This is a genomic window from Leptospira tipperaryensis (assembly GCF_001729245.1).
Lineage (GTDB): Bacteria > Spirochaetota > Leptospiria > Leptospirales > Leptospiraceae > Leptospira > Leptospira tipperaryensis.
In genome coordinates, this window is record NZ_CP015217.1 from 1497058 (window position 1) to 1554728 (window position 57671).

General features: G+C 41.7%; 59 protein-coding genes (2 of these 59 only partly in view). 47 read left to right on the plus strand and 12 right to left on the minus strand.

Annotation, left to right across the window (positions count from 1 at the left end):
- On the minus strand, positions 1–1197 hold the 5' portion of the coding sequence (locus A0128_RS07135) for a S41 family peptidase (protein WP_069606875.1). Its footprint begins 621 nt before the window's first position; only the first 1197 of its 1818 coding nucleotides appear in the window; its start codon is at positions 1195–1197; the stop codon falls past the left edge of the window.
- On the opposite strand from A0128_RS07135, the gene A0128_RS07140 reads away from it, so the two are divergent.
- Entirely contained in the window at positions 1145–2182 is a 1038-nt protein-coding gene (locus A0128_RS07140; RefSeq protein WP_069606876.1) for a hypothetical protein, read from the plus strand. The genes A0128_RS07135 and A0128_RS07140 overlap by 53 nt on opposite strands.
- Here A0128_RS07140 and A0128_RS07145 read toward each other — a convergent pair.
- Positions 2154–2906: a pyridoxine 5'-phosphate synthase gene (locus tag A0128_RS07145; protein ID WP_069606877.1), complete on the minus strand. Its 753-nt coding sequence runs from the start codon at positions 2904–2906 to the stop codon at positions 2154–2156. The two genes, A0128_RS07140 and A0128_RS07145, sit on opposite strands and share 29 nt — an antisense overlap.
- 464 nt (positions 2907–3370) lie before the next feature.
- Here A0128_RS07145 and A0128_RS07150 point away from each other — a divergent pair, with 464 nt between their 5' ends.
- The 8 genes from A0128_RS07150 to A0128_RS07185 all read left to right on the plus strand — a co-directional run bounded on the left by A0128_RS07150 (position 3371) and on the right by A0128_RS07185 (position 10321).
- Positions 3371–3838: a TIGR02300 family protein gene (locus A0128_RS07150; protein ID WP_069609178.1), complete on the plus strand. Its 468-nt coding sequence runs from the start codon at positions 3371–3373 to the stop codon at positions 3836–3838.
- Positions 3839–3847: 9 nt separating this feature from the next.
- Positions 3848–4741, plus strand: coding sequence for a tRNA (adenosine(37)-N6)-dimethylallyltransferase MiaA (miaA, locus tag A0128_RS07155; RefSeq protein ID WP_069606878.1), 894 nt, complete (start codon positions 3848–3850; stop codon positions 4739–4741).
- Between the two features lie 15 nt (positions 4742–4756).
- Positions 4757–5005: an RNA chaperone Hfq gene (gene hfq, locus A0128_RS07160; protein WP_003009702.1), complete on the plus strand. Its 249-nt coding sequence runs from the start codon at positions 4757–4759 to the stop codon at positions 5003–5005.
- A complete protein-coding gene (locus tag A0128_RS07165) occupies positions 5005–5886 on the plus strand; it encodes a hypothetical protein (protein ID WP_069606879.1) in 882 nt (293 codons plus the stop codon). The genes hfq and A0128_RS07165 overlap by 1 nt, the downstream gene beginning before the upstream one ends.
- Positions 5883–6944: a mannose-1-phosphate guanylyltransferase gene (locus A0128_RS07170; protein ID WP_069606880.1), complete on the plus strand. Its 1062-nt coding sequence runs from the start codon at positions 5883–5885 to the stop codon at positions 6942–6944. The genes A0128_RS07165 and A0128_RS07170 overlap by 4 nt, the downstream gene beginning before the upstream one ends.
- A gap of 224 nt (positions 6945–7168) precedes the next feature.
- Complete coding sequence (locus A0128_RS07175; RefSeq protein ID WP_069606881.1) at positions 7169–7906, plus strand: hypothetical protein; 738 nt, start codon at positions 7169–7171, stop codon at positions 7904–7906.
- 8 nt (positions 7907–7914) lie between these two features.
- The gene (locus A0128_RS07180; RefSeq protein WP_069606882.1) at positions 7915–8379 is read left to right on the plus strand and encodes a chemotaxis protein CheW; all 465 of its coding nucleotides are present in this window, start codon (positions 7915–7917) and stop codon (positions 8377–8379) included.
- Positions 8369–10321 (plus strand): hypothetical protein, encoded by a 1953-nt coding sequence (locus tag A0128_RS07185; RefSeq protein WP_069606883.1) that lies wholly within the window; start codon positions 8369–8371, stop codon positions 10319–10321. Before A0128_RS07180 ends, A0128_RS07185 begins: the two co-directional genes overlap by 11 nt.
- A gap of 1 nt (position 10322) precedes the next feature.
- Here the strand turns inward: A0128_RS07185 and A0128_RS07190 are convergent, their stop codons facing one another.
- The 3 genes from A0128_RS07190 to A0128_RS07200 form a co-directional block, all read right to left on the minus strand.
- Positions 10323–10823 (minus strand): LIC_12238 family plasminogen-binding lipoprotein, encoded by a 501-nt coding sequence (locus tag A0128_RS07190; protein ID WP_069606884.1) that lies wholly within the window; start codon positions 10821–10823, stop codon positions 10323–10325.
- Positions 10820–11023: a hypothetical protein gene (locus tag A0128_RS07195; RefSeq protein ID WP_069606885.1), complete on the minus strand. Its 204-nt coding sequence runs from the start codon at positions 11021–11023 to the stop codon at positions 10820–10822. Before A0128_RS07195 ends, A0128_RS07190 begins: the two co-directional genes overlap by 4 nt.
- Before the next feature lie 72 nt (positions 11024–11095).
- Complete coding sequence (locus A0128_RS07200; protein ID WP_069606886.1) at positions 11096–11536, minus strand: CBS domain-containing protein; 441 nt, start codon at positions 11534–11536, stop codon at positions 11096–11098.
- A 285-nt stretch (positions 11537–11821) separates the two neighbouring features.
- On the opposite strand from A0128_RS07200, the gene A0128_RS07205 reads away from it, so the two are divergent.
- From A0128_RS07205 to A0128_RS07215, 3 genes are all read left to right on the plus strand, one after another.
- Positions 11822–13294 carry an ATP-binding response regulator gene (locus A0128_RS07205; RefSeq protein WP_069606887.1) on the plus strand — a complete coding sequence of 491 codons (1473 nt, stop codon included), beginning with the start codon at positions 11822–11824 and terminating at the stop codon, positions 13292–13294.
- 111 nt (positions 13295–13405) lie between these two features.
- Positions 13406–14461 carry a class I fructose-bisphosphate aldolase gene (locus tag A0128_RS07210; protein ID WP_069609179.1) on the plus strand — a complete coding sequence of 352 codons (1056 nt, stop codon included), beginning with the start codon at positions 13406–13408 and terminating at the stop codon, positions 14459–14461.
- Positions 14462–14597: 136 nt separating this feature from the next.
- Complete coding sequence (locus tag A0128_RS07215; protein ID WP_069609180.1) at positions 14598–15575, plus strand: cysteine synthase A; 978 nt, start codon at positions 14598–14600, stop codon at positions 15573–15575.
- A 376-nt stretch (positions 15576–15951) separates the two neighbouring features.
- Here the strand turns inward: A0128_RS07215 and A0128_RS07220 are convergent, their stop codons facing one another.
- Complete coding sequence (locus tag A0128_RS07220) at positions 15952–16959, minus strand: LA_0442/LA_0875 N-terminal domain-containing protein (protein WP_069606888.1); 1008 nt, start codon at positions 16957–16959, stop codon at positions 15952–15954.
- Positions 16960–17238: 279 nt separating this feature from the next.
- Between A0128_RS07220 and A0128_RS07225 the strand changes: the two genes are divergently transcribed.
- On the plus strand, positions 17239–17499 hold the full coding sequence (locus A0128_RS07225) for an LIC_11321 family protein (RefSeq protein WP_427854333.1): 261 nt from the start codon (positions 17239–17241) through the stop codon (positions 17497–17499).
- 61 nt (positions 17500–17560) lie between these two features.
- Here the strand turns inward: A0128_RS07225 and A0128_RS07230 are convergent, their stop codons facing one another.
- On the minus strand, positions 17561–18844 hold the full coding sequence (locus A0128_RS07230; protein ID WP_083244082.1) for a sensor histidine kinase: 1284 nt from the start codon (positions 18842–18844) through the stop codon (positions 17561–17563).
- 294 nt (positions 18845–19138) lie between these two features.
- Between A0128_RS07230 and A0128_RS07235 the strand changes: the two genes are divergently transcribed.
- The 4 genes from A0128_RS07235 to A0128_RS07250 are packed head-to-tail and all read left to right on the plus strand — an operon-like array spanning position 19139 to position 23154.
- Positions 19139–21160, plus strand: a complete 2022-nt coding sequence (locus A0128_RS07235; protein WP_069606889.1) for a right-handed parallel beta-helix repeat-containing protein — start codon at positions 19139–19141, stop codon at positions 21158–21160.
- A gap of 40 nt (positions 21161–21200) precedes the next feature.
- A complete protein-coding gene (locus A0128_RS07240) occupies positions 21201–21515 on the plus strand; it encodes a PLDc N-terminal domain-containing protein (RefSeq protein ID WP_069606890.1) in 315 nt (104 codons plus the stop codon).
- Positions 21516–21521: 6 nt separating this feature from the next.
- Positions 21522–22538, plus strand: a complete 1017-nt coding sequence (locus A0128_RS07245; RefSeq protein WP_069606891.1) for a multicopper oxidase domain-containing protein — start codon at positions 21522–21524, stop codon at positions 22536–22538.
- 25 nt (positions 22539–22563) lie between these two features.
- Entirely contained in the window at positions 22564–23154 is a 591-nt protein-coding gene (locus A0128_RS07250) for an SCO family protein (RefSeq protein ID WP_069606892.1), read from the plus strand.
- Positions 23155–23466: 312 nt separating this feature from the next.
- Here the strand turns inward: A0128_RS07250 and A0128_RS07255 are convergent, their stop codons facing one another.
- The 5 genes from A0128_RS07255 to A0128_RS07275 all read right to left on the minus strand — a co-directional run bounded on the left by A0128_RS07255 (position 23467) and on the right by A0128_RS07275 (position 26862).
- The gene (locus A0128_RS07255) at positions 23467–23925 is read right to left on the minus strand and encodes an SAM-dependent methyltransferase (RefSeq protein WP_069606893.1); all 459 of its coding nucleotides are present in this window, start codon (positions 23923–23925) and stop codon (positions 23467–23469) included.
- A 50-nt stretch (positions 23926–23975) separates the two neighbouring features.
- Positions 23976–24326, minus strand: a complete 351-nt coding sequence (locus tag A0128_RS07260; RefSeq protein ID WP_069609183.1) for a DMT family protein — start codon at positions 24324–24326, stop codon at positions 23976–23978.
- A gap of 483 nt (positions 24327–24809) precedes the next feature.
- Positions 24810–25214: an Hsp20/alpha crystallin family protein gene (locus tag A0128_RS07265; RefSeq protein ID WP_069606894.1), complete on the minus strand. Its 405-nt coding sequence runs from the start codon at positions 25212–25214 to the stop codon at positions 24810–24812.
- Between the two features lie 24 nt (positions 25215–25238).
- On the minus strand, positions 25239–25655 hold the full coding sequence (locus A0128_RS07270) for an Hsp20/alpha crystallin family protein (protein ID WP_069609184.1): 417 nt from the start codon (positions 25653–25655) through the stop codon (positions 25239–25241).
- A 577-nt stretch (positions 25656–26232) separates the two neighbouring features.
- Positions 26233–26862, minus strand: a complete 630-nt coding sequence (locus A0128_RS07275; RefSeq protein WP_069606895.1) for a hypothetical protein — start codon at positions 26860–26862, stop codon at positions 26233–26235.
- A 675-nt stretch (positions 26863–27537) separates the two neighbouring features.
- Here A0128_RS07275 and A0128_RS07280 point away from each other — a divergent pair.
- From A0128_RS07280 to A0128_RS07425, 30 genes are all read left to right on the plus strand, one after another.
- Entirely contained in the window at positions 27538–27858 is a 321-nt protein-coding gene (locus A0128_RS07280) for a MarR family EPS-associated transcriptional regulator (RefSeq protein WP_069609185.1), read from the plus strand.
- Complete coding sequence (locus A0128_RS07285) at positions 27858–28808, plus strand: GDP-L-fucose synthase family protein (RefSeq protein WP_069606896.1); 951 nt, start codon at positions 27858–27860, stop codon at positions 28806–28808. The genes A0128_RS07280 and A0128_RS07285 overlap by 1 nt, the downstream gene beginning before the upstream one ends.
- Before the next feature lie 10 nt (positions 28809–28818).
- Positions 28819–30573 carry an ABC transporter ATP-binding protein gene (locus A0128_RS07290; RefSeq protein WP_069606897.1) on the plus strand — a complete coding sequence of 585 codons (1755 nt, stop codon included), beginning with the start codon at positions 28819–28821 and terminating at the stop codon, positions 30571–30573.
- A gap of 398 nt (positions 30574–30971) precedes the next feature.
- Positions 30972–31664: a hypothetical protein gene (locus A0128_RS07295; RefSeq protein WP_156781790.1), complete on the plus strand. Its 693-nt coding sequence runs from the start codon at positions 30972–30974 to the stop codon at positions 31662–31664.
- Positions 31665–33401 (plus strand): nucleotide sugar dehydrogenase, encoded by a 1737-nt coding sequence (locus tag A0128_RS07300; RefSeq protein WP_069606899.1) that lies wholly within the window; start codon positions 31665–31667, stop codon positions 33399–33401.
- A 75-nt stretch (positions 33402–33476) separates the two neighbouring features.
- Positions 33477–34433, plus strand: a complete 957-nt coding sequence (locus A0128_RS07305) for an NAD(P)-dependent oxidoreductase (protein WP_162274099.1) — start codon at positions 33477–33479, stop codon at positions 34431–34433.
- 62 nt (positions 34434–34495) lie between these two features.
- On the plus strand, positions 34496–35452 hold the full coding sequence (locus tag A0128_RS07310) for an N-acetylneuraminate synthase family protein (RefSeq protein ID WP_069606901.1): 957 nt from the start codon (positions 34496–34498) through the stop codon (positions 35450–35452).
- 99 nt (positions 35453–35551) lie between these two features.
- Positions 35552–36247, plus strand: coding sequence for an acylneuraminate cytidylyltransferase family protein (locus A0128_RS07315; protein ID WP_069606902.1), 696 nt, complete (start codon positions 35552–35554; stop codon positions 36245–36247).
- A 5-nt stretch (positions 36248–36252) separates the two neighbouring features.
- A complete protein-coding gene (locus tag A0128_RS07320; protein ID WP_245667239.1) occupies positions 36253–37017 on the plus strand; it encodes an SDR family oxidoreductase in 765 nt (254 codons plus the stop codon).
- A gap of 10 nt (positions 37018–37027) precedes the next feature.
- The gene (locus tag A0128_RS07325; protein WP_069606904.1) at positions 37028–38050 is read left to right on the plus strand and encodes an aminoglycoside phosphotransferase family protein; all 1023 of its coding nucleotides are present in this window, start codon (positions 37028–37030) and stop codon (positions 38048–38050) included.
- 1 nt (position 38051) lies between these two features.
- Entirely contained in the window at positions 38052–38807 is a 756-nt protein-coding gene (locus A0128_RS07330; protein ID WP_069606905.1) for a fumarylacetoacetate hydrolase family protein, read from the plus strand.
- Positions 38808–38819: 12 nt separating this feature from the next.
- Complete coding sequence (locus A0128_RS07335) at positions 38820–40433, plus strand: phytanoyl-CoA dioxygenase family protein (RefSeq protein ID WP_069606906.1); 1614 nt, start codon at positions 38820–38822, stop codon at positions 40431–40433.
- A 951-nt stretch (positions 40434–41384) separates the two neighbouring features.
- Complete coding sequence (locus A0128_RS22335) at positions 41385–42308, plus strand: hypothetical protein (protein WP_245667211.1); 924 nt, start codon at positions 41385–41387, stop codon at positions 42306–42308.
- Between the two features lie 212 nt (positions 42309–42520).
- Positions 42521–43417: a putative 2OG-Fe(II) oxygenase gene (locus A0128_RS07345; RefSeq protein ID WP_069606908.1), complete on the plus strand. Its 897-nt coding sequence runs from the start codon at positions 42521–42523 to the stop codon at positions 43415–43417.
- 8 nt (positions 43418–43425) lie between these two features.
- A complete protein-coding gene (locus tag A0128_RS07350; RefSeq protein WP_069606909.1) occupies positions 43426–44424 on the plus strand; it encodes an NAD-dependent 4,6-dehydratase LegB in 999 nt (332 codons plus the stop codon).
- Positions 44424–45608, plus strand: a complete 1185-nt coding sequence (locus A0128_RS07355) for a LegC family aminotransferase (protein ID WP_069606910.1) — start codon at positions 44424–44426, stop codon at positions 45606–45608. The genes A0128_RS07350 and A0128_RS07355 overlap by 1 nt, the downstream gene beginning before the upstream one ends.
- On the plus strand, positions 45605–46225 hold the full coding sequence (locus A0128_RS07360) for an acetyltransferase (protein ID WP_069606911.1): 621 nt from the start codon (positions 45605–45607) through the stop codon (positions 46223–46225). Before A0128_RS07355 ends, A0128_RS07360 begins: the two co-directional genes overlap by 4 nt.
- A 5-nt stretch (positions 46226–46230) precedes the next feature.
- Positions 46231–47232: an N-acetylneuraminate synthase gene (gene neuB / locus A0128_RS07365; protein WP_069606912.1), complete on the plus strand. Its 1002-nt coding sequence runs from the start codon at positions 46231–46233 to the stop codon at positions 47230–47232.
- Positions 47229–48389 carry a UDP-N-acetylglucosamine 2-epimerase gene (neuC, locus tag A0128_RS07370; protein ID WP_069606913.1) on the plus strand — a complete coding sequence of 387 codons (1161 nt, stop codon included), beginning with the start codon at positions 47229–47231 and terminating at the stop codon, positions 48387–48389. Before neuB ends, neuC begins: the two co-directional genes overlap by 4 nt.
- Positions 48390–48396: 7 nt before the next feature.
- Positions 48397–49446 (plus strand): nucleotidyltransferase family protein, encoded by a 1050-nt coding sequence (locus A0128_RS07375; protein WP_069606914.1) that lies wholly within the window; start codon positions 48397–48399, stop codon positions 49444–49446.
- A 12-nt stretch (positions 49447–49458) separates the two neighbouring features.
- Positions 49459–50616, plus strand: coding sequence for an N-acetyl sugar amidotransferase (locus tag A0128_RS07380; RefSeq protein WP_069606915.1), 1158 nt, complete (start codon positions 49459–49461; stop codon positions 50614–50616).
- Between the two features lie 12 nt (positions 50617–50628).
- Positions 50629–51399, plus strand: a complete 771-nt coding sequence (gene hisF, locus A0128_RS07385) for an imidazole glycerol phosphate synthase subunit HisF (RefSeq protein ID WP_069606916.1) — start codon at positions 50629–50631, stop codon at positions 51397–51399.
- Positions 51386–52033, plus strand: coding sequence for an imidazole glycerol phosphate synthase subunit HisH (gene hisH, locus A0128_RS07390; RefSeq protein ID WP_069606917.1), 648 nt, complete (start codon positions 51386–51388; stop codon positions 52031–52033). The genes hisF and hisH overlap by 14 nt, the downstream gene beginning before the upstream one ends.
- Complete coding sequence (locus tag A0128_RS07395; protein ID WP_069606918.1) at positions 52030–52728, plus strand: acylneuraminate cytidylyltransferase family protein; 699 nt, start codon at positions 52030–52032, stop codon at positions 52726–52728. Before hisH ends, A0128_RS07395 begins: the two co-directional genes overlap by 4 nt.
- An 8-nt stretch (positions 52729–52736) precedes the next feature.
- Positions 52737–53918, plus strand: a complete 1182-nt coding sequence (locus A0128_RS07400; RefSeq protein WP_069606919.1) for an LA_1612 family putative O-antigen biosynthesis protein — start codon at positions 52737–52739, stop codon at positions 53916–53918.
- A gap of 74 nt (positions 53919–53992) precedes the next feature.
- Entirely contained in the window at positions 53993–54994 is a 1002-nt protein-coding gene (pseB, locus tag A0128_RS07405; RefSeq protein WP_069606920.1) for a UDP-N-acetylglucosamine 4,6-dehydratase (inverting), read from the plus strand.
- Between the two features lie 31 nt (positions 54995–55025).
- The gene (pseF, locus tag A0128_RS07410; protein WP_069606921.1) at positions 55026–55715 is read left to right on the plus strand and encodes a pseudaminic acid cytidylyltransferase; all 690 of its coding nucleotides are present in this window, start codon (positions 55026–55028) and stop codon (positions 55713–55715) included.
- A 69-nt stretch (positions 55716–55784) separates the two neighbouring features.
- Complete coding sequence (locus tag A0128_RS07415; protein ID WP_069606922.1) at positions 55785–56651, plus strand: SDR family oxidoreductase; 867 nt, start codon at positions 55785–55787, stop codon at positions 56649–56651.
- Between the two features lie 9 nt (positions 56652–56660).
- A complete protein-coding gene (locus A0128_RS07420) occupies positions 56661–57356 on the plus strand; it encodes a PIG-L deacetylase family protein (protein WP_069606923.1) in 696 nt (231 codons plus the stop codon).
- A gap of 51 nt (positions 57357–57407) precedes the next feature.
- Positions 57408–57671: the beginning of an N-acetylneuraminate synthase family protein gene (locus tag A0128_RS07425; RefSeq protein ID WP_069606924.1), read on the plus strand. 771 nt of this gene lie beyond the right edge of the window; the window shows 264 of its 1035 coding nt (coding positions 1–264); it begins with the start codon at positions 57408–57410; the stop codon falls past the right edge of the window.

Here is a 57671-nt window from a genome sequence, read left to right on the forward strand (position 1 = left end):
GTTGCTTCGAAGATCCAGGATTACAGCCTTGAGTTTGGTTCCTTTGGTCTGTGCTTCCTTTTCGAGTTCTCTGTATTTATCCATCAACTCTCGATCCACCGATGGACCGTCTTCCGATTTTACGAAACCGGTGAGTTTGATATAACCGATATGCTCGTGGCCTTCTATGAGTTTGCTGCTTAAATTTTTGATTTCAATCGTGTCTCGTACGACTTCGATGTTCAGAGTTCCGGGAACTCCTTTTCTCTGAATCGTGAGCGCGACCTTGGAACCTTTTTTTCCTTTGATCTTTTCTACGACCTTATCCAGAAGAATTCCTTTGATCGATTTTCCGTCCACAGCGAGGATCACGTCCCCGGAGCGAATTCCTGCGTTGACGGCGGGTCTTCCTTCGAGAGGATTCTCCACCACAACTTCTCTGTTTCCTCCACCGGAAAGAATGGCTCCGATTCCTTCAAAACTTCCGTCTTGAATTTTTGCCATGGATTCTTCCCAAGCGGAACGAAGGAAGACGTTACTGTGTGGATCGAGAGAGGAAAGATATCCGTTCGCCGCGGCGAGAAGGACGTCGTTCATCGTAAACGGTTCTTTTGATTTTTCTTCGGCTTCTCCAAACGGATCTTTGAGAGGAGAGTCCTTGTATTTGTCGATATTGGTTTCGATAAAGGAGAGAATTCGATCAAAGTCTTTTTTGCTAAAACCGGTTTGTTCCCATTTTGCGGAAAGGACGTTCTTACGAACCTTTTCTCTTTCCACGAGTTTTTTGACTTCGTCGTCGCTGACCTTGGTTTTGTTTGCGTCTTCTTTGAGTTTACGATCTCTGATCTTTTCTACTTCCGCGTAGTCCGGATCAAAGAGAACGAAAGAATCATCGGTGGAAATTTTGAAAGTTTTCCCCGGAAAAGTTTCGTCCTTTTCTTCATATTTCTCTCTTTCCTTGAAATAACTTTCCGGATAGAGATAGATGGAATGAGGAAGCGATAAGAGGGCGTAGATCGCGGCCTCTCGATAGGCTCGGTTTTTATCGATATTCTTATCGATGTAATACCGAGATACGGTGTTCACCACGTTATCAAAGTCTTTGAGGGTAAAGTCTGCCTTGACCGGGGACTTGCCGGATGTAGGCTCGCAGTACAGGATAAATATGGTCAAAAGAGTGGAAAGTAATAACGAAAGCGCGGCAGATCCTTTTTTCAAACTCGTGTCCCTCAGATTTCAGGAAATTTTCGGTTCATTCTCTATTCAAATCTCAAAGTGTCAATCCCTTTGGGGCGGAAGTTCGCTCTTCCTTCTCTTGATTTTACAATTCGTTGTCTCGTGTTCGACGGTTTCTTTTCCGGGCTCGGGAAGATTCGCGCTCGAAATGATACAAGAACAGGCCATTTTAGAATTTTATGGAACCCCGGAAGAAAGGGAATCCGCGATCAAACTTTTAAAATCGAGCTGTCGCTCCTTGAGACCCGATCGTGCACTTTCTTGTTACAATCTTTCCGTACTTTTTGTATCTTCAAAGAATTATCAGGATGCTCTGGAATACGCACTTCGTGCGAGAAAGGCAGATCAAGAAGATACGCTCTATCGAGATCAGGTATTTCAAGCCGCGTATTACTTGGAGTTGGAGCAGGGCGAGGCTCTAACGATCGACGAAGTGGAAAAAAGATATTTCCGAGCGATCAAAAACTGCAAGGAAGGAAAGAAGAATGAAACTCTTGCCGATCTGATGGTTCTTGCGGAAATGAAAGAGATCGGAAAAGAATCCCTCAAAAAAGGTATCTTTTCGGAATGTGTGGGAGAATCGGAATCTCTTCTCAATCTCAAACCGAACGAAGTGAGTTATACAAAAGAATATTATAAATTTCTGGAGAATTCGCATCCTTACAAGGAAGTCTGGGACGTGACCGGAGTGGTGCGAAAACAAACCCTGGAGAAAACGCAGAACCCGAACCAAGAAGTCACAAAGGTCTGGAAAGAATTTCGTCAATCCGTGAAATCAAAAAACAAACCCAAGGCGATCGAACAACTAAAAAAGTTCAAAACAACTTTGGAAACGATCTCACAAAAAAATCCGAATTCAAAATACCTCGCGCTTCATCTCAAAAAAGCAGCGTTCTACTTGATCCAAGGAGATCCGAATTTCGAAGGATTTCGAGAACTCACAAAAGAGCTCGAAGATATTCCTTGACGCTCTTTTCGATTCCGACTTCCAGAGCATAAGACATCAAACGATGACCGATGGAGACTTCCAAAAGATCGGGAAGTTTTGAAAAGACGGAAAGATTGTGCTGATCTAAATCGTGGCCCGCGTTGATTCCCATCTTTTGGGAAAGAATTTCTTTTGCCGCGGGGACATACAACGTTTCAAAGGATTTTTTTCCTTCTTCCGGAGAACGATCGAAGGCTTCCGCAAAAGGACCGGTGTAAAATTCCACGCGGTCGGCTCCGGAAAGAGAGGCGAGTTTAAGATTCTCCAGATCGGTTTCCACAAAGAGGGCGGTGCGGATTTTTTCCTTTTTTAGAATTTTAGAATATTCTTGAATTGTATCCAAGTCTTTTTGAAAATCAAATCCGTGATCGGATGTGATTTCTCCCGGAGTCACGGGGACTAGGGTTGCCTGATCCGGTTTTGCCGCGAGGACCAATTCGATAAAACGGGAAGAAGGTTCTCCTTCGATATTGTATTCGATCGATGTTTTGTTTTTCTGATTGTAGGACGAAATAAATTCTTTGAGTTCAAAGACGTCGTCTTTTCGGATATGTCTTTCGTCTTCCCTGGGATGGACCGTGATTCCTTCCGCGCCAGCCAGAAGAACCAATTCCGCAAAGTGGATGAGATTGGGAATATTTCCGCCTCTCGAATTTCGCAGAGTGGCGACCTTATTGATGTTTACGCTCAGCTTTGTTTTCAACGGATTCTCCTAAAAGAAAGGGGTTCTTTTGCTAAAAAGGGGATTTGGTTTCATTCTGGGAATTGAAAAAAAACGAAACAGCGAAGGATTCTTTCCTTGCAATTATTCTAAAAATCGGTTAGGGTTGCGCCCCGTTCGAGTTAGCAGATTCTTACCCACAAGTTGAGAACGAGAGGAAAGGAAAGTCGTTCCGAGAAATGGTTTTTAGGAGTTCCTACGGGAGGGACTTTTTAATTGCAAAATTACGATTTTGTGATAGAGAAAAGTCTTCCGAACGTTCCACCACCCACCCCTCCACCCAAAATCAGGGCGGGGCCGTGAAGTTTTACGAAGGATCGTCGTAGTTCCGACGATTCATCTTGAGCTTCGAAAAACGAGTGGTTCAGGATAGGCGAGCGATGGACGGAGAATAATAATATTTCTGCTTGAACGTGAATACCTCTCGCAGAGCATGGTCAATTCCGATGGCAACCAGTAAGAAGACTACTTCCAAAAAAACTGTCTCGGCCGCGGCTAAAAAAAAGGCACCGGCCAAGAAAGCCGCGCCCAAAAAAGCTTCTGCTTCGACAAAGAAGAAAGAAGAAATTATCAAAAAGGCTCTTTCGAGTCCGGCATCCAAAGCCGCGGGAACTAAAAAGGCTTCGGGGTCCAAGGGCGTAGCTCTCAATCCCCTTGGAAAAAAATGGACCTGCCATACTTGTTCCACGAAATTTTACGATCTCAATAAAGAAGAAAAGATCTGTCCTAAGTGCGGGGCGGATCAAAACAAACGTCCGGTAACCCGTACTCGAACTGTTCGTCCGAGAGTGGTAGAAGAGGAAGAAATCATCGACGACGACGCAATCGCCGAAGACGAGGATTTGGAATTCGTCGAAGAACCTCTCGAAGAGGCTTTGGAAGAAGAGGAAGAAACGGAAGAAGCCGAAGAGTAATCTTCTTTCTTGTCTCATCCGATTCTCATTCTGGCCGCTCCCACGGGAGCGGGCAAAACTTCTCTCATCACGGAACTCGATCCGGAAAGGTTCGAAATTCTTTCCTTTGATTCCAGACAAATTTACCGCGAGATGCCGATCGGCACCGCGGCTCCTACAAAAGAACAACAATCTATAATTCGCCACCATCTCGTCGAAGTCCTTTTTCCTTCCGAGAAAGTCGACGCCGGTCTTTACAATCGTCTCGCCGACGAAGCCTTACGCTCGGTCTTAAATCAAAACAAAATTCCGGTCTTTACGGCGGGAACCGGATTCTATCTAAAGGCATTTTTATTTGGAATGTTTGCGGTTCCTGAAATTTCGGAAGACGTGAGAAACAAAGTCCTCGCGATGAGTCCGGAACAAAAGAGAAATCGTCTGCAAGAATTGGATCCGGATTCTTTGGAAAAAATATTTCCCGGAGATGATTACAGATTGGGTCGGGCTCTTGAGGTCAATTTGATGGGAGAACGTTGGTCCGCATTAAAAATCGATCTCCAAACTTCGGCGATTCAAAAATACAATTTGAACATTCGTTTGGGCGTATTTCTCGACTTGGATCGGAAAGAACTTTATGATCGGATCAACCTCCGCGCCAAAGAAATGATCGATCAAGGAATGGCCGAAGAGGCTTGGAAGATTCAAGAATTCTATGGCGCAGATTGTCCGGGACTCAAATCCCTAGGCTATAATTTTGCACTTGAAAATAAAAAAGGAAACTCCAATCTAGAGACATTCCTTGCGGATTTAAGCCAATCGCATAGGAATTATGCCAAACGACAGATCACCTGGTTTCGAAAGGAAACGTATCTCAAACCAATGGGTCGGACTGAGGCGCTGGAAACAATAAAACATATAAAGTAACGGAAACAAAAAAAGATGTCTGCTAAAAACAACATACAAGACCAACTCTTAAACACTGCCCGGAAGGATAAATTGGATCTTACCATTTATCTATTAAACGGGGTTCCCTTGAAAGGTAAGGTAGTCAGCTTTGATAATTTTACGATCGTTTTGGAGCAGGAAAATAAACAGAGTCTTGTTTATAAACACGCGATCTCGACGATCATTCCCGCAAAGATCATCAAGCTTTATACTGAGGAAACCAAAGACGCAGCACAAGGATAATGCGACTTTGGACTAAACTGTTCTGGATTCTCATTCCGGGACTATTTGCAACTCTTCTCTATTTTTGTCTTATCCCCCTCAAAGAGGGGGATGCGCTTCTCGTCGTCGACGGTTCCGAGGAAATCTTAGAATATACGGGCGGACCTGGATACGTCTTTGAATGGAAGGCGATTCTTCCTTGGAAATTTCAGGTCCTTCGTTTTCCGATTTCGTCCAGGGTTGCGAATGCAAATCTGAGCGTGGATCTTTCTTCGGGGCTTTTCCCCGAATCTTCCTCCGAAGGAAAGATCAAGATCAAACTCGAAGTCAAATATTCCCTCGATTCTCAACGCGCGCCCGAGTTTTTGGAAACCGCCGGGATTCGAGACGAAAAGATAAGCAACTATATTAGCAAATTATTACATTCTATTCTTCGCAAGAAGATCGACGAATATCTAAACAATCCCGCTCTTCTCAAAAACAATCTCGAAAATTATACCCGAAACAATCTGGCCGTCGATCTCCTCGCCGATGAAAAGACGATCAAAACTCTGAGTCTAAGAATTCTGGATCTACAAGTGCCGGACGCGGTCCTGATCAACGGAATCTATCGAAATCAAAATCTTCTCTTACAAAGAAAACTAGAACTCGTGGCGGCGCTCGGAAAAGCCGAAGCTCTCAAGATAGAAGAGGACGCCAAAACATTCGCACTCCTAAAACGTCTGGAAAAAACGAAGGACTTCGTAACTAAAAATCCGGACATGAAAGAATTTGTAATCTATGAAAGTTTATCCGATAACGTGGAAGTGATTCTTCTTCCTTCGGAAATGATCTTGGGAGAAATCCCGACTTCTAAAAAGAAAAAGAACGGCGCAGTAAAAAGACCCAAAGAGGTAGAATGAAACAGGACAAACCCGTAGTATTGATTATGGCCGGAGGCAAAGGAGAGCGTTTTTGGCCGCGTTCCCGAGTTTCCACACCGAAACAATTACAGAAAGTTTATTCCAACAAAACTCTTCTCAAGGAAACCTTGGAAAGAGCACTCACGATCACTACGATCGATCGTATTTACATCGGAACCAACGCTAGTCTCAAAAAATCCATCCTTGCTCAGGAGAAAAATTTTCCTGAAAAGAATTTTATCATCGAACCCGAAGGCAAAAACACCGCTCCCATCATCGCACTCGCGTCTCTTTATTTCAAAGAACAATACGGAGACCCGATTCAGGTCGTCCTGTCCGCGGACGCATGGATCAATCCTGTAAAAGAATTTACAAAGACGATCTCCAAAGCCCTCGAACAGGCGGAGAATCATCTGGTTCTTCTCGGAATCAAACCGAATCGTCCCGAGATAGGATACGGTTATATCGAAGCCGGAAAATCGACTGACGGTTGTTTTGCGGTAAAATCCTTTTACGAAAAGCCGGACGTCAAAACCGCGCTCAAGTATATCAAAAGGAAGAATTTTTATTGGAACCCGGGAATCTTTCTCTGGAAGACTTCCACTATATTAGAAGAATTTAAAGCACATTCTCCGAAAATTCTCGGACCTCTCGAAGAAAGATTTCCGTTTAAAAAGGCGGGCGAGTTGGGCGCGGCGTTCAAAATTCTTCCTTCCGATCCGGTCGATATCGCGATCATGGAAAAGAGTTCCCGCATTTCCATGGTGGAAGCGAGTTTTGGTTGGGACGACGTGGGCTCCTGGACTTCTCTGGAAAGAGTGATGCCTGGAGATTCTTCCGAAAACAGACACATGGGGAATGCGATTCTATTTCATAAGTCTTCCGGAAACATCACTCAAACTAAAAAAGAATTCACCGCACTTCTCGGAGTTCAAGATCTGATCGTGGTCGAAGAGGAAGACGTTCTCTTTATCAGTACCAAAACGGGAGTAGGCGACATCAAAAACCTCGTCGCGGAACTCCGTAAAAATAAAACTTTACAAAAGTACACAGAATAGTTTTCTGACATGAGGAAATCTAAGGAGTTCTGAATGCCTTCAGGTAAGAAAAGAAAGCGCAGAAAGATCGCGACTCATAAAAGAAAGAAAAAGAGAAGAGCGAACAGACATAAGAAGAAAAAGTAATCCGTAGATCCTCCTTCCTTCTCCGGGAATTCCCGGAATCAAGCTAGAGACATCATAGGACTGTTAAGCCCATTTCCGAATCGACCGATACAATCGGTATGGGCTCATTTCAGGATTATTCAATTTTTCGCAGGTGGTGGAAGAAAGAATCTCCTCCTGCGAGAGGTTACACAAAATCTTATTCCGCCACAACCCCATCCGGTGACATTCTTCAGGCGGATTTAAATTTTCACGAAAAGAAAGTTCGTATTACCCTCGAAATCGCGGGTGAGAGCGGACGTATCTATATCGCCACCATAAAAGACGGAACCGTACTCCAAGAGAAAGATCTTTCGAGCGGGAGAATGGTTCCTATCTATCCTAAGCTCGCTCCCTTTCAGGAAGTTTTTTCCAGTCTTCCGGATCCCGATCTTCTTTCCACACTCGGCGGGCTTTATGGAATTTCAAAAACTCCACTCGGACAGACCGAAACAAACATTCCCAGACCTTGGGAAACTTCGACTCGTTACGATCATATTTTTGGAATCCATCACGAGAAAACATTTTGGCAAAGAATTTTTTCGAGAGAACGAGAATACAAAGAACCTTGGATCGTTCGAGTTAAACAAAGATTTTGGAGCGAATTTCAAGACCTTCTTCTCGGGGCTTGTTCGGCGCTCGGAATTTATTACGCTTATACCGATTTCTATCTCCTGGGATTTTCTCTCGCCGTTTTCGGTTTGCTTTTTGGCGGTTTAGACTGGATGCTGAGAAAAAGAAATCCGCTCTTCGTAAAAGTCCTTTTGTTCATGAGTCTGGGATCTTACTTTTACTACGTCGGATATACCCGGTATTGAGGTAAATCATGTCATCCGAAATCGACCACCAGTACATTTTATTCAGTTTGGGGGACGAGGAATACGCGATTCCCATTTCCTTGGTAGACGAGATCATCAAGATCGATAATTTAATCCGAATTCCCAAAGCGAAGGCTTACTTTGCCGGTATCATGGACATTCGAGGAAAGGTCGTAAAGATGGTGGATCTCGCGGTAAAACTTACCGTGCCGAGAGAAGGGGATCTTTCTTACGATCGAGCCATCGTGGTCAAGGTCGGAGGTCATTCTGTCGGAATTATCGTAGACAAGGTGTCTAACGTGGTTCTTTTTCCGCCGGAATCCATCAACCCTCCGCCTCCTTCCGTAAAAGGAATTTCAGGACGTTATATCACCGGAATCGGCAAAAAGGACGATCGATTTATCATCATCATCGACGTGGAAAAGATATTGGGAGCGGAAGAATTGGCCGAACTAGGAAGCAATGTCGGATGAGCAAACTCAGTTTCGAAATCGGCAACGTTTCTTTGTAGAACGCTCTGCCTTTCCCTTAGGAAAAATTCTACTTACCATCGGCCTCGTTTTCTTCGGGGCGACTTCCATTCTTTCGGACGAGCAGGACAGAAGATACGATTCTAAAAATCTCTACGATCCTCCCTCGGTAAAAATCACGGAACAAGATCTAAAGAACGTAAGAGAGGCCGTCGCCGATCCTACAAAAGATCCAATTTCCGAAATACAAAAAGTTCTCAATAATTATTACAGTCAGTTTATCGATTCGAGAAGGATCGAAGAGGAAAAACGTCTAGGAAAAATTTTCGATGAAAACACAAATCGAAATACGATCCGACTTTTGGTTCTGAACATGTTTTCCAAACTTTCCCCCTCCGGAATGATGAGGGATTCTCCTATATTATATGAATTGCATCTACTTCTCTCGAAAGTTTACAACGAAAAAAAACAGAACGCGAAGGCGATCGAAGCCGCGCTTACCGCGATTCGTTATAGGGATTTCAGTCATACCGAAGAAGAATTCTTAGACGAACGCAGATTAGTCGAAATCTTCGATCCCGCCGAAAAACAAACCGCAGCTTCTCACAGACAGGCGTTGGAGAATTTAGAAAAAGCCAAAAAACAAAACAGGGAAACAAAAGATTTCTTTCATCTCGTGGAATCGAACGTAATCCGTGGAAGGGAAACGAGGACAACGGAACGAAATCCGGACGGATCGACTTCCGAAAGAACTCTTTTCGCAAAAGATCTTCCCTCTCTCAAAGAAAGCATCGCAATCGCGGAGAACGATTTAAAAACAAAGGAAAAAGAATATTCCGATTCAAAGTCGGGTTCTTACGAAAACTTTCGAAAGAAAAAATCCAAGGAAGACGCGGCCACCGTATATTATCTCGCAAATCTGATCAAACAATCGGAAAACGAAAACAAGGAAAGACTCAAAGTGGTGAACAATCTTTCCGTGAGCGGAACCGGGATTTTTGTCTTATTCGATTACAAACGAAACACCGATTTTTTTGCGACCGCGGCCCTCTGGGAACTCGTTACAAAACTCGATCCGGAAGCTAAGGACGCATTCTTAGATCTCGCAAAAGAACTCAAGGCCTCGGGTAAAAAAGCAAAGTCGATCGATTTTTTTCAAAAGTATCTCGAACTCGCGCGCAAAGAAAAAGTAGAAGAATCCAAACTTGCCGAAGTTTATATCTCCGTCGCTTCTCTTTATACGGAACTCAAACAGAATGTTCTCGCGTCTTCTTATTACGAGCTCTACTACAAGGCGGAAACCGATCCTAAAAAGAGAATTGCATTCGCTTACGAACTCGGATCCTTTTTTGAAAATAGAACCGGAGATCTGGAAAGGGCCGCGCTCTACTATGGAATTTGGTTGAAAGAACATCCGAATCCTGAAAATTCCAACCTTCCCTTTGCGGACATTTGCGAATTGAATCGCCAGGAATTTCTCGCACAATACGGAACTTCCAAACTCTATGCGTATCAGAGAAAACCCAAAGAAGAAAAAGTGTTTCTCCGCGATAGTATTAAGTCCTACGAAAAACTCAAAGAGATCTATAAGAATGAAGATTCTAAAAACGCGGCCTTAAAAAGAGAAACACTCGCGATCAAAAAAAGTCTCTTGGAAAAAACGGACGATTCTACGATGGCGCAGTATCGTATCAAGGATTTGGATCTTCAGGAATCTACGAGTCGATTGGGCGTTGTGAAAACCAAACTGAATTCCACACCCGTAACCTTGGCTATGAAGAAGTTGACCGTTCTTTTGGAAGAGGAAAAAGATTTTCTTTCGGCGAGAAAAATTTACGAGGATATCGTTAAAATCGGAAACTCGATCGAGATCAATCTATCTCTCAAAAACATAGATCGTATCAATAAGATTTTGGAAGACGGAATCAAAAGAGAACCTCTTTAGATCACTTCATCGCTTTTTCGATATCGTCGTCCGCTTGCGAAGACGCTTCTTCGCTGAAAGAACCCTTGGGAGTTCTCACCAAAAATTCCACCTCGTCGATCACGTCTCCCTCATAGGCGACTTTCAAAAGATACTTTCCGGGAGTCAGTCCTTGAAACGATCCTTCAATCGTTTTTGAAATCGGATTCGGTCTTTTTCGAAGAACGTCGAGTTCGTTGTATCCCAACTGAAAACGACTTAAACTCACATAGGTTTCCGCGGTTTCCGGAACGGATCTGGAGAATCGATAGATATAGTGAATGGTTTTATCGTCCGGGAAAATCAGATTCTCCCTTGTGATCGTATATTCTCCCACGGTCATGATTTTCTTTTCGAGGACGTTGAACTTTTCCTCGTCCATGACGGCCCAACCAAAATCCCCAGTCGGTTTAAAACACGAAGTCGAAAGGACAAAAGTTAAAATCAGGAATGAGATTCTTAAAAACGCAGGAAGAAATTTCATTTTTCGTTGAGGGAGGCCGAGTCGATCACTCTTGCCTTTCCGGAAATATCTTTTTCGCGGGGAGGTTGAGAAGAAGGAGGAACGTTTGTATAAAACGTTTTCCACTGAGAGGTGGATGGATTTTCTTTCGGATTTGTAAAAAACCGGGAAAGAAAACGATACACCAGATAGGTCATCAGAATGAAAAGAATCAGTTTCATATTTCTACTTCTAATATGACCCGGCGTTTGTTTCCTGCAATCTGAAAAAAGAGAAAAAAAGAGAGATTTGGATCAGATAAAGCCGTTTTCGTTGTACATATACTGTTTTAGATTTTTATTTTCCTCTTCGGTTTTTTCGATCTTGGCTTTCACCGCGTCTCCGATCGAAATAATTCCGATCAAAAGTCCGTCTTCTAAAATAGGCATGTGGCGGATTCTCTTTTTGAGCATAATGGAAAGGAGTTCGTCTACGTCGTCCTCGGGGGACATTGTAGTGAGCGTGGTGGACATTACCTCTGAAACTGATTTTTTGAAAAAATCCAATCCCAGTTCTGCGGAAAGATGGAGAACGTCCCTTTCCGTAAAAATGCCCTTTAGTTTCCCTTCGCCCAAAATCATAACCGATCCGATGTCATACTTAGTCATAAATTTGACCGCATCCATCACCGAAGTATCCGGCTCCACCGAAAGGAGTTTTCTATCTTTTTTTGCAAGGATCTGTTTTACGTACATAGCATCTCCATATCTTTCGCCTCTTTCCCTCGATATTCTGAAAAGAAAACGTCTATTACTTCAGTGGTTCTCGGGGGGATTTCTCTCTTGCAGCCGAGGGCTTCTTGAGAGATAATTATATGCTAGAGGTTTTTTGTCTGAGGTTCAAGAATTTTTCCAATGAAAAAGGAATAACTTTTCAAGGAATCGACCGGTTTCAGTAGAATTCTTTTCTTCGATACGAAAAAAGGTTTTCAATTCACGTATACTCTTACATTTTTTTCGCCAAAGGCTACCCGTTCCAAAATGAATCCCAGTGACCCCATTTCCGCCCCTTCGATCCTAATCGTGGACGACGAATGGCTCATTGCGTTCAATCTTCAAGTCTCTCTCCAAAAATTGGGATATGCGATCGCTGGAACTGCCAGAACCGCGGATGAGGCCTTGGAACTCGCGGAACGTACGAAACCGGATTTGATTCTTATGGATATCCGAATTGAAGGAGAATTGGACGGAATTCAAGCCGCGGAAAGAATCCAGAAAAGAATGGATGTTCCCGTCATTTTTATGACCGCATTTGCGGACGAAGAAACCTTCAATCGTGCCGTGGACAGGGCTTCCATGTTCGGATATATCTCCAAACCCTTTCAACCGACCGCGCTTAAAAATTCGATCGAGATCGCACTCAAACAACAACAAAGATTTGGAAAGGCGAGGGAAGAAGGGAAGGAAGCCCGCGACGTCATTCAAAACATCGGAGAAGGCGTGATCTCTTTAGATCGGGAAGGTAAGATTCTTTTTATGAATCGTACGGCGGAAACGCTCACGGGTTGGCTTCTTTCCGACGTCCAGGGTGAATCCGGAGAGAAAGTGTTGAGCCTTTCCACCGACGAAGGAGAGAATATTAAAACGGGAGTGGGGCCGGGCAAACCCAGTCATCTCAAATACATTCCTTCTCTTCTCACTCGAAAGAATGGAACCCGGATCCAAGTCGCTTTCCGAGTTTCTCCGGTTCGCGACGAAGAGGCAAACATAGCGGGCTCGATCATCACTCTTTCGGAACTTTCTACTCTTACCGTTTCCGAGAAAGAAATCTCCGAGATGGAAAAAGTGATTCAATCCGAAAGAAGACTGGATTCTATCCAAAAGCTCGCGGCCGGACTCGCTCACGAAATCAACAATCCTCTGATGGGAATCATCAACTACGGTCATATCATCCGAAATCATAAGGGCGGGGACGCCGATACAAAAAACTACGCAAGACTCGTGATCGAACAAGGGGAACGAATCGCTTCCATCATCCGAAATTTAGTTTTGTTTTCCAGACAAGACGCGGAACAACCCGTAAGTACAAACGTAAGACAACTCGTAAGTTCCGTGGAAGGAATGATTTCCGAAATGCTAAAGTCTCATGAGATTCAACTGGAAATCGAAATTCCAGAAAACCTGGAAGTGCAACTGAGACCCAATCAGATCCGCGAGGTACTCTACAACATTCTTTATTATTATTCCGAAAATCAGAAAGAAGCAAAGATTCATATGAGAGCCACGTTAGACGGAACCGAAAGCGCTCATTTGAGAATTCTAATTTCGGGAAAGCTCAATATCAACGTGGAAGAAGAAAGCCGATTTGAACCCTTTGAAAATTTCCGTTCCAACGACGCTCGGATCGGAATGGGGCTTTCGGTTTGTTACGGAATTCTCCAGGCAAATCGAGGACAACTTCTCCTCAAAAAATCCGGCTCCGGCTGGGATTTTATCATCCAAGTCCCGGTCTGAACGGTTTTTATCAGTGTCTCAGGTCCAAATTGAGACAGAAAATCGATGGAAAATCCAAGTGGAGTGAAAAAACCTGTATCCAACATTCAAAAACGAGCAAGGAACTTAGGAATGATTGATAAAATCAAAGCCGCCCTGGGCGGAGAAGCGGATTCTCTTTTAAACCATACCTGTAAGACGATTCCAAAAGAATCTTTGAGCCTCCCAGGCGCCAACTACGTAGACGATATTTTTTCCAAAAGTGATAGAAACAATACCGTTCTTAGAAACTACCAGGCCATCTTAAATACAGGAAGATTGTCCGGAACCGGTTATACTTCCATTCTTCCCGTTGACCAAGGAATCGAACACAGCGCGGGCGCGTCCTTCGCTAAAAACCCTGCATACTTTGATCCGGAGAACATCGTAAAACTCGCGATCGAAGGCGGTTGCAACGCGGTGGCTTCCACTTTGGGAGTATTGGGTCTGGTTTCCAGAAAATACGCTCACAAGATTCCTTTTATCGTTAAGATTAACCACAACGAACTTCTTTCGTATCCGAACAAGTTCGACCAGATTCTTTTTGCGAACGTGGAACAGGCTTTCGACATGGGAGCGGTTGCGGTCGGAGCTACGATCTATTTTGGATCCGATGAATCTTCTCGCCAAATTCAAGAAATCACCGAAGCGTTTCACAGAGCTCACGAACTCGGAATGGTTACGATCCTTTGGGCCTACTTGAGAAACGACGCGTTCAAACCCGACAAAATCGACTATCACTTAGCGACCGACCTTACCGGACAAGCAAACCACTTGGCCGCTACGATCCAAGCCGATATCGTAAAACAAAAACTTCCTGAAGTTTATGCGGGCGGTTTTAGAGATCTGAAGTTCGGAAAAAAAGACGACAGAATGTACACAACTTTAACTGCGGATAACGCGATCGATATGGCTCGTTATCAAGTCGCAAACTGTTATATGGGAAAAATCGGTCTGATCAATTCCGGAGGAGCTTCCGGAGAAAACGACCTCGGAGACGCTGTAAAAGCTGCAGTTGTCAACAAAAGAGCGGGTGGAATGGGAATGATTTCCGGAAGAAAGGCTTTTCAAAAGCCGATGAAAGACGGAGTTTCTCTTTTAAACGCGATCCAAGACGTTTATCTTGCAAAAGAAGTAACGATCGCTTAATAAAAATAAAGAATATTCCTTTTGGAGAATATTCCAGAAGAAGAATATGGAAAATACTCCGCGTCTCTGCGGAGTATTTTTGTTTCAGGGTCCACTCAGAAGTTTAGAGCATTCTAATACAAAAACGGAAGGCGCTATGAACGTTAAAAAAGATTTTTCAAGTGCGGTCGGAAACACACCGCTCATCCTTCTTCGCAGTTTTAGCGAAGAGACCGGATGTAATATCTACGGAAAAGCCGAATTCTTAAATCCTGGAGGTTCCGTAAAGGACCGAGCCGCTCTTTTTATCGTGGAAGACGCGGAAAAAAAAGGGCTTTTGAAACCCGGCGGAACCGTCGTCGAAGGAACCGCGGGGAACACCGGAATCGGTCTGACGCATATCTGCAATTCCAAGGGATACAAAACCCTGATCGTAATTCCGGATACGCAGTCCCAAGAAAAAATCGATCTTTTAAAAACCTTAGGTGCTGAAGTGAGAACGGTTCCCGCAGTTCCATACAAGGATCCAAACAACTACGTAAAAGTTTCGGGAAGAATCGCGGAAGAACTCGGGAACGCAGTTTGGGCGAATCAGTTTGACAACGTCGCCAATCGAAACGCTCATTACGCGACGACCGCTCCGGAAATCTGGGAACAGACGGACGGCAAAGTAGACGCTTGGATCACGTCGCTCGGAACGGGCGGAACCTACGCGGGAGTTTCCCTATTCTTAAAAGAAAAAAATTCTAAGATCAAAACGATCGTAGCGGATCCATACGGTTCCGGAATTTATAATTTTGTAAAGAAGGGTGAAGTCACTGCGGAAGGAAGTTCTTTTACCGAAGGAATCGGTAACGGAAGAATCACCGAAAATATGAAAGGCGCGCCAATGGACGACGCGATCCGAGTCACGGACGAAGAATGTTTAAAGGTCGTTTATCAACTTCTGCATAAAGACGGTTTGTTTTTGGGAGGTTCTTCCGGAATCAACGTGGGGGCGGCCGTCAAGTTAGCGAAGGAACTCGGACCTGGTCACAATATCGTTACGATCCTCTGCGATTCGGGAGCCAGATATCAATCTCGGATTTTCAATGAAGAATGGTTGTTTTCCAAAGGTTATTCCGTTCCGAAATGATTTTTGGGGAGGTGAGTTCTCACCGGAAAAGGATTGGGAAAATTAGATTTTTCTAATATGAGGGAGTTCCTACACGGGACTTTTTTCTTGCAAAATTAGGATTTTGTGATATAGGAAAGTTTCCGGAATTTTCCCGCCACCCGCCCCTCCACCCAAAATCAGGGTGGGGCGCGCGAGTTTACGGAGAGTTGTCGTATCTCCGACGATCTTCGGTGAAAATTCGATCACTCGCGGGGAGGTCGCCGTTAGAAATTTCTACTCAAACGCAGGAGTTCCCACAGAATATCTCTTAGCCGGTCCGTTTTGCCAACGTTTGAATCGCTTTTGCATCGTCCGATTTTGTGAGAGTTCCCACATTTTCAATTTCGGGAAAACCTCAGTAAAACACGGAATAGAGAATCTGTCCTCCGACGTCGATGCTTCTGGAACCGCTAGAAAGATCTTTTGCCACCATTGGATTTCCACGAATTCCAAAACCTTCCGAAACGGTTTCACCCGTTGGTGTTTGGATCACGTTGTTCTGAGCCCAGGTTTTTCCGGAAAAATACGCATGAGTCAATTGGATTAGATAAACTCCAACGGCGACGATGGCGGCGGAGTGTTTTGCGTGTTTATAGCTCGACTCGTCCGAACGGATAGAACTGAGAGAATTCAAATTTTTGAATGTGTTGAGTTGGTTGTACTGATCCAAAACTCCAGCAGGAAGACTGGATGTCGGGATGAGGTTACTCGTAAACTGCTGTTCGAAAATCTTTTCGATCTTTTTATCATAGGCTTTGGCCCTGTCTTTTTCCGCAGCGTCTAAACCAAAATAGGCGACCAAGGAAACAAAGAAGAGGGTGGAATAAGTGGAACTCCAGCTTCCTTGTCTCATATAACTGTGACCCCAACCTGGGAGTATCGCCGATTTCCAGACCGGTTCCCAAGGATTTCTTTTCGCAGAGATATAACCTTCCCAGTCTCCGTCCCTTTCTTCTAAATATTTTTCCATCAGGGCCAAACGTTTTTGAACGATCTTATAACTGTTCTCTTTGATCATCTGTTCGAGGTAGATCGTATCGAGTTGTTCTTCCTTCTCGCTTTTTTTGCCTTCTTTGTTGAGTTTTTTCTTCTCGGCTTCGATGATCTTTGCGATTTCCTGTTCGTCTTTGATTTCTTTAAAGATAATTTTAAGAATTTTGGACTTCCCCAATTTTTCTCTTTTTCCATCTCGAATGATGGTTACAGCGTCCGAGTCTTGGTCGATTACGGTTGCGTAAATTCTTTCCCCCGACTTAAAAAGAATGGTTTCTCCCAAAATCCATTGTGGTAAAAAGAAAAGAAGAAGACAGAGAAGGAAATTTTTTAACTTCCAAAACGTTCGAATTGATATTGAAAAATTCATGCCTTTGAGATCCTATCCATAGAAGATTAGGCTTGAATCTGATTCCTAAATTCAAAAAAGCAATTGAATTTATAAATTGTCCCGAATTTATGAACTGACATCTAAGAGCGAAGGAAAGATTGAAAAATGAAATGGGCTTTTAAAATCCATTCTTTCTTGGAAAAAAGAAATCCAAGCGAAGATTCGATTTCTAAAAATTCTATCTTAAAAAAGTCTGTTAAAGAAGACTCGAATTTCGAATCTCTCCGAAAGTAAAAGAGCAAGAGAGAAAAAGGGAAGATGACGATGAAATTATGGAAATATATTTTGATACTTTTTTTTGTGTGTGGTCTTTTATTCGCGAAGGATTCTGAAAAGAAGAATACGGAACGAGACGCCGACGCTTCCAGTAAAACACCCGCGCAAGGTTGTTGTAGGATCAAAATGGCCGGAGGCGGTTACGATTATTTCGTGGCTACCGAAGCGGAATGCACTTCTAACAAACAGTTTCATTCTTTCCTAAAAGAAAGAACTCTTTGTTTTGAATCGTTTCCGGAATAGGCTTCAATTCTTCCTTCGATACAAAACGTTTCGTTTTTGCTCAGGATCGGATTCTAATATCTTAGGGAAAAAAACGAACTCGTACAAGAAAGCCGTTATTCTTTTCCACTTCCAATTCTCCTCGAAGTTGTTGGCAGAGCGCTTCGATGAGGCTCATTCCAAGAGAAGTATTTTCCGAGGAATTTTTTTCTTCCGAAACGTTTCCAATTCCGTTGTCCGCGACTTCCAAGGTTAAAAAACCGGTACTTGATTTTTGAAAGAGGACGGAAACCTTACCCTTTCCATTTTCCGGAAAGGCGTGTTTAAAACAATTGGAAAGAAGTTCGTTGATGATCAGACCGCAGGGAATCGCCTTCTCCATCGGAAGATAAATTTCTTCTATATCACAACTCGATTGAATTCTTCCGTCGCTCGGACTATAAGAAAGAAAAAGATGACGAACCAAAGAATTGAGATAATCCTTTGCGTGAATGACCTTATACGAATCCTTATAAAACAGATAATCTTGAACCATCGCCATGGAATGAATTCGATTCATCGCGGAAGAGATCGCCTTCTTTGCCGGTTCCGATTTTGTTTTGTCCTGTTCGAGAGCCATCATGGAAAGAATCAGCTGCGTATTGTTTTTCACCCTGTGTTGAATTTCTCGAAAGAGGGTTTCCTTGTCGTTCAATGAATCCGTCAATTTAGTTTCCGCTTCCATTCGGATCGCGATCTCATTCTGAAGTTTGGTGTTTGTTTTTCTTTGGAGAAGAATCAGTTGTTTCTGTTTTCGTATGCTCTGCGCAAGTCCTCTCAGGATCGCGATTACGGAAAAAGTAAGAATCCCGCATAAGAACGAAAAATTAGCGCCGACTACGAGGATCTGAAAAGGAGTTTCGTTTCCGATCCAGATTTTGTAGTGAGCGAGAAGGGCTCCTCCGAAAACGGAGATCGTGGAAATGACCCAACCCCAGAATGCGAGCGTTGGATTCAAAAAGATTCCACAGAAGACCGGTATCAAAAAGAACCAAAGAATTCCGGCACCCGCGAGTCCGATCTTTGTATAAAGTAGGGCGGCCATGATCGAAACCAAAGCCAAAAGAAAATAGGATTTGGGTTTGTAGTATCGATTCGGAAGTAAAAGAAGAAACCAGATAAGAAGAAGCGCGAGCGTATCTACGATTACGACTTCTCCGAGGCCTTGTTTTCCCGCGAGATAGACGCTCGGGATATAAATGATCAGTCCAAAAATCGAGGAAACGATCAGAAGAATGTGAATGATGTTTCTTTTCCAAGCATTGGGATGCGTAGAATTGGGTGAATGGACTCGAAACAATTCCCGGATGTTAGAAGCAAAACTCATCTGTCCATTCAATCCCTGAACAGCTCATTTCTTCTTTTATAAAGATAACGATTGTTCGAATTTAATTCTGGAAAAATCTCACGCATCAAATTTTTGTCTTGAGTTTTAAATAAATATGTGAGCAAATGCTCATTATTCTGAAGGTAGGTTTCGAGGCCAATTATAGATCGAGAATGGTCTATTTTTTTCTTTGCAATCACTCCGTATGGGTTTACGAATGAGCATTCCAATTCCTATCAAACTTCAGTATAAGTATACAATAAAATTCCGGAAAACCCGGGGGTTCAATCAAAAATGAAAAAACCAGGTTTCGAAATCAAAAAAGTTCTCTCTCTATTCGTTCTCCTTTTTGTAGGAGTTCTGTTTGGAATTCTCGTCTCGGCTTGTTCCGGTGAGAAAAAGGATGAGATAGAGGGTTTCGCGCACGTTCTGATGATCGATAACTCTTTTTCTCCTCCTATGCAGAGAATTCCTGTAGGCGGGGTCGTTGAGTTTGTGAACTCAGGAAACAACCCGCACAACGCAATCGCAGTGGATAAGAATTGGTCCACGGAAAAAACGTTCGGCAATATCGTCATGCCCCGAGGAACAAAAACGAAAGTTACGTTTCCGAAGGAAGGCGTGTTTCCTTACTTCTGTTCTTTTCACGCAACTCCCGACGGCAAGAGCGGAATGGTCGGCGACATCGTAGTCGGAAACGTTCCTTACAATCCAGCAGCAAAAGCCGGAAAGTCCTGGAAGAACGTTGAGAAGTTTTCGGGAACCACTCGTAAAGTTCCTTCGCAATATCCTACGATTCAAAACGCGGTGGACGCCGCCGCCCCGGGCGATCTCGTCTTGATCAGCGACGGAGTTTATTTTGAAGAAGTCACCGTTACAACTCCTTCGATCACGATTCGAGGAACCGATCGAAACAAAGTGATCATCGACGGTCAGTTTCAGAGAGGAAACGGAATTATGGTCGTCGCCGCAGACGGTGTCGTGATCGAAAACATGACTGCGAGAAACGCGTCCTTGAACGGTTTTTACTGGACCGGCGTAAAAGGTTTTCGCGGTTCTTATCTCACCGCGCACAATAACGGAGACTACGGAGTTTACGCTTTCGATTCTATGAACGGCGTGATTGAACATACGTATGCATCCGGTTCTCCCGATTCCGGAATCTACATCGGTCAGTGTTACCCTTGTAAGGCGATTCTCTACGACGTAGTTTCGGAACACAACGCCCTCGGTTATTCCGGAACCAATTCCGGAGGCGAGCTCTATCTTATCAGTTCCGTTTGGAAGAATAACATAGTCGGTCTCGCGCCGAACACTCTGGACCGCGAGCTTCTTCCTCCGGAAAGAGAAACGACGATCATCGGAAATCTTGTTTATAACAACAATAACCCGAAGGCTCCTATCGCAGCTCTGGAATATCCTTCTTTTGGAAACGGAATCTTGATCGCCGGCGGGCTTTCAAATATCATTCGCAAGAACGTTGTAGTAGATCACCAAAACAACGGAATCGTGATTCTTCCAAACCTGGATGAAAAATTCTGGATTTCGCATAACAACGTTGTGACGGATAATATCGTCTACAATTCCGGAAGAGCCGACTTGGCACTCGTCGGACCGATGAGCACCGGAAACTGTTTTTCGGGTAACGAATACAGAACCGAACTTCCCGCGTTCTTGGAAAAATGGAACGGATGTAATTCGTTTATTCGTCTTCCGATGGGCGGGGATCTTTCTATGATGCTCGGGGCTCTGGGTTTGATGGTTCAGGCTTCCGGCGGAAGATTTCCTTCCGGAAATTATAAAGAACAACCGATTCCCGGACCTCAGCTCAATATGCCCGGTGGAAGTTCTGCTCCCGTAAAACCTGCGTTAACCGCCTTTGAAGACTTCAATCTGGACGTGAACAAAATTCAACTTCCAAAGGAAGCGGAAGAAATTTTGAAATCGGTTCCGAGAAAACCGGCTCCGACTACGGGCGCGATCACTCTCGTAAAACCGGCGAGTCTCTTTCCATTCTTCTATCACTGGTTGGGTTTTTTACTTCCGTTTGCGATTTACATCTGCTGGACTTCTATGTCCTTGTTTGATCTGAAAGATCGTTCCGATCTGGACGACAACAAGAAACTTTCCTGGATCGTCGCCATCACTTTGGTTCCGATCCTAAGTCCTGCGATCTATCTCTTAGGTGGAGGAAGTAGATATCCTACCTGGTTTAAGAGGACCTTGGTTTGGGGAGGACTCATCGCATTCTTCCTTTTACTTCTCTATACCGGAATCTCTTTGATGAACGGTGTGGGAACTAAAACCATCAGTTAAGAAGTTTAGAATATTCAGAAATTATCATAGGAGAAAAAATATGGAACAAACTGTTATAGGCGGCCCTGGATTTTTCGCATTGCTTTTCAACTTTTACGGATACTACTTTCCGTTCATTCTTTATACTCTGCTCGCGCCCTTGGCTCTGGCGGATCTTGTTAAAAGAGAAGACGTGGATTCTAAAATCGGATCCATCTGGACGGGTGCGATTCTTCTTGTTCCCATCGTGGGAGCAGGCGCGTATCTGATCGCGGGAGGATCTAAGGTTCCGTCTTGGTTAAAAAATTCCCTCGTCTATGGGGGAGTGGGGTTTTTGGCGCTGATCATCCTGATCACATCGGTCGCCAAATTCTAAAAGACCTTGAATCGGAAGCAGTTTCTCAAATGGATCGGACTCGGCGGAGCGGGTTTAGCCGCGGGCGCCGGGATCAGCACGATCGGGGATGCGGACGGAAACGGAGGACTTCTTTGTAAGGTTCGCCCCGGAATCGTCGGTGTCAACAAAGAGGCCACGATTCCTGGAAATCCGGGAAACAATTCTTACGGGAGTATGGTACATCCTCCCTTTCAGATCGATCCCGCCTTTCTTTCTCGGATGGAGTTGAAGAATCAAGAAGCGACTAACGTTCCGATTCTCAAACAACACCTGAGCATCGTGGAGATGCCTCTTACCGTAGCTCACAACACCGTCGTCAAAGCTTGGACTTTCAATGGAATCGTTCCCGGTCCAGTCGTTCGCGCAAGGCTTGGACAAAAGATGGAGATCACTCTTCGAAACGATTCCGAACATCCTCACTCGATTCACTTTCACGGAAGTCACGATCCAAATGAAGACGGTTGGGAACCGATCGTAACCGGTGGGGAAAAAACTTATAAACTAACTGCGGGACCGATCGGATTTCATCCGTATCACTGTCATGTTCCGCCTTTGTCGAGTCACATGGCTAAAGGTCTGTACGGAGGTCTGATCGTGGATCCTCCCGGAGGACGTCCGCCTGCTCACGAGTTTATGCTGATTCTCTCGGGTTGGGATCTTGGCGACAAAGGTAAGAACGATATTTTTTCCTGGAACGGAATGGCCGGTTTTTACGATCGTTATCCGATCAAGGTTCCCGTGGGACAAAAAGTAAGATTATACATCGCTAATATGTGTGAATACGAGCCCGTTGCTTCCTTTCACTTACACGCTCAGACCTTTGACGTTTTTAGAACCGGTACAAGATTGACTCCGGACGACCATACGGACGTGGTTACTCTCGGGCAAACGGAAAGGGTCATCATCGAGTTTACGCTTCCTAAAAGAGGAAGATATATGTTTCATCCTCACCAGACAAAGATGGCAGAGAACGGAGCGATGGGCTGGATCGTCGCGGTATGACGTCTAACGTTTTCGGGAGAATGTTTTGAAAGAGAAAATTCTTTTTATCCTCGTACTGGTCCTTGGAATCGGAATCGGCTTTTTTGGTTGGAAAGAATGGAAGAACGCATCCAAGGACGCTCCCGTTTTTGTGGAAGAATGGTCAAAGACTTCTTTGATAGACACGAAGAATCAGGAAGTTCTTCTGAGCGACATTCCGGGAAAACTGAAACTCGTTTACTTCGGCTTCTCGCATTGTCCTGATATGTGTCCGAGGGCGCTCTTGGATATGTCGACCGCGGTGAAGGAATTAGGGAACGATGCAAAAGATCTGACCCCTATCTTTATCAGCGTGGATCCGGAGCGAGATTCTCCGGAATTACTTGCAAAATATGTAAAACAGTTTCCGAGCGAACGTCTGGTAGCTTTGACCGGTGAAAAAAATACGTTAGACGTTCTTCAGTCCGCCTTTGGAGCCGTTTCGAAAAAGGTGAGTAATCCCTCGATCGAAGGCGGTTACACGGTGGATCACACCATTTTTTTGTATATCGTCGATGAAAAGAGTCAAATTCTCGCGACTTTTCCGGGAGGAATGGACGGAAAATTGATCGCTAAAGAGATTCGTCGTTTTCTTTGAACCCTGAGATGGAAACGAGGTCTGTTGTGTTTCGAATTTTTAGAAACAATAGATTCAATTTTAAGAATATTCTGTTTTAAGAATTTAATTTTATTCCTTCTTAAAGGGCGGGATTGAAGCGGAACACCATGTTTTTCTTGAGATTTTGTTTGCCTGAGGAGTTGAGCCCGAGCGGAGGTTCGAAGTTTTGTTTTACCGAAGAAAGTAGGACCTCCTTCTTTTTTTAGAACTTCCGGAAGACTTTGTTTTGTTCGTAAATCGAAGTAGGACCTCCTTCTTGAGAGATCTTCCTTCGGAAAATCTTAAAAACTCTTACCAATAATCCTTCATCAGTTCTCCCACCCAAGAGGGTTGAACGATCTTTTCCTTTGGAAGAAATTCTTGAAAGACGGGTTTTATATCCAAGATCGGAGTCCCGTCGATACCATCAAACCCTTGGATCAAAAGGGTTCTTCCTTTTTTACCGATGAGTTTTACGATCGTCGCGCCTAAACGATTGGGTCGCGCTTTCTTTCTCTGAGAAAAAATTCCAACTTTCGGCCAAAGTGGATTCTCCCTTGGATGTTCCGCGCCAAGAACAATTTTGGATTCTTCTTGGAGATGAAATAAATAGATCAATTCGAGATGGGAAAAAGATTCGATTCCGTCTAACGCAGACTCGGGGATCTCTTCGGAAAGGGTTACCTCCGATTCGATCGTGTCCCAGTGGTCGTCGATCGGGTTTTTTCTCGAGTTCTTTGTAAAGGCGATCGGTTTGAGTTGAATGTTCATAAGAGAATTCTCCGGAAGATGTGTTTGAAAAGAATTTCTATTTTTGCTTTTTACTGAGAAGGGGACTTGTCATAAAATGCAAACGCGACCGCTCCTAAGATAAACAAAAAACTCACGGCGTGATTCCACTTTATTTTTTCTTTTAGAACCAAAGATGCAAAGACTATAAAGATCGAAATCGTGATTACTTCCTGTAAAATCTTGAGTTGAAAGGCGCTGTATCCTTCTTCTCCGTAACCGATTCGATTTGCCGGAACCATAAGAATGTATTCAAAGAGCGCGATTCCCCAGCTCAGGAGAATGGTGAGAGGTAGGCTCCAACCGTGAAAGAATTTCAAATGTCCGTACCAGGCGAATGTCATAAAAAGATTGGAGCAGACGAGGAGGAAAAAAGTTTTCATGAGAAGATGTTCGCTCGAGTTCGCGTGGATTGACAATCTGAAATTAGATTCTTTTCTCGCGAATTTCTTTCGCTCATAGGTTTGAAGAAAGAGAAGGTTTCCTTGTCCCTTTTTAGAATGGAGCCAAATACTAAATTTGTCTCCGACTCGTTTGTTTTCGGCTCGCAGAAACTTTGAAAATTAAGGGAAGCGTAGCTTGGAATTTTGTCAAAAGGAAGTTGAAGTTCGTTTTTATAAATTAAAATTTTTAAGTTTAGATTTTTAAATAAAATTCAATTTATTGAATATTCTAAAAATGAAAAATCATACGAGTAATTTAGAATTTTAGTTCAAAAAAGAAACCCCGTCTCCGGGGTGTAAAAGGGATTAGACTTCAGGTAGTATAACAAAGCCCCTGAAAAGGGGCGGCTTTCGAAATTCTATTTTAACCGAGATTCCACCGGCGGATCCTAAAGGAAGGATCCCGACCCGGTGGAAGAAATGTCACTCGGAGCGAACTTCGATTTTTTTAACCTGAGGTTTTCTCTTTGGAAGAGTCAGGCTCAAAACTCCATTTTTATAAACCGCTGAGATCTTTTCCTCTTCGACGGATTCCGTAAGAGTGAAGGACCTTTTGTATTCTCCGGTTCTATATTCCGAGTAACGAAGTTCCCCGGGAATATTTTTCTCTACCGTTTTTCCGGAAATGGTCAGTTGATCTTTTTCGATCTGAACCTGAACGTCCTTTTCTTCGACTCCGGGAAGGTCCGCGAGGAGATAGATGTTTTCTTCGTCCGAATAAACGTCTACTCTCGGAGTCAAGATTCGGGCTTTTTCCTTTTTCACTTCTTGAGAAGCTGAGTGTTCTTGTGTTACGTTTGTTTCCTTATTGAGAACTGCGTTAGTCATCTTGGTTTCTCCTTTAACTTTGATTTAATTTATTTGAATTTGAATCTTCCGAGGTTTTACACTCTCTCTGATAGGCAGAGTTAGGACCAAAATTCCATTCTTAAATTCTGCCGTTGTTTTTTCGGGATCGACTTCCGTGGGGAGTTCCAGAGTTCTCTGAAATTTTCCTTGAAATCTTTCCACGCGCTTTGCGCCTAAATTTGCTTTCGGAGCATGGGAGGGGGCCTCTCCGCTCAAGCGGAGTTGGTTACCACTCACTGTGATATCCAACGTATCGTGGGCAAGTCCGGGAATGAGCGCGGTGATTGTAACCGAGTCGCTGCCCTTGTGGACGTTTAAAGAAGGATAAGCGCTTCCGCCTGCTGCCACAAACGGGTCCCAGAGGCTTGAAAGCTGGTTTTGGAGTTTGTGTAGATCTTCTATCATTCTGAATTCGTGAATCATTTTAAATTCCTCTCCTTGGCAATCTGAATCTTAGAGTGCTAATTTGGCAAAAAAGTTCCAAGAAAATTTTCAAAAAATAGCACTCTTTTTGAAATAGTGCCAATCTGGGTTTTCGGGGGCGCGGGAACTCTAACAAAGCTCGAAGTGTGGGAACTCTAACAAAACTCAAAGTGTGGGAATTCTAACAAAGCTCGAAGTGTGGGAACTCTAACAAAGCTCGAAGTGTGGGAACTCTAACAAAGCTCGAAGTGTGGGAACTCTAACAAAGCTCGAAGTGTGGGAACTCTAACAAAACTCAAAGTGTGGGAACTCTAACAAAACTCAAAGCGTGGGAACTCTAACAAAGCTCGAAGCGTGGGAACTCTAACAAAGCTCGAAGCGTGGGAACTCTAACAAAGCTCGAAGCGTGGGAACTCTAACAAAGCTCGAAGCGTGGGAACTCTAACAAAGCTCGAAGCGTGGGATGGTCGGATTGAAATTTGAGAAAGAGGAGAAAGAAAGAAAAGCCCGGAGTCGGGCGAAAGCCGAACTCCAAGCTCTTGAAGAAGAAGGGAAGGAAAGTGAAAAAGAAAGATTATCTCTTCTTAGTTTTTTTCTTCGCCGTTTTCTTTTTAGCGGCTTTTTTCTTAGCCACAGTCTTACGAACCACTTTTTTCTTAGCTGCTTTCTTTTTAGGAGAAGCTTTTTTCTTTGCGGTCTTTTTCTTCTTCGCCGCTGTTTTCTTTTTAGCGGCCTTCTTCTTGGCTACTTTTTTCTTCGCAGCTTTTTTGGTATCCGCTTTCTTTGCTACAGCCTTTTTAACGACAGTCTTGTCTTCCACGTTGGCGCGGAAGAATGACTTTTCAAAATCGCGATTCTTAAAGGAAACGAGCGCGCGTCCGATCAGATCGTCGATGTCGCCGGTTTCCAAACCTTCGTTTGAAGATTCGATAAAATCGTATGAAAGATGAGCAAGTCCGCTTCGAAGGTAGCTCGTAAGCTTGTCTTGAGAGGCGCCTTGGCGGGCAAGTCCATGCAACCAATCCCTGAGAATCTTTTCACCGAGCTCAAAGTTAGCTTCCGGTTGAGCGGACCTTCCGGTCTTATGAAACTCTTCGTTGAGTTTTTGGTGAACAAGCGAGTAATCGTCTACGAAAGCGCTATCTAAGATACCATCTTCGATAAGCCTGAGGTCCAGTTTGCGGACAATAGCAGAGTCGGCCATAATGTTAGAATCTCCTGAAATCTATGGGGCAGAAATTGGTTATAATTTGCTCTAAGAATTCTTAATGCAAGAAAAAACTGAATCGTCGTTGAAAATGATCTTCCTTCGTTTGATTCAGATACTTCTTATTCTTTAGAAAGAATGAATGAAGAGAAAACTTTATATTCTTCTCAGGATAGAAAGGAAATCAGAAAGACTTTTCATTGAATCTAGGAACGAAGAATGGAATATTTTGATATTTTAACTTTGTCTTCTCGGCTTCGAGGTTCTTAACGATCCTCTTTTTTCATTCTTAAGTTTATGAGAATTTTACTTCGTATAAGATCTTTGTTATTTTATAGAATCCAATCCTTCTTTTTTCTTGGATCGACTTGCAGAAGTTAGGTTTCGAGAAGGAAGATTCGATTTCGAAGGGAAATTCTTACCTTTGCCGCTGATTCAACGGAAATCCTCCCGATCCTTTCCCATTTTCATCTTAGAATTTCGTCTTTTTTCTAGTTATAATCTGATGATTCGTCTGTTCAAGGGTTGAACAAATTTTCTTGACAGGATGCAAATATCGCCTTTTTATGAGACCAGATTTTCCAATCTTGGGATTGACCCGGCGAAGCTGTGTCTAAAAGATCCCGCCAATTCCCCGTTTTGTTGAATTTTCCCTCTTTTTTGGTAATTCCTATGGATGACGCACTCAGACACAAACTTCTAAGAATCTTAGAGGAAAACCCGGAAGTAAATCAAAGAGAAATTTCTGAAATCTTAGGCATCAGCCTCGGAAAGGTGAACTATTGCCTAAAGGCTCTCATGGATAAGGGCTGGGTCAAGGCTCGGAACTTTAAGAATAGCAAGAACAAGTTGGCTTATGCCTATTTTCTAACTCCGATGGGAATCGAGGAAAAGGCGAGGATCACGGTTCGTTATCTCAAAGTGAAGATGCAAGAATACGAACAGATTCAGAAAGAGATCGAAGAGCTGAAGAAGGAAGTCGAGGAACAGTGATGGAAAAGACGGCAAAGATTTATATCGCCGGTCATAAGGGTCTTGTAGGTTCCGCGATAGAACGTGTTCTTCGCGATGAAGGTTATGAGAACGTCATCGGTAAGTCCCACTCGGAATTGGATTTAACCGAACAAACTGATGTTCTTGAATTTTTTAAGAAGGAAAAACCAGATTACGTTTTTCTCGCAGCCGCAAAGGTGGGAGGGATTCATGCAAACAATACTTATCCCGCCGAATTTATATTTTCCAATCTTCAGATTCAAAACAATATCATAGATGCGTGTTATAGATTCAAAGTAAAGAAGTTAGTCTTTTTAGGTTCTTCTTGTATCTATCCGAAGTTTGCGCAACAACCGATGGATGAAGGCCAACTTTTAGACGGAAAACTCGAACCTACCAATGAACCGTATGCCGTCGCAAAGATTGCAGGAATTGTAATGTGTCAGAGTTACAATCGTCAATACGGTACGAATTTTATTTCCGTAATGCCTACGAATTTATACGGGCCAGGAGACAACTATCATCCGGAAAATTCCCATGTCCTACCGGCTCTCATTCGAAGGTTTTATGAGGCGAAGGTTCAGAATCTTTCCGAAGTTGTCGTCTGGGGGACTGGCAAACCTCTGAGAGAATTTTTATATTCGGATGATATGGCTCGCGCCTGCGTTTTTCTAATGAAGAATTACGACGTCGTCGGGGATTCGAAAGGCGGAGAACACGTCAATGTAGGGAGCGGAATCGAAGTCAGTATTCGCGAGTTAGCCGAAACCGTGAAAGAAGTCGTCGGTTTTCAAGGACTTCTAACTTTTGATTTAACAAAACCGGACGGCACTCCTCGGAAACTCCTCGACGTTTCTAAACTCCACAAAATGGGTTGGAGACATCAAGTGGAATTGAGAAAGGGGATCGAGTTGGCGGTTGCGGATTTTATTGAAACGCTAAAAAAATAAGCAGTATTATATGTTAAACGATTTATTAATAAAACTCTGGAATCATCTTTCGAACCGAAGAAAGAAACAATTCATCTTTTTGATTTTTCTAATCTTTCTATCTTCTCTGAGCGAGATTTTTGCTATCGGATCCATATTGCCATTTATTTCCGTAATCACAAAACCGGAAATTGTGTTCCAGCAAACTTGGTTGCATGATTATTTTATTCATTTCGGTTATACCGAACCGAAAACTTTGGTTTTACCGTTTACTTTGCTCTTTATTATCGCGGTGGTTCTATCCGGATCGATTCGTTTGTATCTACTCTGGTATAGTACGAAATTTTCATTCGAGACGGGGAATGACTTTAGCATCAATATTTATAATCGTACTTTATATCAGCCTTATCAAGTTCATATCTCCAGGAACAGTAGCGAAGTAGTTTCAGGAATTCTAATTAAGGCTAAAAGAATGATTGGGACCGTGATTCTTCCGGTGATTCATATCATCACGACCATTCTCATGACTGCTATTATCTTTCTTTTTTTAGTTCAATTGGATCCATTGGTCGTAGGTCTTGGGCTTCTTTCCTTTGGCGGAATGTATTCGTTGCTTGCTTTTTTTACGAGAAAAAAACTCTTAGCGAACGGACATATAGAAGCGGATGAACATTCGCGAGTTCTAAAACACCTTCAAGAAGGAATTGGAGGTGTTAGAGAAATTCTCTTGGATGGAAATCAAAAATTCTACACGGAGCTGTTTCGTGAATCGGATCAAAAATTAAGAATTGCATCGGCTCTTACTACTTATACGGGAGCAAGTCCTCGTTACGTTTTTGAAACCCTGGCACTCACGGCTGTAGCCTTTTTATCATATTACGCTAGCTTAAACTCTAATGGAATCGAATCCTCCCTCCCCCTGCTGGGATCTATCGTTCTCGGAGTTCAGAGGCTGATGCCCGTGGTTCAACAAGGATTTCAAAGTTGGACTAGTCTTAGATCTTCGATGCCTATCATCGCCGATGTTTTATCTTTGTTAGATCAACCGTTACCTGCTTATTCTTATTTACCAAGACCCTCACCTATCCCGTTTCATGAGAGTATTCGAATTGCCGATTTGAGTTTTCAATACACTACTTCTGCTTCGATAAATTTAAGCCAAGTCAATCTTGAAATTAAAAAAGGGGAAAGGGTAGGGATTATAGGTGAAACCGGAAGCGGTAAAAGTACGTTGATCGATGTATTGATGGGGCTACTGGCTCCAAATCAAGGAGCTATCTACGTAGATGGAGTTAAAATCGATTCGGAGAATCTACGGTCATGGCAGGCTTCGATAGCAAATGTTCCTCAGTCGATTTATATATCCGATACTACGATTGCAGAGAATATTGCCTTTGGTATCACTGAAAATCAGATCGATATGGAGAAGGTGAAATTAGCAGCCAGTAATGCTCAAATTTCGGATTATATAGAGTCGCTTCCCAAGGGGTATCTCGCGAATGCCGGAGAAAAAGGTGTGAGATTGTCCGGCGGGCAAAGGCAACGTTTAGGAATTGCGCGAGCTTTGTATAAAGAAGCTTCCGTGATTTTTTTTGACGAAGCCACGAGCGCTTTGGATTCGGAAACAGAAAAAGCCGTCATCGATTCGATTCAAGCCTTGAGTAAGGATCTCACTATTATTATGATCGCTCATAGGCTGAGTACGATTCAAAATTGCGACAAGATAATCGAACTGAAAAATGGAAAAGTTAACCGCGTCGGTTCTTACCGGGAAATTTTTGTCTAGAAACATCTCCAGGTTTTAATATATTATAGAAGTTTTATGTTTATTGTTTTTTTAATCTAATCTCAATGAAGGATTTTCTTTTTTTTGTTTGTAATAACGGATTTGGGCATATTAAAAGGGTCGGTTCCGTAATCGAAAAAATGGTTACTCTATCTCCAGGGTTGAATCTTACAGTCGTAACCGGAGAATTACAAAAAGATTATTTACTGAGGCATAATTTAGTAAAACGTTTTGAATTGCAGGTCGTCACAAGCCCTTTTGAATGTATAGGGACGCCAAATGAGAGCTATAAGAATGCTTTTGATTGGCTTAATCGTTTACCTAAAAATCTGCTAAATGATCAGAAAATCGTTTCGGATAATTATGTGTGCGTCTTGAAGATAAGGGATGCGATTCTTATGGGCTCTTTTTTATGGTCTGATGTTTACAGAAGAAATGAAAACGCCGAAATTCAAGACCTCGTTAAAGAAGAAACAGAACTCTTAAAGCTGAAAAAACCGAGGATGATCTGTAATCAATATTTCTATATGGAAAATCTTGATGAAATGACCGTTCCGGTTAAACTTCCTTTTTTCTGCGAAGAATTGGACGGACGGAATCGTGATTTTGATAATCGTAACTCGATTTTAATTACGATGGGAGCCGGGGTCGCCGAAAGAACTCAGATTCTTGCTTTGATCGAAAATTTAGTGGATTATAAAATTCCTATTTGTCTTGATAGCGCTCTCTTTGATCTCTTTGGTAAGAATTTGGATAAGCGTCATGTTCGACTCTTTGAATTTACTTCCGAAGCTTTTTCTCAACTAAGATTAGTTTTAGGAAGGCCCGGTATCGGCCTTTTGACCGATTGTGTTCAATTTGGAATTCCGATTATAGCGACGTGTTTTGACGAGAATCCAGAAATTATTCACAACGGAAACGTGATCTCGAAGATGAAGATCGGGCTTTTTGCCGCCAATGTCGACGACGCTCAAAAGTTAAGTTTAGAGGCATATTCTGAAAGTAGACTATGGAAACCCTTTCATCAAAATATACTTTCTATGGAAATGAACGGGCATACTCGCGCGGCGGAATACCTTTTGGAGGATTGATTGAATATTAATAAACTCATATGCGATACGCAGACTTCTTTGATGGATGTCTATAATATATTTAACGAGGCAGCAGCCGAAAATCTTCCCGTTGGGATCGCTTTGGTTGTCGACGAAAATAAAAAATTGATAGGCACCATTTCCGACGGCGATATTCGTAAGGCTATCGTTAAGCACCGCAGACTTGATTTGAACGCTCTCGACATGATGGAGAAGGATCCGATCTACTTTGAAACGGATCTTTCAATCAATCAAATCATTCAGAGACTTCCTAATGAATTATTAAAAAGAAATAGAAAGAGTAAGAAGTTTCTCAGCAAAATAGTCTTGGTTGATCCCCAAAGAGTTCCTGTTCGAGTAATTGAATATCATCAGCTTTGGGAACAACGCGTAGCCACCCATCGTCATTTAGTAGTAATTGGACTTGGCTATGTCGGTTTGACGCTGGCAGCGACCCTAGCAGACGCAGGCTTTAATGTCACTGGCGTTGAAATTGACGAATCTCGTATTCAGTCTCTGAAAGAAGGAAATTCTTATATTCACGAAGTTGGTTTAGAAGAATTGATTCGCGAGGTGTTGAATAAGAATCTTTTTGTGAACAATCAGATCCCTTCGAACGGAGACGTTTTTATCATTACCGTTGGAACTCCTATAAATAAAGAGACGAAACAACCGGACTTAAGTTATATATACGACGCTTGTGAAAAGGTAGGAAAGAGTATTCGCAGGGGTAGCTTGGTGATTCTTCGATCCACAATTCCCGTGGGCGTCAGTCGCAATATTGTACTCAAAAAAATTGAACAGATCAGCGATTTAAAATGTGGCGTTGATTTCCATTTAGCCTTCGCACCGGAAAGAACAGCAGAGGGGCGCGCGTTGAAGGAACTCAGGAGTCTTCCGCAGATAATCGGAGGTTTTGATAGCGATTCAGTGGAGGCGACCGCGGCAATTTTTCGCGACCTCACGAATACGATTATCAGAGTGGAATCTCTTGAAGCCGCCGAGATGGTCAAGTTGATTAACAACACATACCGAGATTATATCTTTGCTTATACAAATCAAATCGCTCAGATCGCCGGTGGTTATAATTTAGATGTAGAAAGACTAATCAGCGCGGCAAATGAAGGATATCCTCGGGATCGAATTCCTTATCCGAGCCCGGGAGTCGGCGGACCTTGTTTGACAAAGGATTCTTTTATATTCGCCTCTCTTTCTGACCAATTAAAATTTGATCCTTCCGTATTCGTTAACTCTCGAAAAATTAACGAAAGTATGCACGAGTATCTCGTGAACCAGGTTTTAAATGCGTTGGATAAAACCGGAAAAAAACAAAGAGAAAGTAAATTACTCATTTGTGGTCTCGCTTTTAAAGGAGAGCCAGAAACGGGTGATATCCGCGATTCTTCAGCGCTTGCAATAGCAAAATCATTAAAGAATCTTGTTGGAGAGGTTCTAGTTTTCGATCCGGTTGCAAAGACGGCCGACATACAAGAGCAAGGCTTTGGAGTAGCGAACATCCCGGAAGGATTTAATGGAATGGATTGTATTCTTTTTCTCAATAATCATAAGTCATTTGAGAAGATACAGGTCTTTGACATGATTCGAAGAATGAATGAGAATCCAATTATATACGACGCATGGCGTTTGTTTTATAGTGAAGATATCGTAAGCTCTAAGGGAGCCACCTATTTAACGCTCAGTATGGAACGGAGAAAGGTAGAAGCCGGAGACATTTGAAGTTCAAGAATTCTTTTAATTCGTATTCTTTTGATCTGATTCAAAACAATCTTTCCAATGAATTTCGATTCTAAAATGACAATCTTGGTCCTTGAAAGCTGGAACTTTCCGGATTCGAGCATCGATAAACTTAGAAAGTTCGGAAGAGTTTTTTTAGATAAGAAAGAAGAACCGGATAAGAAAACTTATATTCAAGAGGTGAACCCAGATGCTATTTTTATCGGCTTGGGTGTCGAATTAAGAAAAGAAGATTTAGAAAAGTTAAAAAATTTGCGCGTGATTGTAACTCCAACGACCGGCTTAAATCACGTGGATTTAGAAACCTGTGAAGAATTAGAGATCAAAGTTATCAGCCTAAAAGGCGAGGTCGAATTCTTGAGTTCGATAACGAGCACCGCCGAGCATGCGTGGTTACTTATTCTATCTTTGTTTAAAGAATTTAGAAAAGATATTTCTAACGTAAACTTAAATCTATGGAACCGCTCTGAGCTTAAAACAAAAGAGCTCAATGGAAAGACAATTGGTATCATTGGATATGGACGATTAGGTAAGATCGTAAGAGAGTATTCGCAATCATTTCGAATGAAATGTTTAATATACGATATTGATCCGGTAAAAATTTCTGAAATTCCTGAAGATGAAAGATCTGAAAAGGAAAATTTATTCAAGAAATCGGACGTTATCAGTTTGATGGCAAGTTATAAACCCGAAAATTCAAGAATGATCGGCGATAGAGAGTTCGGCTATATGAAAGACGGTTCTTTTTTTGTAAATACTTCAAGAGGAGAACTCGTAGACGAGGCTTCTTTACTGAACCATTTGAAGTCCGGTAAGCTTGCTGGCGCTGCGTTAGACGTACTCGATAACGATTCTTCTTGGAATGGAAGATCGCCTGAAAACCATCCTCTAATAGAATATTCAAAAAATCACCACAATCTTATAATTACATCGCACGTTGGCGGAAATTCAAAAGAGGCTCTTTTGAAAACCCGTGAGTTCGTTGTTAATAGATTTATAGAATATATATCCTGATTAAAGCATCAGTTGTTCCTAAGTTGAGATCAAACGTCCTAAATTAAATCCGAAGGTAAAAAATGTCAAATGTAGATATCATAGCTGAGTGCTGTCAAAATCACAACGGTGACAGAGAAATTTTAAAACGAATGATTCACGAAGCGGCAAATACCGGAGCCAACTATTGCAAAATTCAAGCAATCCGCTCTAATGAACTTACGCATCGCGAGAGATTTGACTCTGGTCTTGTGGAAGAGGGGGTCACAAAAGTAATTAAACGTCCTTACGAACCGGAATATGACCGATTGAAAAAATTGGATCTGAATTTGGAGACTGAAAAATGGTTTGTCGAAGAATGTCTAAAGGCAGGCATTTCTCCGATGACCACGGTCTTTACTCGGGATAGTGTCACTGAAGTAAAGGAAATGGGATTCCATGCAGTAAAAATTGCAAGTTATGACTGTGCTTCTTATCCGTTGTTACGAGATGTAAAAAAAGTTTGGAAAAAAATATTTATCTCAACTGGTGCGACAAAAGATCCGGAGATCGAATATGCTGCTGAAACCTTAAGCGGAGTTGATTTCACTTTTCTTCACTGCGTAACTATATATCCCACTCCGATTAAAGACTTAAATTTAAACAGAATGAATTACTTAAGGCACTTCACAAGTCGCGTGGGTTTTTCGGATCATACTAAAATTGCCGATACGAGCTTGATCGCTTCCAAGATCGCTCTTGCGTTAGGCGCCGATTGTATTGAAAGACATTTTACTGTGCTCGGCCCGGCTGAAACAAAAGACGGCCCTGTTTCGGTAAACCCAAAAGAGTTATCCGAATTGGTGGCATTTTCAAAATTACCAAAGTCTGAAAAAATCGAAAGAATTAAGAAGGAATATCCTGACTGGGAAATTAGTTTTGGTGTTCAATTACGGACATTGACTCCTGAAGAATTGCTCAATCGAGATTACTACCGAGGTAGATTTGCTTCCTTTCGCGACGGTAAACCGGTATATAATTGGGAAGACGTTATACTATAAAAGTAGAGCGGAATATCAATTTCTAAGAAAATTATCAGAAAAGCTGCAAGTTACTTTCTTGTAGCTCATAAACATTCTGCGGATTAAAAGGCGGTAAGCGTGAAAGTATTAGGAGTGATCGTTGCTAGAGGGGGATCGAAGGGCGTCCCTGGGAAGAATTTAAAATTACTCAATGGACTTCCATTGATTCGATACTCTATAGACGCTGCGAAGAACGCTAAAAAACTTACGGACTTTTTGGTTTCAACAGACAGTAATGAGATTGCCGATTTTGCTAAAGACTCAGGAGCGCTGGTCCCTTTTGTAAGACCAAATGATTTGGCAAACGACGTAATCAGTCCAATGTATGCTGTGCTACATGCAAAAAAAATGATGGAGTCTCAGGGGAAGGAATACGACGCAATTCTAATGCTTCAACCTACGGCGCCCTTTCGGATGAGTGATGACATTGACGGAGCCATTTCTCTGTTGGAATCTACGAAAGCGGATAGTGTAATCAGCGTTGTCGATGTAGGTTCTTACCATCCTGCTCGTATGAAATATTTGGAAGGAGATCGTTTGATTGATCCTCCATTCTGCGAAGCCTACGAGAATCAAAGGAGACAAGAATTAAAACCTATGTATATTCGTAATGGAGCAATCTATCTGACTAAAAATTCTATCTTAGAAGGGGAATCTTTCAAAGGTAAAGATTGCCGCGCGTGGGTAATGTCTTGGCAGAGGTCGGTTAATATAGATACACAAGAGGATTTTTTATACGCAGAGTGGTTGGCTACGAGGGGCTTAATCAATTGAATAAAGTGGCCGTCGTTATTGGGGCGAGTGAAGGGATTGGTTTTGCTTGTGCCAAGTCGCTCCTGGAGGCCGGAAATAAAGTCTGCATAGTTTCTAGAAGCCGGGAAAAACTGGATTTAGCGGTCGCTCAGTTAAGTGAAGTATCGCAAGAAAAAATCATTTCCTTTGCCGCAGATATTGGTGAACCGAATTCGGTCCAAGAGATCAGTCATTTCGTAGAGTCGAATTGGGGTGACATAGGAATTTTAATCAATAGTAACGGCGGACCAAAGGCCGGCAAACTGTTAACTTTATCCGATGAAGATTGGCATAAAGGCTTTGATACTTTTGCAATGCCAGTGATCAGGGCTATTCGTGAATTTAGTAAAAATATGATTAAGAATCAATGGGGTAGAATTGTGACTATCGGATCAATTGCAGCTAAGGAACCGATTGAAAACTTAGATCTTTCTAATTTTATACGCTCAGGCTTTTTAGGATTGCATAAAAGTGTATCTAGAGATTTAGCAAAACATAATGTGAATGTTCATATGGTTCAACCGGGATCTATTTTGACTTCTCGGACTAAACAACGAATCTCTCAAAGAGCGGCCGACTTAGGCATAAGCTACGAAGAGTCCGAAAAACTAAGCCTAAGTAAAATTCCTAAGGGAAAAATCGGAGATCCTGAAGAAGTGGGTAGTTTGGTTAGGTTTTTATGTTCTGAACATTCCGGCTACCTTACCGGAACCTCGATTTACGTTGACGGTGGAATGAGCGTATCAACCTAAGATCCCGCGAATGATATTAGATATTACCGATATCCTTACGCTGCTTAAAAAAGAATATTCGCATTTAGGAAATATTCTTTCCCTCACCCCTCTTCAATTTTCGTTTCATGTAAACAATCAACTCTTTCTCGTTGAAACAGAAAAAGATAAATATATACTAAAATTCAACGAAGCATTGAACGATTTTTACGGAATCGAGAATGCAAGTCTAAAACTGGAAACGATCGGTCGATGTACTAAGGTTTTAAAAGAAAACGGTCTTCCCGTCGAAGAGACGGTGGCTTCCATTGAAGGAAATTACGTATCTCGACTTTATGGCGGTTCAATTCGCTTATTTCGTTTTATTGAAGGTAGGGAATATTCGATTGAGGGCGATGCCGATCTGAGGAAGTTAATCTCCTTTTCGAAAAAACTTCATACTTTCCCGATTCGGAAATTAGAAATCGAAATTCCAAACGTGGGGTTGCACTTATCGGCTCCTTATCCTCTAGAGAAGACCATAGATAATTTTGAATTTATTCAAAAGAAGTTGAAAGAAGAGGTAGGAGAGTCGTGGCACGTTGTTTCCGAAAATTTCCGAAACGTTCTCGTTGAAGCGGAAAATTTGATTCAATGGAATCAAGATAAGAATCATCATTTGGCACATGTAGACTTACATCCCAGAAACGTTATAGTCGGTTTCGAATCAGGTCTCTCTGTCATTGACTTGGATTACTTGAGGATAGGAAATCCATTTGTTTGTTTAGGTTTAACCTTTACTCGAACAACTTTCTTTGGTAAAAAGGAAAGACGCGGGGAAGATTTAGAAGATAAATTGAGCTTTTTTGAATCTGTGTATGAATCAGGGCCAGATTCTGAGTTTGTTAAAAATTTGCTCTACGGAGCTCTCTATATAGAAACGGAAAAAATATTTCGTAATTTATATCGATATTATAAAACTGGAATGTATCGGAATTTTGCTGAAGATGTTTCAAAGTTTCATTTTCAAATTTTCGAAATTGTTAGATCGATTATAAAAAAAAGAGGATATTGATTTGGTATTGTTGATAGGCAGAGTTGATCTAAATGGAGAATCCGTATTTATTTCTCCGGATGCGAATGATTCGGAGAAATTTGAATGTCTTGATGGAAATTTTGAAAACGGTTTTAGAGGAACGGGAAGATATATCTCAGCAAAAGACGTAAGATTTAAGATTCCCTTCGAGCCGGGAAAATTAATCGGAATTGGAAAGAATTATCCTTCCATCGATGAGCCTGAAGAAAAACACATTTCCTTTTTCCTTATGGCGAATAACGCATTGCTACCTCATCGAGAATCTCTGGTCCTTTCTAAGAGAATCGGTTCGTTAATTCCGGAAGGAGAGCTGGCTGTTGTTATAGGAAAGGTATTAAAGAACGCAAGTTTACAAGACGCAGAGAATGGGATCTTGGGATACACGATTTGCAATGATTTTTCGGCTCGTGATACCACTCCTCCGGAGTCGAATGCTGCAATACGTAAGTCGTCCGATGGCTTACTGCCTACGGGGCCGTATATTTTATTAGATAATTCTCTTCGTGACTTTGATATCAAAACCTACTGCAACGGTAATTTGGTTCAACAGGGTAATACAAACCAGATGCTTCATAAAATACCGGATTTAATTTCTTATATTTCCGATTTTATGACTCTCTACCCATTTGATATAATCTCAACAGGAACACCAGGACCAAAGCTTAAGGTAGAGCGCGGCAACGTTATCAGGGTCGAAGTTGAAGATATCGGTACTTTAGAAAATAAAATTGTTTAATGGAAGTTTGAAATGAAGGACTCATTTTTATCAAGAGACGAAATTAAATTTTTTGAAACGAATGGATATCTAGTTCTATCTCCGGGGCGCATCTTCTCACAGGAGCAGATTGAAAAACTAAAAGAAGAATGTGATACCTATTTCCCTGCATTCCGACAGGATGCAACTGAATCTAATGTTTCTACTAAGGTTAAGACTGGATTGAGCGGTACGCCAAGAAATTATGTTTTTGGTAGCGCGGATATATCAAGTTTTAAGAAGAACCCTTTTTTCGCTAAACGATCGACTGTCATTGCTCCAAAATATTCACAAAACTTTGTGGATGCATTGGAGAACGAAAATTTGACATCGGTAAATAGACAGCTATTAGGTTGCGAAAAGCTAAGTTTACACAATTCAGCGATTGCTTGCGTATATCCGGGCACTGTTGCGGAACCGGGAAATTTTCACGCTGATACATCCGGTTTTTCCGATGAACCGATTCGAGCTATAAAGACAGGGAACTTTATGGTGAATTCATTCGTATATTTGGTGGACGTGGACGAAAAAAATGCCCCAATTCGTCTTTTGCCAAATTCTCATAAAAGGTATTTAGAATTGAATGCGTTAGTCGCTCCTTACTTTCGCTCCACTGCGGATAAAAATAATATTGGGCAGTTTAATTTTTACGATGAATTTGTCCCGGAATCTTTCCAAAAACCAGTTCGAGTTACTGGAAAAGCAGGTACAGTCGTTTTAATATCCGGCGATCTTCTTCACTCGGCCACAACAAATCTTTCTACCAATAAAATCAGATACAGTCTTGCTATTTGGTTTTCTTCGCGAAATAACCCGAACTTTTATAAAGACTATTCCGTATATGCTCCCTATTGTGAAGATTTTATCAATAAGTTTAAGGACAAAGAAATTCCGTATTATACGTATCACTCACACTCGATAGGGCTTTCCTTCAAACTTAAGAAGTTCTTAAAGAAGTATCTAACCGGTTTTTTTGGTAAATTATTGAGAAAGAGCAAAACTTTTTTAGATAAGAAGAAAGATAAGTTTTTGATAGAATTAGGACCTTGGAAATTAAACTATGCATCGGATGATAGTGCGAGTAACGCAATTTACCTGAGTCATCTTAGTGACTCCAACAAATCCGCAAGTGAAAATCTTGAAAAATTTACAAAGACTTATAGTAAGCTTAAGAGTGTCTACTTGGTCGCTCCCAATCCTAATCAATTTTTGAAAATGTACTACGCGAAAGATTACCCCTTTTTCGCAAAACTCCCGTTCAAACAATATTTCTATGACGAAAGTTGGCCTCGATATATCATTCGTTACTTCTCTGCAATTGTTAGTTCTTACGCGACAGAGTCTGAGTGTAAAGAATGTTTGAATTCTTCCGCAGATCAGTTCTATAAGAATATAGAGATAATGGAGCAGAGGTTATTAGAAAAAAATATCAATCTTTCCGAAATCGAATCGGATTTGCCGCGATCTAGATGGGATTCAGAAACCATCAAAGGTCTCGGGCGAGGAGTCCTGCGGACGGCTGAGATCAGTGATCAAGAAATTACTTCTGTCACGAAGGTTCTCGGCGGTGAGCCAGGGGCTTGGACAATTCAAAAATTTATAATATAGGTTTTCCCTCGTTTTTGAATCGTGATGAATGAAGTTAGAGTTAAGCAAGAAAACACTTTGAAAATTCGGGCGGAAGCAGTTGCTGAAGGCGAGTATGGGCTACATTCTACGGAAACAAAAGCGGGAGTGGAGATCGGAAAAGAGTTGATAGAAAAATTTTCCGTCCAGTATTCGGAAGCTACACATTTTTATACTCAGGAAATTATAAAAAAGATACCTACCGAAATCGGTGATAATGTTCCGCGAAATGCACTTGAGGTGTTGATTCGGAGGGCAATGGTTCCTCTTACACATTTTTATTGGAATCAAGTGATGCGGATTCAATCGTTTGCATCCGAGAATGAAAATTTTAGCTTTTATTCTCCTGTTCTGAAAGAAAAATCCAATGTCCAGAGTCCCGAAGAATTCGAAAAAAAAGTATTAGATCCGGAATTTAATGAATTCATAATCTCTTTCTTATCTCCGATCTGGCCAGACTCGATTCAAAGCGAGAAGCCCGTTGAAAAATCCATTCTAAATCTTCCGGCATTTACCTCTGCTACGAATCATTTATTTTCTCTAGGAAGGATTGCAAATTTTTCTAACAAACTCTTCGGAAGAATTGAAAAGGTTCTCAGAAAATTTATTTTCTTTTCTAAATTCCCGATTCTTACATTTGCGAATTCTGAAACCGCCCTTCGATTGCGAGGTATGTATTTGTTATACTTTCGCCTAATCGATTCACGGTGGGAATTTCCTGTTCTTTTGAAGGATGAATTTCTAAGAACAAAGGTTTTCGAAAGCTCTTTTCAAGAACTTCCTGGCTTAAACGCTTTTTTTCTAGAATTGGGTCTTTCTGATAAGCAAATAAAAATTGCGTATAAGCTATTTAGAGAATTTATTATCTCCTATTTTCCTTTGCAATTCTTAGAAGGTGTAATTCAAAACTATAAGTTCGCTTCGAAAAGTTTTTTGAGATCAGATCGAAAATTTCTTTTTTCTTCCGGAGATGGGGATACCTTTTCTACTTATCTAATCGCAAGCGCAAAGGGAAACGGATTCAAAATCATTAAGGCTCAACACGGCGGTCATTACGGATATTATAGGGACAATAGGCCCGCTTTAGATATTGAACTTCCATCGACGGATATTTTTCTTACGTGGGGTTGGACCAAAATGCATAGTGGTGCTCAGTTGGAAAAAATTGAAAGTATTCCAATGCCTTCACCCTGGTTATCAGAGAGAAAACTTTATTGGAAAGGTCGTAAGATAGACGATCGTAGAAAATACGATCTCCTTTGGATGCCGCAAATGATGAAACGATTTGTGGGTGCTCCGCAAGGTGCTTCTAGTATTCGTCGCGATGTTATACAAGATTTTTCCAAATTTATGATTTCTATGGCTCGCGGAATTCGGGAAAAAAATCTAAAGGCATTTATTAAACCTTATAATGCTACGACCGTCGCGTTATTACAAAAAACCTATCAGACGATAGAAAACGAAGGATCGAACTGTATTACTGTTTCGAATTCTTTTGATAAAGGTCTCACACGAGAACTACTTCAAGATTGTTCAATCGTTTTATGGGACCAACCGGGAACCGGCTTTTTAGAATGTCTTTCTTGCGAAATTCCTACTTTAGTATATTGGGATCGACTTTATTGTGAAGAAGAAGAGTGGACAAAATCCGACTTTGAACTTTTAGAAAATTACGGAATTATACATCGTTCCATTTCTTCATTACTCGAGGAGGCGACTTTATTGCTTAAGGATCCGACGGCTTGGATGGAAAATAAAGATCGTAAGTTCGTAGTAGATTCCTTTTGCAGAAAGTATGCTCTTACTAGTGAAAATTGGAGTCGCGATTGGGTTTCCTATCTGCGTTCTCTTGAGTAATAAAAGTTCAATATTTTTTTAGAACTGAATTGAAATCGAATATCTCTCAAATAAGGGCTGCCAATAAAAAGGATATTCCGTTTTCAAAAGAGAAATAAAATTCTATGTATGATAGGGCTAAGTTTGGGAATGATTTATCTTAAAGCTTTTTTGAAAATTCGCTCTGAGAAAATTGCGGAAAAATTTATATTTAATCGTGAGTAGTTAATATTGTGCGCGATAATCAAGTTGTAAAAAAAATCAAAAAGAATGGATATTCTTCCGGTGATTCTTTGATTTTGACCGAAAGTCAACATCAAGAATTAGAAAGAATCATTGATCGTCTATTTGAGGATTCATCGGCAAAAATCGATCACTCTTCGAATGCTCCGGTTTTGCTTTCTTTGATCGGAGTCGATCCACGCCTTGATATATTGTTGGAGGAGATTCTAACTCACGAATCTGTTAAGAGCGTGTTGTCCGGGATTCTCGGTGATGATTATAAAATTTGGGAAATCAGCGCAAGATATTCGGAACCTGGGGATAACGGTCTCGGTTTACATCAGGACGCCTGGGGGCAGATGAATCTTGCATTTGCGCTCAATAATCAAAGAAGTTCGGAAGGATCAACTTCGTTTTTGAACGGATCACACGTGTTGCCTCGATGGGCAAATTTTATTTCCTGGGCTCGTCCGAGCGTGGCAAATTTATTCACAGTTCCCTTGACTTTAAGCGATAGTGATTATGCCTTTTTTATCAATAAGACCTGGCACTCTCGTCGGAAAAACCGCGGAAGTGCGGTTAAGAAGATTTTGTTATTCGGTTTTTTCCCGAATGGTGGAAAATATAAACCCTTATATCAAGATGTGATTCAAAAAATCAATCCTTCTTGTAACGAGTTGATTCATCGTTTGAATCTGGATGAAGGAATTCTAAAATTGGATGAAGGATTTGTTAAAGTAGTTTCTAAAACGAATCCCGAATCGGTTCCTTATTCGGCTGAGATTGAAAATAGATTATTATTGAATTTTCTTACTCCTTTCGTTTATTTCAGAGTGATTCTAATCGAGTCATTCTTTCGTCCTCTCCGAATGGGATTCTCAATTTTTAAACTTCTCTTTAAAAGATAAAACAATCTATGAAAAAAATTCTTATCACTGGTGCGGATGGATTTATCGGATCTCATCTCACGGAAGCTCTTGTACGGCAAGGCTTCGACGTAAAAGCATTCGTTCTTTATAATTCTTTTAACTCTTGGGGTTGGTTGGATTCTTGTCATTCGGATGTGAAAGGAAAGTTCGAAGTTTTTTCCGGCGATATTCGGGACCCGAACGGAGTACGCTCCGCAATGAAGGGTTGTGATGCCGTTTTGCATCTCGCAGCTTTGATTGCTATTCCGTATTCTTATCATTCTCCGGACACTTATATCGATACAAACGTTAAGGGAACCCTCAACGTTGTTCAAGCGGCAAAGGATCTCAATGTTTCGAAAGTGATTCACACTTCTACGAGCGAAGTTTATGGAACCGCAAAGTTTGTTCCGATTACGGAAGAGCATCCGCTTCAAGGACAATCTCCTTATTCCGCGAGTAAGATCGGAGCTGATCAGATCGCGATGTCCTTTTATTCTTCTTTTGGAACTCCCGTTTCCGTTGTAAGGCCTTTCAATACATACGGTCCGAGACAATCGGCGAGGGCGGTAATTCCTACTATTATCACTCAAATTGCAAATGGAAAAAGAAAGATAAAGTTAGGCGCCATTCATCCCACTCGAGATTTTAACTTTGTAAAAGATACTGTTTCGGGCTTTATTTCGGCTCTAAACTCGGATTCTTCAATCGGAGAAGTAATCAATATCGGAAGTAATTTTGAAATTTCGATCGGCGATACCGTAAAGGCAATCGCAAATGTGATGAAAACGGAGGTCGAGATCGAATCGGACGATCAGCGTTTGCGCCCCGAAAAAAGCGAAGTTGAAAGACTCTGGGCTTCCAATGAAAAAGCGAAAAAACTTTTAGGATGGGAACCTCGCTATGGCGGATTGGACGGTTTTCACAGAGGTTTGAGTGAAACCGTAGAATGGTTTCAGGACCAGAAAAATTTATCTCAGTATAAAACAGATATTTATAATATTTAATGAAACAAAATTTTGATACATTACCGACTCGGATCGTGGAATCGATTCGAAAGGTGGTAGGTGATTCTCCGGTTGCGCTCCACGAGCCCACTTTTTCCGGGAATGAATGGAAATACGTGAAAGAATGTATCGATACTAGTTTTGTTTCTTCCGTGGGAAAGTTTGTTGATCGATTTGAGTTAGAACTCGCTCAGTTTACGGGTGCAAAACACGCGATCGCCGTAGTAAATGGAACAGCCGCTCTTCACATAGCTTTGAAATTAGCGGGAGTAAATCCTGGCGATGAAGTGTTGATTCCTTCTTTGACATTCATTGCTACCGCAAACGCAGTCTCTTATTGCGACGCCATTCCTCATTTTGTAGATAGCGAAGAATCGACCCTCGGTATCGATCCGAATACGATTCGAGAATATCTTACTTCGATCACTGAAATTAGAAACAATCAATGTATCAATAAAACGACGGGAAGAATCATTCGTGCAATCGTGCCGATGCATACATTTGGACATCCTTCTGATTTGGACGGAATTCTTAGCCTTGCCAAGGACTTCCATCTTCAGCTCGTCGAAGACGCGGCCGAGTCTTTAGGAAGTTCTTATCACGAACGACACACGGGAACATTCGGTTTGCTCGGCACTCTTAGCTTTAACGGGAATAAGACGATCACCACAGGCGGTGGCGGAGCGATTCTTACCGAGAACTCGGAGATTGCAAAGAGGGCAAAACACATAACAACAACGGCGAAAATTCCTCATCGTTGGGAATACGTTCACGATGAAATCGGTTATAATTATAGAATGCCAAACATCAACGCAGCTCTCGGTTGCGCTCAACTGGAGCAGATGCCGGAATTCTTAAAATCAAAACGCGAACTCTTTCAGAAATACAAAGATTCTTTTTCTTCCATCGAAGACGTTTTTATTTTTGAGGAGCCGAAAGAATCTCGTAGTAACTACTGGCTTCAGACTTTGGTTCTCTCGAACAAGGTTTCTCAGAAAAGAGACGAGATTTTAACAGTCACAAACGATAGCGGAGTAATGACTCGTCCTTGCTGGAGTTTGATGCATAAGCTTAAGCCGTTTTCCGATTGCCCGCGTATGGACCTTTCCGTCGCGATCTCTTTAGAAAAAAGATTAATCAATATTCCAAGCGGATCCGGGCTTCTCGTTTCCAAAAATAAATGAAAGAGAAAATCATTTTGATCGGCGCGGGAGGTCATACCCGATCCTGTATCGACGTTATAGAATCAGAAGATAGATTTTCTATTTTCGGTTTGATCGCCTCTCCGGAAGAAATAGGTCAAAAGGTTTTGGGTTACGAGGTGATCGGCTCGGACGTCGATTTAGAAAGATTCAGAAAGGATTGTAAGAATGCCTTTGTCACCGTCGGTCAAATTCGCAATTCCGAACCAAGAAAAAAGACATTCGACCTTTTGAAACGTTCGAATTTTGAAATTCCGATTATAACTTCTCCGATCGCTCACGTTTCCAAACATTCTAAGATTGGTGAGGGCTCTATCATCATGCATCATGCGATCGTAAATTCGAACGTGCAAGTCGGAGAAAACTGCATCATCAATTCTAAAGTTCTATTGGAACACGACGTAAAAATCGGCAATCATTCTCATATTTCTACGGGAGCCATTTTGAATGGGGAAGTGACCGTAGGAGATTTTTCCTTTATTGGGAGCGGTTCGGTTGTTCGCGAAACGATTCGAATCGGTTCGAATTGTTTTGTCGGGATGGCGAGCAAAGTCCTTCGTGATATTCCCGATAAAACTATTTATAAAACCGTAATATAAGATCTATGAAAACTTTGATTATAGCGGAAGCAGGCGTTAACCATAATGGAAGTATGGAAATGGCGCATCAACTGATCGACGTCGCCGCGGACGCCGGAGTGGATATTGTAAAGTTCCAGACGTTCGAAGCGGATAAGTTGGCGACGAAGTCGGCCGAAAAAGCCAATTATCAAAATAACACAACAGATTCTTCCGAGTCTCAGCTGGAGATGCTGAAGAAGCTTGAATTATCGAAAGATGGTCATTTTTCTTTGATCGAACATTGTAAAAATAGAAATATCGAATTCTTATCTACCGCTTTCGACCTACATAGCCTCGCATTTTTAAATGAATTGAATTTAAGAAGATATAAGATTCCTTCCGGAGAAATTACAAATCTTCCTTATCTTCAAAAGATCGGAAGTTTAGGAAAACCGATTATACTTTCGACGGGTATGGCAACTTTAGGTGAAATAGAATCTGCAATTTTTGTTTTGGAAAAAGCCGGCTTAAAACGACAGGAGTTAACCGTTCTTCACTGCAACACCGAATATCCAACTCCTTTTTCTGACGTAAATCTGCTCGCGATGGAAACAATAAGACAAAGTTTTAAGGTTTCAGTGGGTTATTCCGATCACACTTCCGGCATTGAAGTTTCAATCGCCGCGGTGGCACTGGGAGCGGGCGTAATCGAAAAACATTTTACTCTGAATAAATCTTTGCCCGGACCCGATCACAAAGCGAGTCTTGAACCGAATGAGTTAAAAGCTATGGTCGATGCGATCAGGAACATCGAACGCTCATTAGGTGATGGAATCAAACGTCCGACTCCTAGCGAATCGAAAAATATCCAGATCGCTCGTAAATCGATCGTTGCAAACTCTAGGATCAAAGAGGGTGAAGAGTTTACGTCCAAAAACCTTTCCGCCAAAAGACCGGGGACGGGAATTTCTCCGATGCGACTCAATGAAATTATCGGTTTAAAAGCGAAACGAGATTTTGCCGAAGACGACTTGATCGAACTATGAAAAGAAAAGTTTCCGTTGTTACCGGAACACGCGCCGAATACGGCTTACTGCGTCTTTTGATAAAAAAGATTTTAGATTCTAAAAATATAGAATTGCAGTTGATCGTTACGGGAATGCATCTTTCCCCCGAATTCGGATCCACGTATCAAGAAATCGAATCGGATGGTTTTTCAATCGATAGAAAAGTGGAAATGCTTTTGAGCGCGGATACTTCTTCTTCGATTTCGAAGTCTATCGGCTTAGGCCTTATAGGATTTGCGGACGTCTGGGCGGATCTAAAGCCCGATCTTGTTGTTCTTCTGGGAGACCGTTTTGAAATTTTTGCTGCGGCTTCTTCGGCGATGGTTTCCAAAATTCCTATCGCTCATATCCACGGAGGAGAAACGACGGAGGGCGCCTTTGATGAGTCGATTCGTCATAGTATTACGAAAATGTCACATTTGCATTTTGTGGCCGCGGAAGAATATAGAAAGAGAGTGATTCAATTGGGTGAAAGTCCGGATCGCGTTTTCAACGTCGGCGGACTTGGAGTAGATGGAATTCGGAATTTAAGTCTGATGACTCGTTCTGAGCTGGAAACTTCTCTTAATTTCAAGTTTGGTCCTAAGAATCTATTGGTTACGTTTCATCCTGAAACTTTGGATTCTTCTTCCCCTAAGTTTCAATTTGAAGAATTACTAAAAGCGTTAGATCGTCTATCGGACACTTCTATTATTTTTACACTTCCGAACGCGGATACGGGGAGTCGCGAAATTATTGAATCCATCCACGAATTCGTAAGTTCTCATAGAAATAGCGTCGCCTTTACTTCTTTAGGCCAAAGGCGTTATTTTTCTTGCATACAGTTTGCCGACGCGGTGATCGGAAATTCTTCGAGCGGCCTTCTTGAAATCCCGACTTTTAAGAAAGGAACAGTCAATATCGGTGGCAGACAACGCGGTCGTCTAAAAGCGAAAAGCGTTATAGATTGTGAAGCAAGTGAGAAGTCGATCCTTAACGCGATTGATACCCTTTATTCAAAAACATTTCAAGAATCTCTAATGTATGTTAGCAATCCTTACGGTGAAGGGAACGCTACTGCGAAAATTCTCGAAGTTATCGAAAGTTTCGAATTAGACCGGATTCTTCAAAAGAAATTTTTCGATCTGAACGCATAAGTTAACAATGACAACAGCATGGCATTCGGCTTTACTACCCTTTAAATCCACGATTCAAGACGTAATTCGTAACCTTGACGATTCGGCCTTACAAATCGCGCTGATCATTTCGGAAGACGGTCTTCTTATCGGTACGATTACTGACGGAGATATTCGAAGAGGGTTGCTCCGAGGTTTGGATTTAAATTCTCCTATAGATTCTATCGTATTTCGAGAATCGTTAGTGGTCACTCCTCAGATGAGTAGAGACATGGTGATCCAGCTCATGCAGGCAAATAAAATTCATCAACTCCCGATCGTTGACGAGAGAAGAAAGGTAGTAGGACTTTATCTTTGGGATGAAATTTTAGCTCCTTCTCAAAGACCTAACACTTTTGTGATTATGGCCGGAGGTAAAGGAACTCGATTACTACCTCATACTGAAAATTGTCCTAAACCGCTTCTGCCAGTTGCCGGAAAACCAATGCTCGAACACATCATTCAAAGGGCCAAAGCGGAAGGCTTTCATAAGTTCTTAATCGCCATTCACTATCTAGGGCATATGATCGAAGAGTATTTTGGGGATGGAAGCCGATTTGAAGTAGAAATTGAATATATCAAAGAAGAGGAAGCGCTCGGAACAGCGGGCGCCCTAAGTTTAATTAAGAATCCTCCTCTTGAACCGTTCATCGTGACGAATGGGGACGTGATGACTGATATCCACTATGGCGAGCTTCTTGATTTTCATATCAGACACGGTGCGACGGCCACGATGGCGGTCCGTTTACACGAGTGGCAACATCCTTTCGGAGTCGTGAGGACTAAGGGAGTGGATATCGTCGGCTTTGAGGAAAAACCCGTGTATAGAAGTCATGTAAACGCAGGAATTTATACTCTGAATCCAAGTGCTCTTTTATCTTTAGAAAATCGCACACATTGTGATATGCCGACTTTATTTGCACGACTTAGCCTCGAGGCGCATCGGACCATTGTTTATCCGATGCATGAACCATGGATGGACGTTGGTCGTCCTGATGATCTTGAAAAAATAAATTCAATAGAAACAGTTGATTTGTAAGGAATAATATCGATGGAAAAAAGAAATCTAATTAAGTTATATAACCTCCCGGAGAAAGTAATATTTTGTAAAAAATGTACCGTTTCCAATCAAAGGCCGAGAATCACCTTGGATGAAAATGGAGTCTGCTCCGCTTGTAACTTTGCGGAATTTAAGAGAACAAAGATCGATTGGAAACAGAGAGAAGAGGAACTCGTTGAACTTTGTAAAAAACATAAGAAGACAAACGGCGAATACGACGTAATCGTTCCCTGCAGCGGGGGTAAGGACGGCGGTTTTGTAGCGCATCAATTAAAGTATAAATACGGAATGAATCCGTTAACCGTTACTTGGGCGCCTCTTAAGGCGACAGAGATCGGAAGAAAGAACTTGGACAGTTTTATCGGATCCGGGTTTGATAATATTCTTGGAACGCCTAACGGTAAAGTTACGAGAAAACTCACCAACTTAGCTTTCAAGTTTTTAGGAGATCCTTTTCAGCCTTTCATATACGGTCAGACTAATTTTCCGATGCATATGGCAATCAAACACAGCGTTTCTCTGATAATGTATGGAGAGAACGGCGAGGTGGAATACGGAGGTGATATGAAAAACGCCTTTCGACCGAATCGAGATATTCAAGATCACGATAAGCATTATTTTTCGGGCTTACCTCCGGAATTTTGGACCGATCACGGAGTTAGCGAACAGGATTTAAAACCATTTATGGCGCCGGCATATGAGGATATTCTTAAGAATAAGACCGAGATTCACTTTTTAGGTTATTATAAATTTTGGGATCCTCAGGAAAATTTCTACTATTGCCAAGAAAATACCGGTTTTACTCCAAACTCGGAGAGATCGGAGGGTACTTATTCTAAATATGCAAGTCTGGACGATAGAATCGACGGATTTCATTATTATCTTGGTTATATCAAATTTGGAATTGGAAGAACCACTTCGGATACCGCTCATGAAATTAGAGATCATAAAATTACACGAGAGGAAGGCGCGGCTCTTGTAAAACGTTATGATGGAGAATTTCCGCAGAAACACTATAAGGAATTTTTAGAATACTGTTCAATTACCGATGAAGAGTTTACCGCAGTAGTGGATAGCTGGAGATCCGATCATCTCTGGGAAAAGAAATCGGGCGAATGGGCCTTAAAATATAAGGTTTGGGAAAGTTAACATCTTCTTAATATGCGAAAGATTCGACTCATTGCAAGATTAGATATCAAAGGCACCAACTTAATCAAAGGTGTTCACCTCGAAGGTTTGCGCGTCATCGGTTCCCCTGCCGAATACGCACATAAATACTATCACCAAGGCGCAGATGAATTGATTTATATCGATTGTGTCGCTAGTCTTTATGGAAGAAATAACTTAAGCGAAATCGTCGAGGATTCTGCAAAAGACATATTTGTTCCGCTTACGGTCGGCGGCGGAATTCGATCCGTAGAGGATGCGACACGATTGTTGAGAAGCGGGGCAGATAAGGTCGCGATCAATACAGCTGCCGTATCCAACCCAAACTTGATTTCTGAAATTTCAAGAAGGTTTGGAAGCCAATGTATGGTTTTATCCGTACAAGCAAAGCAAGTCGGCGAAAAAAAATGGGAAGCTTATACGGATAATGGAAGAGAGCGAACGGGTTTAGACGTCATCGACTGGGTTCAAAAAGCTGTGGATCTCGGAGCCGGCGAAATTCTTTTAACGTCTATCGATCGGGAGGGAACAAGAAAAGGTTTTGATACCGATTTGGTCCACTCCGTCACAAGAGTAGTATCGGTGCCGGTAATTGCGAGCGGCGGTATGGGAAAACCGGAAGATTTGGTAGACGTTGTCCGAGTCGGAGAAGCGGACGCAGTCGCAATGGCGGATATTCTACATTATAACCGATCTACTTTTGATGAAATTCGCAAAGAAGCCGAATCAGCGGGTATCGAGGTGAGAAAATATGTCGTCCGCTAAAGTATTGATCATTGATTACGGAGTCGGTAACTTACTTAGTGTTAGGCGAGGTTTTGAATACTGCGGTGCTGAAGTTGAAATTTCTTCCGATCCGGAAGCGATACTCAACGCACCACACGTTGTACTTCCGGGTGTTGGCGCGTTTGCAAATGCGATGGAAGCGTTGGCAAAAGGCTCTTTAGTTGAAGTAATCCAAACTATTGCAAAAAAAGGAACCCCTCTTTTAGCGATCTGCCTCGGGATGCAAATGTTGATGGATGAAAGTGAAGAATTTGGTATTACGGCAGGACTCGGATTAATTCCTGGTAGAGTTGTCCCCATTCCTTCCTTAACAATGGACGGTAGTAATCAAAAGATTCCTCATATCGGTTGGAGCGAATTGATACCATCCTCTTCGAAATCGAATTGGAAGAATACTATATTAGAAAATACGATTTTAGGTGATTCGGTATATTTTGTTCATTCTTTTATGGCAAATCCGATCAACCCCGATCATCGAATCGCTGATTGTTTATACGGAGGTAATTCCATTTCCGCCGTGATTGGATACAATAACGTCATTGGTTGCCAGTTTCATCCTGAAAAGAGCGGGGAAGTCGGTTTAAATCTATTGAAACGGTTTCTACAATTTTGAAACTTCTTGCTATCATTCCCGCGCGGGGAGGTTCAAAGCGCTTACCCGGAAAGAATGTTAGGATTTTAGGGAACAAACCATTAATTGTTTGGAGTATTGACGTAGCCAAAGTGGTGCCAGAAATCTGCGATACCTTAGTTTCAACTGACGATTCTAAAATCGCAGAGGTTGCAAAACAAAATGGTGCGTTAGTTCCTTGGCTTAGGCCTTCTCAACTGGCAACCGATACTTCGCTTTCAATCGACGTAGTTTTACATGCGCTTGATTGGTATGAAACCGAAAAAGGCAAAGTGGACGGCGTTATATTATTACAACCAACTTCTCCATTTCGAAGCAAAGAATCGGTTGAAAAAGGAATATCTATTTTTCGAGAACATGGAATGCGTTCAACCGTTTTAGGAGTAGAGAAGGCCGATCCACATCCGATGTGGTGTTTTAAATTGGAAAACGGAATTTTGAAACCATTTTGTGAAGACGGAGGTTTACATTTAAGATCCCAGGATTTACCATCCGCGTATTACGTAAATGGAAGCTTTTATCTGACTCCAACAAAAATCCTAAAAGAAAAACATACGTTTTATACCAATGAAATTCTACCATTGGTAGCGAACTCGGAAGAGGAATCCTTCGATATCGACACCGAATCAGATTGGACATCTGCGGAAGACTTTTTAGAAAGGAAGAATAGTAGGTAATTATAATATTGTTTATAAAAATAAAAAATAGAATTATAAATCTTTTAACGTTTTTTCTTTTTTCCAAGAAAGAATGGGGATTTCCAAGAAAAAGCGATCTTTTGTTTTATGATGCGTCCGGGTATGAGTTTTTTAAAAAATATATCGATTCCTATAACCCGGTGATTCTTTATACTCGAGGAGAAATTCTCAATATTCCCATTTTCCTTCTCTCTCTTTCGAAAGGATTTAATATACAAAATTATTTTAAAACTTATATATCCTTTGTTTGTCCAAAGCTGATTCTTACCTTTATAGACAACGATCCAAACTTCTACGAATTAAAAGCGGCACATCCGGAAGTCGCGACGATGTTTGTGCAAAATGGGTTTCGCGGTGAGATCGGCGATATCTTCGGCTATCTATCTCCTAAAGAAAGTTATAACGTCGATTATATGCTTACCTTTGGCGAGGATATCGGAGCCAAATACAACGAGTATATAAAAGGAAAATCGGTTCCTATTGGTTCCTTTAAAAACAATCTGAATCCCGTAGGATCCTACTCAAATTTAATAAATCAAAGAAGTATTCTATTTATTTCTCAATACATTAGTCCGCCTTCAAAAAAAGATGAGCTTTTTTTTGTCGAGCCGGATGGATCTACATATTCTTGGGAGCAATTTTACGAAGCGGAATTTCTTCTTTTACCTGCTCTGAAAAAATTCTGCCAGAGTAGAAACAAATCGATTCAAGTATGCGGACGATCAAAGAAAAAGGATATTGACGAATCTAATTTTTATAATGGATTTTTCGATGGTTTGGAATGGTCGATGACAACGCACAGTTCATCCATTTCAAGTTATGAGCTAATTGATTCGGCTGAACTGATCGTCTTTATTGATTCCACTTTGGGTTATGAGGCTTTAGCGAGAGGGAAGAAGGCCGCGGCGTTTCCGCTTCGATGTAAATCTTTAAGGAACGATTCCTATCGCTTTGGATGGCCCAGTAAATTTTCCGAATCCGGCCCTTATTGGGCCAATGAATGGAATGAGGATTTTTTTTTGAAAAAGCTCGGAGATCTGGACGATTTGACTTCGACCCAATGGAAAAGGGAACTTGAGTCAACGCGCTTTTCGAAGGTGATGGATTTCGATCCTGGAAATTCTAAATTTACAAGTGTTGTTAGAAATATTCTGCAAAAGTCCGAGTAATTAAACTGAGCAAGCCGCTTAGTAGATAAAATATTAGAATATTATAAATTAAAATTCAAGTTTTGGATATATAAATGGAAAAAAGCAAATCTATCCTGATCACAGGCGGTACTGGCTCTTTTGGTAAAGAATTTACAAAAAGAATTCTTACTCAATACCCCGAGGTGAATAGGCTCGTTATTTACTCAAGAGACGAACTGAAACAATACGAGATGTCGCAAGAATTTCCGGAGAGTAAATATCCGCAGATTCGTTATTTTATCGGAGACGTTCGGGATCGAGATCGAATTTCCCGAGCTCTGGAAGGCATTGATACGGTAATTCATGCAGCCGCTTTAAAACAAGTACCGGCTGCGGAATACAATCCTTTTGAAGCGATTAAAACGAACATTATCGGCGGACAAAATCTGATCGAAGCCTGCATAGATCGCGGAGTCAAGAAGGTAGTAGCACTTTCCACCGATAAGGCTGCGGCTCCGGTGAATCTTTACGGGGCGACAAAACTTGCTTCTGATAAATTATTTGTCGCAGCGAATAATTTCAAAGGTTCTCACGATATTAAGTTTTCGGTTGTGCGTTACGGAAACGTTATGGGGAGCAGGGGTTCTGTAATTCCGTTCTTCTTAAGCAGAAAAAAGGATGGAGTTCTTCCTATCACGGATGAAAGAATGACTCGCTTCAATATCACTCTAAAAGACGGAGTGGACCTGGTTCTATTTGCATTGGAGAATATGTGGGGAGGAGAAATCTACGTTCCTAAAATTCCGAGCTATAGAATCCTAGATGTCGCTGCGGCCGTTGCGCCAGAGTGTAAGACCGAAATTATCGGGATTCGTCCGGGTGAAAAAATTCACGAAGAGATGATCACCGAAACGGATGCGCTCAGTACAATCGAATTTGATAAGTATTTCGTAATACTTCCTTCTTTTAAACCAACTTGGTCGATTGACGAATTTAAGAAGGTGTTTAAAGGTGACTACTGCAAACCTGGCTTTCGCTACAATAGCGGCGAAAATACGGAGTGGTTAAGTGTGGAAGAGCTAAAAGCCCTAATCAAAGACTTTGTATTGGTTTAAATATTCGACTTAAGTTTAACCGACAAAAAGTATGAAGAAGCTTTGTATCATCACCGCAAGGGGCGGATCCAAAAGAATTCCTAGAAAGAATATAAAAAACTTTTGTGGAAAACCGATTATAGCCTATCCGATCGAATTGGCTTTGGAATCTAAACTCTTCGACGAAGTTATGGTTTCCACCGATGATCAAGAGATCGCGGACATTTCTAAGAAATATCTGGCGAAGATTCCCTTTTTTCGAAGCGAAAAAAATTCGAATGATACTGCCGGCACAGACGCGGTACTATTGGAAGTGATTCAGGAATATAGTAAGAGCGGAATTGATTTTGATTACGCTTGCTGTATTTATCCGACGTCACCTTTATTGACTCGAAAACATCTGGAAGATGCGTGGGAATTATTGATAAAAAAAGACTTAGATACGGTTTTTTCAGTTATCCGATATGGATCTCCTATTCAAAGAGCTTTGCGGTTTGATACCAGTGGTCTGATTTCCATGTTTCATCCGGAAAATTTAACAAAACGTTCGCAAGAACTTGAACCCGCGTTTCACGATGCCGGGCAATTTTATTTTTTCAATATAAATAGATTTTTGGAAAAAGGAAAACTCTGGACCGACCAAAGCTCCGCGATTCTTTTAAGCGAAATGGACGCGCAGGATATCGATACAGAGGAAGATTGGTCCATAGCGGAATTCAAATATAAGTTTAGAATTCGATAATATTCTTTCGTGTTCGTTTCCCACTGTTAAAGACCGATTCACTAATCAAACCAAGAAATAAAGTTAGAAATGTCTCATAAAAAGGTTTTAATCGCCGGTTCCGAGGGACTGCTCGGATCGTCGCTCGTTCCGTTTCTGAAAGGTTTAGATTATGATGTTATTCGTCATAGTAGAAACGGAGAAACGGAAACGGTCGGTGATCTAGTAGAAAAAGAAGTGGTCTGGGGAATTTTGGATCGGCATAAGCCCGACTTTATTATCAATTTAGCAGCCGCGACCAATGTGGACGAATGCGAGAAAAAACCAAATCTGGCTTATTTGCTGAATGTTAAGATTCTGGAAAATATTACTTCTTGGATAAAGGCAAACGAGAATTCCTCTTATTTGATTCATGTATCAACCGATCAAGTTTACGACGGGGTCGGTCCTCATCTCGAAGATAATGTCAAACTTACGAACTACTACGCATTTTCTAAATATACTGGCGAATTAGTCGCGAACACTGTGAATAGTGTTGTACTTAGGACGAACTTTTTCGGACACAGTAAGAATTCAAAAAGACGAAGTTTTAGCGACTGGATTATCGAATCCGTCGAAACGAATAAAGATATTACGGTTTTTGAAGATATTTTCTTTAGTCCTCTGTCTCTGACCACGCTTACGCAAAAAATCCAAACTGTTCTATCTTCTCCGAAGCGGGGCATCTATAATTTGGGGGCGAGCAACGGAGTGAGCAAGGCTGATTTTGCTTATAAGGTCGTGGAAATATTAGGAAAGTCGAATTCTAAGATTAAAAAAGGTTCTATTTTTGATTTGAATCTTCGCGCCTATCGTCCCCGCGACATGAGGATGGATGTCTCAAAATTTGAAAAGACTTACAATCTTACTCTGCCGACTGTGGAAGAGGAAATTCAAACTCTTTTGCGGGGAGATTGATCGAAACTTATGAAAAGAATCTTGGTAATTGCAGCTCATCCTGATGACGACGTTTTAGGTTGCGGCGCCTTTATTTATAAACACAGGGATAATTTTGAATTTAGAATCATTTTTATCGGAGAAGGCAGCACTTGCCGTTTCGATCTTGATAAGATCTCTTCGGCAGAGGCGCTCAAACAAATTGAGATTCGCACGTCCTCTGCAAAAAAAAGCCTTCAAGTTCTTGGAGTGAAAAATTACAAATTTTACGACCTTCCTTGCGGAAGATTGGATCAGGTTCCAATCATTGATATTAATAAGATTATTGAAAATGAGATAAGAATTTTTAGACCGGAAACGGTCTTGACCCATTCTGAGACCGATGTGAATAACGATCATCGAATCGTTTATAGATCTCTTGCTATGGCTGCTCGTCCGGTGTGGCCTGATTGCGACGTAAATATAGTTTCGTTCGAGGTTTTGTCTACGACCGAATGGAATTTAACGGATCCTTTTGTTCCCAACTTATTTGAAGAAATATCCGAGGAATGTCTAAGGAAAAAATGGGAAGCATTAGAATGTTATTATACTGAAATTAAGGAATTTCCCTATCCGCGTTCTTTTGTCGGCTTGGAAACTTTGGCTAAATATAGGGGAATGCAATCCGGACTGAAGTTGGCGGAAGCATACCGGATCATTCGCTGGAAAAATAAATTTCACTCTTAGTTACTTTGAATAATCTGAATATACTAAAAATATTGTGATAGAGGAAGTCCTTTGAAAAAAGAAATTAAAATCGGTAGTCGTACTGTTGGAAAAGGCCATCCCACCTATGTCATCGCGGAAATCGGCACAAATCATAACCAGGATTTAAACCTCGCGTTGGATATGATTTCTATGGTGAAAGAAAGCGGAGCGGATGCCGCGAAGTTTCAATCGATTCAGTTTTCGGAACTCTATATTGAAGCTCTGGAAACAACGGATTTTCGAGAATGGTTTCGACAAATTGAGTTGGAAGAATCCTGGTATGAGGCTCTTGCA

What these genes read in the sequence shown, in the direction of transcription:
- A0128_RS07185 (WP_069606883.1), top strand. Translation starts at nt 8,369, where the DNA reads ATGTCGGATGAGCAAACTCAGTTTCGAAATCGGCAACGTTTCTTTGTA.
- A0128_RS07310 (WP_069606901.1), top strand. Translation starts at nt 34,496, where the DNA reads ATGTCAAATGTAGATATCATAGCTGAGTGCTGTCAAAATCACAACGGT.
- neuC (WP_069606913.1), top strand. Translation starts at nt 47,229, where the DNA reads ATGAAAAGAAAAGTTTCCGTTGTTACCGGAACACGCGCCGAATACGGC.
- A0128_RS07255 (WP_069606893.1), bottom strand. Translation starts at nt 23,925, where the DNA reads ATGAACATTCAACTCAAACCGATCGCCTTTACAAAGAACTCGAGAAAA.
- A0128_RS07210 (WP_069609179.1), top strand. Translation starts at nt 13,406, where the DNA reads ATGATTGATAAAATCAAAGCCGCCCTGGGCGGAGAAGCGGATTCTCTT.
- A0128_RS07140 (WP_069606876.1), top strand. Translation starts at nt 1,145, where the DNA reads ATGGTCAAAAGAGTGGAAAGTAATAACGAAAGCGCGGCAGATCCTTTT.
- A0128_RS07175 (WP_069606881.1), top strand. Translation starts at nt 7,169, where the DNA reads ATGGGCTCATTTCAGGATTATTCAATTTTTCGCAGGTGGTGGAAGAAA.
- A0128_RS07195 (WP_069606885.1), bottom strand. Translation starts at nt 11,023, where the DNA reads ATGAAACTGATTCTTTTCATTCTGATGACCTATCTGGTGTATCGTTTT.
- A0128_RS07290 (WP_069606897.1), top strand. Translation starts at nt 28,819, where the DNA reads ATGTTAAACGATTTATTAATAAAACTCTGGAATCATCTTTCGAACCGA.
- A0128_RS07325 (WP_069606904.1), top strand. Translation starts at nt 37,028, where the DNA reads ATGATATTAGATATTACCGATATCCTTACGCTGCTTAAAAAAGAATAT.
- hisH (WP_069606917.1), top strand. Translation starts at nt 51,386, where the DNA reads ATGTCGTCCGCTAAAGTATTGATCATTGATTACGGAGTCGGTAACTTA.
- A0128_RS07265 (WP_069606894.1), bottom strand. Translation starts at nt 25,214, where the DNA reads ATGACTAACGCAGTTCTCAATAAGGAAACAAACGTAACACAAGAACAC.
- A0128_RS07170 (WP_069606880.1), top strand. Translation starts at nt 5,883, where the DNA reads ATGAAACAGGACAAACCCGTAGTATTGATTATGGCCGGAGGCAAAGGA.
- A0128_RS07225 (WP_427854333.1), top strand. Translation starts at nt 17,239, where the DNA reads ATGACGATGAAATTATGGAAATATATTTTGATACTTTTTTTTGTGTGT.
- A0128_RS07200 (WP_069606886.1), bottom strand. Translation starts at nt 11,536, where the DNA reads ATGTACGTAAAACAGATCCTTGCAAAAAAAGATAGAAAACTCCTTTCG.
- A0128_RS07230 (WP_083244082.1), bottom strand. Translation starts at nt 18,844, where the DNA reads ATGAGTTTTGCTTCTAACATCCGGGAATTGTTTCGAGTCCATTCACCC.
- A0128_RS07335 (WP_069606906.1), top strand. Translation starts at nt 38,820, where the DNA reads ATGAAGGACTCATTTTTATCAAGAGACGAAATTAAATTTTTTGAAACG.
- A0128_RS07305 (WP_162274099.1), top strand. Translation starts at nt 33,477, where the DNA reads ATGACAATCTTGGTCCTTGAAAGCTGGAACTTTCCGGATTCGAGCATC.
- hfq (WP_003009702.1), top strand. Translation starts at nt 4,757, where the DNA reads ATGTCTGCTAAAAACAACATACAAGACCAACTCTTAAACACTGCCCGG.
- A0128_RS07275 (WP_069606895.1), bottom strand. Translation starts at nt 26,862, where the DNA reads ATGGCCGACTCTGCTATTGTCCGCAAACTGGACCTCAGGCTTATCGAA.
- A0128_RS07220 (WP_069606888.1), bottom strand. Translation starts at nt 16,959, where the DNA reads ATGAATTTTTCAATATCAATTCGAACGTTTTGGAAGTTAAAAAATTTC.
- A0128_RS07180 (WP_069606882.1), top strand. Translation starts at nt 7,915, where the DNA reads ATGTCATCCGAAATCGACCACCAGTACATTTTATTCAGTTTGGGGGAC.
- A0128_RS07280 (WP_069609185.1), top strand. Translation starts at nt 27,538, where the DNA reads ATGGATGACGCACTCAGACACAAACTTCTAAGAATCTTAGAGGAAAAC.
- A0128_RS07215 (WP_069609180.1), top strand. Translation starts at nt 14,598, where the DNA reads ATGAACGTTAAAAAAGATTTTTCAAGTGCGGTCGGAAACACACCGCTC.
- A0128_RS07260 (WP_069609183.1), bottom strand. Translation starts at nt 24,326, where the DNA reads ATGAAAACTTTTTTCCTCCTCGTCTGCTCCAATCTTTTTATGACATTC.
- A0128_RS07380 (WP_069606915.1), top strand. Translation starts at nt 49,459, where the DNA reads ATGGAAAAAAGAAATCTAATTAAGTTATATAACCTCCCGGAGAAAGTA.
- A0128_RS07285 (WP_069606896.1), top strand. Translation starts at nt 27,858, where the DNA reads ATGGAAAAGACGGCAAAGATTTATATCGCCGGTCATAAGGGTCTTGTA.
- A0128_RS07150 (WP_069609178.1), top strand. Translation starts at nt 3,371, where the DNA reads ATGGCAACCAGTAAGAAGACTACTTCCAAAAAAACTGTCTCGGCCGCG.
- A0128_RS07295 (WP_156781790.1), top strand. Translation starts at nt 30,972, where the DNA reads ATGGGCTCTTTTTTATGGTCTGATGTTTACAGAAGAAATGAAAACGCC.
- pseF (WP_069606921.1), top strand. Translation starts at nt 55,026, where the DNA reads ATGAAGAAGCTTTGTATCATCACCGCAAGGGGCGGATCCAAAAGAATT.
- A0128_RS07165 (WP_069606879.1), top strand. Translation starts at nt 5,005, where the DNA reads ATGCGACTTTGGACTAAACTGTTCTGGATTCTCATTCCGGGACTATTT.
- A0128_RS07190 (WP_069606884.1), bottom strand. Translation starts at nt 10,823, where the DNA reads ATGAAATTTCTTCCTGCGTTTTTAAGAATCTCATTCCTGATTTTAACT.
- neuB (WP_069606912.1), top strand. Translation starts at nt 46,231, where the DNA reads ATGAAAACTTTGATTATAGCGGAAGCAGGCGTTAACCATAATGGAAGT.
- A0128_RS07240 (WP_069606890.1), top strand. Translation starts at nt 21,201, where the DNA reads ATGGAACAAACTGTTATAGGCGGCCCTGGATTTTTCGCATTGCTTTTC.
- A0128_RS07205 (WP_069606887.1), top strand. Translation starts at nt 11,822, where the DNA reads ATGAATCCCAGTGACCCCATTTCCGCCCCTTCGATCCTAATCGTGGAC.
- A0128_RS07355 (WP_069606910.1), top strand. Translation starts at nt 44,424, where the DNA reads ATGAAACAAAATTTTGATACATTACCGACTCGGATCGTGGAATCGATT.
- A0128_RS07235 (WP_069606889.1), top strand. Translation starts at nt 19,139, where the DNA reads ATGAAAAAACCAGGTTTCGAAATCAAAAAAGTTCTCTCTCTATTCGTT.
- A0128_RS07350 (WP_069606909.1), top strand. Translation starts at nt 43,426, where the DNA reads ATGAAAAAAATTCTTATCACTGGTGCGGATGGATTTATCGGATCTCAT.
- A0128_RS07420 (WP_069606923.1), top strand. Translation starts at nt 56,661, where the DNA reads ATGAAAAGAATCTTGGTAATTGCAGCTCATCCTGATGACGACGTTTTA.
- A0128_RS07415 (WP_069606922.1), top strand. Translation starts at nt 55,785, where the DNA reads ATGTCTCATAAAAAGGTTTTAATCGCCGGTTCCGAGGGACTGCTCGGA.
- hisF (WP_069606916.1), top strand. Translation starts at nt 50,629, where the DNA reads ATGCGAAAGATTCGACTCATTGCAAGATTAGATATCAAAGGCACCAAC.
- pseB (WP_069606920.1), top strand. Translation starts at nt 53,993, where the DNA reads ATGGAAAAAAGCAAATCTATCCTGATCACAGGCGGTACTGGCTCTTTT.
- A0128_RS07375 (WP_069606914.1), top strand. Translation starts at nt 48,397, where the DNA reads ATGACAACAGCATGGCATTCGGCTTTACTACCCTTTAAATCCACGATT.
- A0128_RS07360 (WP_069606911.1), top strand. Translation starts at nt 45,605, where the DNA reads ATGAAAGAGAAAATCATTTTGATCGGCGCGGGAGGTCATACCCGATCC.